This window comes from Aquabacterium sp., assembly GCF_050725395.1.
In the GTDB taxonomy this organism is placed as follows: Bacteria; Pseudomonadota; Gammaproteobacteria; order Burkholderiales; family Burkholderiaceae_C; genus Aquabacterium.
The window spans coordinates 1-55,706 of the sequence record NZ_JBOHHL010000021.1 but is presented as its reverse complement, the minus strand read 5'-3'; the positions used below and the strand labels follow the sequence as shown (position 1 = coordinate 55,706).

The following is a 55,706-nucleotide window of genomic DNA, read 5'->3' as shown; positions in this document are numbered from 1 at the left end:
TTGAACGTCACCCTGATCGGCGCCAGCATCCCAGTCTGGATGATGTTGGTGGGCGCGGTGTGCTTTGGCCAGGCCGTTGGGCGGCGGCAGTGGGGCGGCGCGGTCCTGTCGGTGTTGGGCGTGCTGCTGGTCATTTCGCAGGGGCAGTGGCGCACCTTGCAGCAAGTGCAATTGGTGCCGGGCGACCTGCTGATGCTGTTGGCCAGCCTGGCCTGGGCCTTCTACAGTTGGCTGCTGGCGCGGCCGCCCGCGTCGATGTCGGGTGGGCAGCGGCCCGGGTGGGACTGGGCCGAGTTCCTGTTCCTGCAAGTGCTGTTCGGCCTGGCGTGGGCCCTGCTGTGCAGCGGCGCGGAGTGGGCGGCCATGCCTGCGTCGGTGGATGCTTCGGCGTCGGTTCAGCCCGTCGTGTCCGCCATCGACCGCCTCAATGCCTGGTCACCCGGCGTGCGCCTGGTCGTGGGCCTGGTGTTCATCGCCGTGGGCCCGTCGATCCTGGCTTACCGAAGCTGGGGCCTGGGCGTGCAGGCGGTCGGGCCGACGGTGGCGGCTTTTTTCGGCAACCTGACCCCGATCTTCGCAGCCTTGTGGTCGGCGCTGCTGCTGGGGCAGAGCCCCCGGTGGTACCACCCCTGTGCCCTGCTGCTCATCGCGGCGGGCATCGCTTTGTCGTCTTACCGAAAAAATCAGTGAGGGCGGCCGCCCCGGCGCTTGGGCGGGAAGGGGGGTTGGCCGCGCCAGTAGCGGATCATGAGCCAGCCGCCCAGCATGCCGCCCAGGTGGGCGAAGTGGGCCACGCCGGCTTGCGTCCCGGTCACGCCCAGGATCAGTTCAAGCCCGCCGAAAATGGCCACGAAGACCTTGGCCTTCATCGGGATGGGGGGGATCAGCGGCACGATGATGCGGTTGGGGAACATCATCCCGAAGGCCAGCAGCAGGCCGAACAAGCCACCGGAGATGCCCACCGTGGGGTTCATCGAACCATTCAGCTGTGACATCAGCAACTGCGTGAGGGCCGCCGTGAAAATGCTGGCCAGCATGAACTGGCTGTAGCGCTTGGCACCCCAGACCCGCTCCAACTCGGCGCCGAACATCCAGATGCCCATCATGTTGAAGAACAGGTGGGTGAGCGAGCCGTGCATGAAGCCGTAGGTCACCACCTGCCAGGGGTAGAACTGGGTCGACTCCAGGGGCCACAACGCCAGCCAGAACGACAAAACGTGTCCCAGGGCTTCGTCAATGCAGAACAGCGCAACGTTGATGAGCAGGAGCGCCTGGGTGATCGGTGGCAGAGGTGGCATGCGGGCAAGGCTTGTGGTGTCTGAAGGAACACCCATCATAGAGCCCCTTGAACGTCCTCATTCGCCGTGATTGATCACGGCGCGAACTTCAATTTCAGGCTTGGGCCGGCAATCGGTCACAGCGGGCTGGCACGCAACTCGCTATGGTCTGGACAGGCACCGCACATCGACGGCGCCACACCACCGCTGGAGACCACGACCATGTCCGCCCACATCGTGCTCACGTCGCACCCCAACCGCCATGGTGGCGGGCCCGGCAGCCCTGCCGCTGTTCACTGGGGGGCGCCCACGGCGGCCGAGCGAGGGCCCCTGGTCGGCAGCGTGGGCAGCCCGGCTCAGCGCAATGTCATCGGGACACACTCGGGAGCGTATTCGGTTTACCGCGCACTGGCCGTGGCGTCCGGCGCCTTGCAGCGCGACCACAAGCCCGACCTCACCAACACCTCACCGGTTGAAAGCATCGGCCCGCACCCCCAGTGGGCGGACGCGCAAAAGATCGTCTCCCTCGATCCCTGGGGGCACATGGTCTCGGTGGCTTTCGCCGAACAGATCGCGGCGGGCCTGGATGTACGCCCCACGATCGCCATCACCAAGGCGCACATCAACATGCCCGAGTTGGTCGCGGCCATCGCGTCAGGCCGGCTCAAGCCCGATGGCGACATCCTGGCGGCCAATGGCGACGTCAAGGTCACCAAGGCCGCCATCGATCCGGTCTGGCACCTGCCCGGACTGGCCGAACGCTTCGGCATCAAGGAAAGCGCCTTGCGCCGCAACCTGTTCGAGCAGACGGCGGGCATGTTCCCCGAACTGGTCACCCGGCCTGACCTGAAAGTGTTCCTGCCCCCCATTGGTGGCATGACGCTGTATTTCTTTGGCGATGTCGCCAAACTGGGGCAGGTGTCCACCAAGGTGGCCTGCCGCGTTCACGACGAATGCAATGGCTCCGACGTGTTCGGCTCCGACATCTGCACCTGCCGGCCTTACCTGGCCCACGGCATCGAGGTCTGCATCGAGATGGCGCAACAAGGCGGCGTCGGCCTCGTCATCTACAACCGCAAGGAAGGCCGCGCCTTGGGCGAGGTCACCAAGTTCCTGGTCTACAACGCGCGCAAGCGCCAGGTGGGCGGTGACCGCGCCGAAACCTACTTCGCGCGCACCGAATGCGTGGCGGGCGTGCAGGACATGCGCTTCCAGCAGTTGATGCCCGACGTCTTCCACTGGCTGGGCATCAAGCGCATCGACCGCTGGGCCTCGATGAGCGACATGAAGCACGGCGCGCTGGTCGAACAGGGCATCGAGGTGGTCGAGCGCGTGCCGATCCCCGAAGAGCTGATCCCTGCGGATGCCCAGGTCGAGATGGACGCCAAGAAAGCGGCCGGTTATTTCTCCCATTACACCCCCGATGCGACCGAGCTGGCCCTGCCCAAGGGGCGAGGCCTGATGGAATGACCGCCATGAACATGCAAGCACCCGTTCGCGCGCCGGGGCAGGGCGGCGTCTCTTCGTCCAGCTCATCGGTCGCGCCCGCATCCTTGTTGAGTGCCCAGGCCGTTCGCCGCAGCGCATCGGCCCTGATGGCCGCGGCCCAGGCGGGGCAATCGGCCCATTTCACCTGGCACCCCGAGCGCATGGCCGTGGCCGCCGCCTACGTGGCCGGTGTCATCCGCGACCAGTACCCGGACTTGCAAGTGCCGTATCACAGCCGTTGGCGCCACTTCGAGGCCGGTGGCCTGGACCGCTGGGCCATGGTGTCCCACCAACATGGTTTGGACGGCCACGCCGCGCGCCTGGAGCGGGCCCGGGCGCGCATCGACCTGGTCGTCATCAGCGTCTTGCTGGACGCGGGTGCTGGCGCCGCCTGGAGCTATGCCGACGCGGAAACCGGCCAGACCCTGAGCCGCTCGGAAGGGCTGGGCGTGGCCAGCCTGCGCTGGTGGGCCAAGGGCGCCTTGTCCAGCAACCCGCAGCATCCCACGCAGGCCGATGCCCAGGCCTTGGCCCTGGTGGATGCCGCCGCGGTGGGGCAAGCCCTGCAGGTGCGCACCGACAATCCACTGGTCGGGCTGGAAGGCCGCGCCGACCTGCTCCGCCGGCTGTCACTGGCGCTGGAGCAGCATCCCACCGTCTATGGCCGTCCCGATGCGCCGGGCCTGCTGCGCCCCGGCCACCTGGTCGATACCTTGTTTCGCCACGCGCCCACTGGCAAGGTCAAGGCCACCGCCGTGCTGACACTGCTGCTCAACACCCTGGGCGACATCTGGTCCGGCCGCCACCAGTTGAACGGCGTCAACCTGGGCGATTGCTGGCGCCACCCCAATGCGCCCGATGGCTGGGTGCCTTTCCACAAGCTCAGCCAGTGGCTGACCTATTCGATGCTCGAGCCCCTGGAAGACGCCGGCCTCACCATCACCGACCTGGACGAGCTCACCGGCCTGCCCGAATACCGCAATGGCGGCCTGCTGCTCGACCTGGGCGTTTTGCAAGCCCGCGACCGGAGCTTCCACACCCAGCGCTGGACCGTCGATGCCGAACCCATCGTCGAATGGCGCGCCCTGACCGTGGCCATCCTGGACCACCTGGCCGAAGCCGTGCGCGGCGAGCTGGGCCTGAGCCTGGAGCAATTCCCCCTGGCCCGCGTGCTGGAAGGTGGCACCTGGGCGGCTGGGCGCAAAATCGCCCTGGCCAAGCGCCCGGGCGGTGTGCCGCCGGTGCTCATCGAGAGCGACGGCACCGTGTTCTGATTGAACGACCAACGATAGCGAGGACAAGACGATGGCCCATGATTTCCCGAACCTCTTCGTGATCGACCACCCCCTGGTGCAGCACAAGCTCACCTGGCTGCGCAACAAGGACACCAACACCGAGAGCTTCCGCAGCCTGCTGCGCGAGGTCAGCCAGATGCTGGCCTACGAGGCCACCCGCGACCTGCCCACCGAGCTGCTGTCCACGCCCACCCCCGTCACCACCTTCGATTCGCCGGTCATCAGCGGCAAGAAGTTGTGCCTGGTCTCCATCCTGCGTGCCGGCAACGGCATGGTCGATGGCCTCCTGTCGCTGCTGCCGCTGGCCCGCATCGGCCACATCGGCCTGTACCGCGACCCGGGCACGCTGGAGCCCGTCGAGTACTACTTCAAGGTCCCGAGCGACATCGCCGAGCGCCAGGTGATCGTGGTCGACCCCATGCTCGCCACGGGCAACTCGGCCGTCGCCGCCATCGACCGCATCAAGGAGTGCGGCTGCCAGAGCATCAAGCTGCTGTGCCTGCTGACCGCGCCCGAAGGCGTCGCCAACATGCAAAAGCACCACCCCGACGTGCCCATCATCACCGCCGCGCTCGACAGCCACCTCAACGACCACGGTTACATCGTGCCCGGCCTGGGCGACGCCGGTGACCGCATTTTCGGCACCCTCTGATTCCGGGAATTGGCCGCGATTCGGCCACGCATCGTTCCATCGGGCATCAGGTTTCTTGCGCACACTGCCGAAAACCTGATCTTTGAGGAATGTTGCGATGTCGTGGTTTGCCAATTTGCGTCTGCGCGCCAAGCTGACGTTGTCTTTCGCGGTGGTGTTGACCATGACCTTGCTGTTGGGCGTGTTCTCCGTGCTCAAGCTGGGTGCCGTCAACGAGCAGTCGACCGAAGTTGTTCACAACTGGATGCCCAGCATCCAGGCCGTCTCCGCCCACAGCACGGGCGTGGCCGATTTGCGCCTGAGTGATTTCCAGTTGGTGTCCGCTGGTGATGCGGCGGAAAGCCAGCAGGCCGAGAAAGACATGGCGTTGGCTTCGAGCGATCTGCAGAAAAGCGAAGCGCAATACGTCAAGCTGATCTCCAGCCCCGCTGAAAAGGCACTTTGGGACGCGTTCAAACAGGATTGGGCCGCCTACCTGGGCGAGCACCAGGAGATTGTCAAGTTGGTCAAGGCCGATCAGCATGACGCGGCCAGGTCCCGCCTTTTGGGGCGCAGCCAGCAGCTGTTCGTCCAGGCCAATGAAAAGCTGGATCAACTGGTGCTGATGAACGTGAAGGGCGGCAATGAGGCCGGCCTGCAGGTCGATGGCATCTACAACAGCGCCCGTTGGGCCATCCTGGTCGTGGTGGTGCTGGCCGTGGCGGTGGGCATGGTCCTGGCAATGTACATGGCGCAGATCATCTCGGTGCCGGTGCGCCGGACCGCCGAAGTGCTGCAAGCCGTGGCCGGAGGCGACCTCACCCAGACCATCCATTCCGATCGCCGGGACGAAATCGGCATCATGCAGCGCGCTCTGGCACAGATGATCGACAGCTTCGCGGGCACCGTGTCCAAGGTGCGCGCAGGCGCGGAATCCGTGGCCACGGCATCGGCCCAGATCGCCCATGGCAACCTGGACTTGAGCTCGCGCACCGAGAACCAAGCCTCCAGCCTGGAGCAGACGGCGGCCTCGGTCGAGCAGATGTCCGGCACCGTGCGCACCAACGCCGACAACGCGCGCCAGGCCAATCAACTGGCCAGCGCGGCGTCCGAAGTGGCCATGCGCGGGGGCGAGGTCGTCAGCCAGGTGGTCAACACCATGAGCGGCATCCAGGCGTCCAGCAAGAAGATCGCCGACATCATTGGCGTCATCGACGGCATTGCTTTCCAGACCAACATCCTGGCCTTGAACGCCGCTGTCGAAGCCGCGCGTGCCGGCGAGCAAGGCCGCGGCTTTGCCGTGGTGGCTGGCGAAGTCCGGTCGCTGGCCCAGCGCAGCGCGCAGGCCGCGCGCGAGATCAAGACCCTCATCAGCGACAGCGTTGAGCAGATCAACGCCGGCAGTGACCTGGTCAGTGCCGCGGGCACGACCATGAACGACGTGGTCTTGCAGGTGCGCAAGGTCACCGACTTGGTGGGCGAGATCGCCCATGCCAGCACCGAGCAAAGCCAGGGCATCGGTCAAATCAACCAGGCCATTGGCCAGTTGGACCAGACCACGCAGCAGAATGCCGCGCTGGTCGAGGAAAGCACGGCGGCGGCCGAGAGCCTGAGCGCGCAAGCGCAAGCGCTGGCCCAATCGGTGGCGGCCTTCAAGACCTTGCAATCGGTGCCTTCAACGCAGGCGGCTCCTGCCGCACCCTCCGTGCCGACTCCTGCGCTGCACCAAAATGGCGCGCCGACCAAGCCTGTTGCCAAGGTGCAAGCCAAGGCCCCGACGGCTCCCAAGCCCATGGCGCCCAAAGTCAAAACGCCGGCCATCGCCCCGTCCGAACCCGTCATGGCCAAAGCCACGGCGCCTGCTCACTCGGACGACTGGGAAACTTTCTGAACGGCATGAGCAAGCGGCTTCGAGCCGCTTGGCGTGAAGCCTGCTAGGCTCCTTGGCAACTCACCGCCAGGAGCCGTTCGTGCTGGACCTCATCCTTCGACATTGCAACTTGCCCGACGGCCGAACCGACCAGGACATCGGCATCCAGGGCGGCCAGATCGTGGTCGTGCAGTCCGCGCTGTCCACGCCTGCCGGGCAAGAGATCGATGTGGCCGGCCAACTCGTCAGCCCGCCTTTCGTCGATGCCCACTTCCACATGGACTCGACCCTCAGCTACGGCCAGCCCCGCGTCAACCAGTCGGGCACCTTGCTGGAAGGCATCGCCCTGTGGGGTGAACTCAAACCCAAGCTCACGCAAGACGCGTTGGTCGAACGCGCCATGGCCTACTGCGACTGGGCCGTCGCCAAAGGCCTGCTCGCCATCCGTTCCCACGTCGACGTCTGCGACCCCAAGCTGCTGGCCGTCGAAGCCCTGCTGCACGTGCGCGAACGCGTCAAGCCTTACCTCGATCTGCAACTTGTGGCCTTTCCGCAAGACGGCGTCCTGCGTGGCCACAACGCGATGGCGCAACTCAAGCGCGCCCTCGACCTGGGCGTGGACGTGGTCGGCGGCATTCCGCATTTCGAACGCACCATGCACGATGGTGCCGAGTCCGTGCGCATCCTCTGCGAACTTGCCGCCGAACGCGGCCTGCGCGTCGACATGCACTGCGACGAAACCGACGACCCGATGTCCCGCCACATCGAGACCCTGGCGTATCACTCGCAGCGCCTGGGCCTGCAGGGCAGGGTGGCCGGCTCGCACCTCACCTCCATGCACAGCATGGACAACTACTACGTCAGCAAGCTGCTGCCCCTGATCAAGGAAGCCGGCGTGGCGGCCATCGCCAACCCGCTCATCAACATCACCCTGCAAGGCCGGCACGACACCTATCCAAAGCGACGCGGCATGACCCGCGTGCCCGAGTTGATCGCGCAAGGCATCGACGTTGCCTTTGGCCACGACTGCGTGATGGACCCCTGGTACGGCATGGGCAGCGGCGACATGCTCGAAGTGGCCCACATGGGTTTGCACGTGGCGCAGATGACCAGCCAGGCGGCGATGCGCCAGTGCTTCGAGGCCGTCACCACCACGCCCGCGCGCATCCTCGGCCTGCAGGGCTATGGCCTGGACGTGGGCTGCCGCGCCGACCTCGTCGTGCTGCAAGCCCGCGATCCGGTCGAAGCCATCCGCCTGCGCGCCACCCGCTTGCACGTCATCCGCGCGGGCCGCATCCTGGCCCAGACCCCGCCCAACACCGCCACCCTGAGCCTGCCTGGCCGGCCCGGGAGCGTGGGTTTTCTATGCTAGACTTCGACCCCTTCACGTCAGAGCCCTGGTGGTGAAATTGGTAGACGCGCCGGATTCAAAATCCGGTTCCGCAAGGAGTGCCGGTTCGAGTCCGGCCCGGGGCACCACCTGATCAATCAAAACCCGCATGCCGTGCAGGCCTGGCGGGTTTTTTGTTGCCTGCGACAATGGCGGCCAACCCACACCGCTGAACCCGTTCGACACGATGAACTACCCCACGCTCGAAGACGTCATCGGCAAGACCCCGATGGTCCGCCTGCAACGCATTCCCGGCGCCGACAACGACGCGCGCGGCAACGTCATCCTGGCCAAGCTCGAAGGCAACAACCCCGCTGGCTCGGTCAAGGACCGCCCCGCCATCAGCATGATCCGCCGCGCCGAAGAACGCGGCCAGATCAAGCCCGGCGACACGCTCATCGAAGCCACCTCGGGCAACACCGGCATCGCCCTGGCCATGGCCGCCGCCATCCGTGGCTACCGCATGGTGTTGATCATGCCGGAGGACCTCAGTGTCGAGCGCGCCCAGACCATGAAGGCCTTCGGCGCCGAGCTCATCCTCACGCCCAAAAGCGGCGGCATGGAATACGCCCGCGACCTGGCCGACCAGATGGTGCGCGATGGCAAAGGCCTGGTGCTTGACCAGTTCGCCAACGAAGACAACCCGCGCATCCATTACGAGACCACTGGCCCGGAAATCTGGGCCGACACGCACGGCCAGGTCACCCACTTCGTCAGCGCCATGGGCACCACCGGCACCATCACCGGCGTCTCTCAATTCCTGAAGGAAAAGAACCCGGCCGTGCGCATCATCGGTGCCCAACCGAGCGATGGCTCGCGCATCCCCGGCATCCGCAAATGGCCCGAGGCCTACTTGCCCAAGATATTCGACCCTCGCCGCGTGGACGACACCGTCAACGTCAGCCAGGCCGATGCCGAAGACATGGCCCGCCGCCTGGCCCGTGAAGAAGGCCTGTTCGGTGGCATCTCGGCCGCGGGCGCTTGCTGGGTCGCCTTGCAACTGGCACAAACCGTGAGCAACGCCACCATCGTGTTCGTGGTGTGTGACCGCGGCGACCGTTATCTGTCCACCGGCGTCTTCCCCGCTTGAGGCTTCAAGTGTCTAGAATCCAGGCCATCACGAGGAACGACATCCATGGATTTCAACAAGGAACTTGACGCCCGGGGCCTGACTTGCCCGTTGCCCATCCTCAAGGCCAAGAAAGCCCTGTCGGACATGCACAGTGGCGAAGTCCTCAAGGTCCTCGCGACCGACCCCGGATCCGTCCGCGACTTCCAGGCCTTTGCCCGCCAGACGGGCAATGACCTGGTCGACCAGCAAACCAAGCGCGTGGGCGAACAGGACGAATTCAGCCACTTCCTGCGCCGGCGCTGAGCCCGGGCAAGCTGGGGCAGCGGATCTTCAGAGCAACAAAGGCTCCGGCCCTTGCGGCGGATTCAGCCCCAGGTGCCTGAAGGCCGAGGCCGTGGCCATGCGCCCACGCGGCGTCCGCTGAAGAAATCCCTGCTGGATCAGGTAGGGCTCGATCACATCCTCGATGGTCTCGCGCTCTTCGCCGATGGCCGCGGCCAGGTTGTCCAGGCCCACCGGTCCGCCGTCGAAGCGGTGGATGATCGCTTCCAACAACTTGCGGTCCATCACGTCCAGGCCCAGCGGGTCCACGTCCAGCATGGCCAGGGCCTTGTCCGCGATCTGCCGCGTGATGCGGCCATCGCCCTTGACCTCGGCATAGTCGCGCACTCGTCGCAACAGGCGGTTGGCAATGCGCGGCGTGCCACGTGAACGGCGGGCCAGTTCCAGCGCACCTTCCGCATCGATCGGGGCGTTCAGCAGTCTGGCCGACCGCGTCACGATGCGCGTCAACTCTTCGGCCGTGTAGAACTCGAGCCGGGCCACGATGCCGAAGCGGTCGCGCAGCGGGTTGGTCAGCATGCCTGCCCGGGTCGTCGCGCCGACCAGCGTGAAAGGCTGCAGGTCCAGCTTGATCGAACGCGCGGCAGGGCCATCGCCGATCATGATGTCGATCTGGTAGTCCTCCAGCGCGGGGTAGAGGATTTCCTCGACCACGGGGCTGAGGCGGTGGATCTCGTCGATGAACAGCACATCGTGCCGTTCCAGGTTGGTCAGGATCGCCGCCAGGTCCTTGGGCTTTTCCAGCACGGGGCCCGAGGTTTGCCGCAGGTTCACGCCCAGTTCAGTCGCGATGATGTGGCTCAGTGTGGTCTTGCCCAGGCCGGGTGGCCCGAACAGCAGCACGTGGTCCAGGGCCTCACCGCGCTTGCGCGCCGCACCGATGAAGATTTCCAACTGCTCGCGGGCCTTGGCCTGGCCCACGTACTCGTCCAGGTCCTTGGGGCGCAAGGCCCTCTCCAAGGCATCCTCGTGCGGTGAGGTGACGCCAGCGGCGACCACCCTCGGGCCATCAAAAGCTGGCACGCTCATGCTTTTTTGGGGGGCCGGACTTCCGAAGTCATCGGTTTGAATGCTCATGGCTGCCGATTATCCGGCTTCTTGAGGTTGTTGCCTTGGCGCAACGATAGGCCGTTCGGATTGGGGTTTATGACAACCCTGTCATCACGTCGATTGCAAAAGTCTGTTGCAATTCGCAGAGTTTCGGCGGGGCCGCTTGTTTGGCGCCGCTGCTGAGGCCTCTGGTACAACTTTGGAGAATTCAATGAAAAAGACTTTGCTGGCGATTGCTGCTCTGGCTGCCACTTCGGGCGCTTTTGCCCAATCTTCCGTGACGCTGTATGGCGTGGTTGACGCTTCGGTTGAAAACATCGCTGCCACCAGCCGCGTGTCGCGCGTTTCTTCCGATAACCTGGCCACATCGCGCCTGGGTTTCAAGGGTTCTGAAGACCTGGGCGGCGGTCTGCGCGCCAACTTCACCCTGGAAACTGCTCTGAAGACGGACACCGGCGCCAATGGCGGCGGCACTGCCCGCTTCTTCGACCGCGCTGCCTGGGTTGGCCTGCAAGGCGGCTTCGGTGAGCTGCGCCTGGGTCGCATCGATTCGTCGATCGGCGCTTTGGCTGGCGACACCAAGCTCCTGGGCGCTCAGCCCTACGATGACCTGAAGATCGCGCCGACCCGTGCCGGCACCAACTATCGCCGTGTGGATAACTCCATCACCTACCTGTTGCCTTCGTTCGTGTCCGGTCTGACTGCCCAATTGCAGTACTCGACGGCCGCCAACGGCTTCAACGCCGGTACCGGCGCGATCGACACCACCGTTGCTGGCACCGAAGCCACCAACAACAACGCTGGCAAGTCCTATGGCCTGAACGTCAAGTACGTGGCCGGTCCTTTCCTGGCCGGTGTTGGCTATCTGAGCGCACGTGACGAGCAATTCGCCACCGCTGGCAATCAAAAGGCCAATGCCACCCTGGTGTTTGCTGGCTACGACTTCGGCGTCGTCAAGCTGACCGGTTACTACGACACGGAAACCCGTGCGTTCGCGAACACGGACCGCCTGGTCGTCGCTGGCTTGAAGGTGGGCGTGCCCATCGGTTCCGACTTCCTGATCACGGCCAGCATTGCTGAAGCCAGCAACGTCGTTGCCAATGCCAACGCAGCCCTCGGCGGGGACCACGATGATGCGGTGATCTCTTCACTGAAGGCCACTTACAGCCTGTCCAAGCGCACCTCGGTGTATGGTCTGTTCACCAATGTGAACAACGAAGGCCGTGCCAACCTGGGCATCTCCGGTGGTGGCGTGACCGTCGCCGCAGGCCAGAGCGCACGTGGCCTGGCATTCGGCATTGCTCACGCTTTCTGATCCTGCGTCTGACGCATCTAAAAAGGGGCTTCGGCCCCTTTTTTCATGTCCGATGATCCAAATGTTGCCATTTTGCGACACCTAGAGCAAACCTGTAAGTCTCCAAGATTTGGTTGGGCAACAATCCAATCCGACCCCCGATTCGGGGGGTATCTAGGAGATCTTCCATGCAAAAGAACGTTCTGACCAAAGCCGTCGCGGTGGCTTTGGCTACTCTGGGTGCTGGTGGTGTCGCCGTGGCCCAATCCAGCGTGACCATTTACGGCAATGCCGACGTGAGCATCGACCACGTCAGCAAGTCCAAAGGCTCCGTTGCTTCGTCCACCAAATACAGCGCCACGCGCGTCTCCCCGAGCGCGACGTCGCAAACGTCGTTTGGCTTCAAGGGGGTTGAAGACCTGGGCGGTGGCTTGAAGGCATCCTTCGTTCTGGAAGGTCAACTGAACCATGACACCGGCGGCTTGAGCCAGGACGGTCGCATCTTCGGCCGTCAAAGCTATGTGGGCTTGACCACCAACTTCGGCGAGTTCCGCCTGGGCCGCCAGTACGCTCCGATTTTCTATTCCACGGCCTTGATCACGACCGAGCGTTTCGGTGCAACCGACTTGTTCATCGAAGGCGGGGCCACGAACAATCTCCACGTGCGCCAGGACAATCAGATCAGCTATTGGCTCAAGCTCGGCGGTTTCACGGGTGAGGTCTCTTATTCGCCGAATGCAGGTGTTGCTGCCACCACCAGTCCCGCTCGCTCGACCACTCCTCCGACTGCGGCCACTGGTCAAATCATCGGTGGCGCCAGTGCTGGCACTGAAGATGGCACGAAAACGGGTCGCTCCTTTGGTCTGTTGGCGGCCTACGCAGACGGTGGTTTGGCACTGACTGGTGGCTATCACCTCAACTATTTCAACGACAAGCTCAATGCCAGCGGCTACAACGTCGTTTATGGCACGACTCCCACCAACTTCGTTCTGGACAAGTACTCGGCCTTCAACCTGGGCGCCAAGTACACCCTGTCCGGGTCTGGCATCTCCTTCAATGGTGTTGGCGGGCAAGGCCAATACGAGTTGGTGGATGGCCGGGACTTGAAGTTGGACTTCCTGGCCATCGGTACCCGCATCCCTGTGGGCGAGTGGTCGTTGGTCGCGCAGCTTTCGCAAACCCGCTTTCGCAATTTCACCAAGGGCAAGGATGTGGGCGTGATGTTGGGCACAGATTACGCCTTGTCAAAGCGCACCTCCTTGTTCGCCCGCGTGGGCCAGATCAAGGACACGAAGGGTGATGTCTACACGGGTGGCGGCACGCCCATCGTTGGGGGCCCTGATGTCGTGGGTGTCAACTTTGGTTTCCGCGAAACTCCGGTCTTTGCCGGAGCGGGAATCAACCCCGATGGCAAGACCACTTATGTCGGCCTCGGCATTCGTCATTCTTTCTGATCAAATTTTCTCTGCTGAAGTTCAAAGCCGCCCCTTGGGGCGGCTTTTTTTATATTCCGATCAACGCTTGTGTATTGGGGTATTTACTGTGTTTTGTCATTGAAAGGAATGGATTCAATGAGACAGGTTGCCGAATTGGAGCAACCCGTCATCAATTTGCCTTCAACACTGACGGAGTGAAGTGTTAATATCATCGGGGAACATGGTATTCCTCATTGATTTGATGATATGCGTTGCCAGAATCATGGCGGGGAGGCTCATGGGGTTTCAATTGCTCACAGCAGTTAATCCATGAGATATTGAACGTTATTCAATCAATACTTGTCTTTTCACAGTAACTATTTTGTAGTCGTGTTATCCATGCAAAAAACATTCAAACTCTCTGGCGTTTGCGCTGCAACCGTTCTCGTGGCTTGTGCCAGCACGGGCGCCATGGCCGCCTCTGGCCTGACCATCTACGGGACGCTTGACGCTTCGCTGGAGCGCAACAACCTCAAAACTTCTCCCTTGACCGTGGCCGCCACTGGCGCCGTGGCTCCATTGGCTGGCAGTGCAGCCAGTGATGTCTCGACCACCCGTGTCTCAAACGGCATCATGACTCAAAGCTTCATTGGCTTTCAAGGTGTCGAAGACCTCGGCGGTGGCTTGGAGGTTTCGTTCAAGTTGGAGTCCTATCTGGATGTGGACACCGGTGCTACCTCCAGCAATGACCTGACCAATTCCCTCCTGTCCGGCTCCAACACTTACAACGCCCGTGACAAAGGCGGTTTCTGGGGGCGGAATGCTTATGTGGGCATCAAAACCAACTATGGCTTATTCCGTCTGGGACAAATGGACTCCCTGGGGTACCTGTCCGCAGAAAGGTTCAGCCCATTTGGTGCTTCCAAATTGACGCCATCGCGGATTTTTTACAAGACCGACTATTACTCGCAGGGTTGGAGCAATGCGGTCGCTTACTTTGCCAAGGTTGGCAAAGTGGGTGCGGCTGCCATGTACAGCGCCAAGGAAACCACGAATGAAACCAACCCTGGCTTGGGTGCCAAGTGGGCGACCACCGTGGGCTATTTCGACGACCAATTCTCGGCTTCGCTCGGCTATGAAAACAACAAGTCAAGTGTGGGCGTGACTCCCACGTTGGCGGTGCCCAATGGCGCCAATTTCCCGGCGACCAACGAGTCCTGGTTCCTGAACAGCTTCTATGACTTTGGTGTGGCCAAGTTGTTTGCCCAGTATGGTTACGGCAAGCTGGATCGCAAGGCTGTGACCTCGCCTGATGCGGTGTCCAAGGGCTATCAACTGGGCGTCAGCGTGCCCTTTGGCGATCGCTTCAAGGCCATCGCTTCCTTCTCCAATGGCAAGATCCACCTTGAGTCCGTGTCACCCACCGTGGACGGTTTGGAGGCTCGCGATGTCAAGATCTTCACCATTGGCAGCACGTACGACTTGTCGAAGCGCACGAACCTGTATGCCGTGTTCTCGAACGAGAAGAACGATTACCAATTGCCCACAGGACTGGGTATTTTGAATCGCGAAGTCAAAGAAACCACGGTCGCACTCGGAGTGCGCCACAGCTTCTAAGCCAAGCTGAGCATGAACAAAAAATGGAGCCTTCGGGCTCCATTTTTCATGCAACCGGAGAAATCCTTCGAGCCCTATTTGAGCAAGGACTCCAGGCCAAACAAGTCCTCAGCCCGCTCCCGCGCCCGAATGACCCAGACCTGATCGCCATCCACCATCAACTCGGCCGCCCGTCCGCGGGTGTTGTAGTTGCTGGCCATGGTCATGCCATAGGCGCCCGCCGACAGCACCGCCAGCACATCGCCAGCTTTGACCGCCAGGGCGCGGTCCCGGCCCAGCCAGTCGCCTGATTCGCAGACAGGTCCGACCACGTCCCAGACCTGTGCAGTTTCATCCGAACGTTGCTGGATGTTCACGATGCCCATGTAGGCCTCGTACAGGGCAGGGCGCATCAAGTCGTTCATGGCGGCATCGACCACGCAAAAATTCTTTTGCTCGCCCGGCTTGAGGAACAGCACTTCGGTCAGCAGCACACCCGCGTTGCCGACCAGTGAGCGCCCGGGTTCGAACAAAATCTCGCGGTGGCCATGGCCGCGGGCATCGATTTTTGCCAGCAACTGGCCGATCAGGACGTCCGCCGCTGGGGGGGCCTCATCGGTGTAGGTGATGCCCAGGCCGCCGCCCAGGTCCATGTGGTGGATGGTCACACCGGCCGCCTCGATGGCTTCGACCAGGTCCAGCACGCGGTCCAGCGCGTCCAGGTAGGGCGCCACTTCGGTGATCTGGGATCCGATGTGGCAATCGATGCCCACCACTTCCAGCCCTGGCAAAGCGGCGGCGCGCCGGTAAGTGGCCACAGCTTCCTCGTGGGCAATGCCGAACTTATTGCCTTTCAGGCCGGTCGAGATGTAGGGGTGCGTACCGGCATCCACGTCGGGGTTCACGCGAAGGCTGACGCGCGCCTTGCGGCCCAGGCCGTGGGCAAGCTCGGAGAGCACCTCCAACTCGGCGGTGCTCTCGACATTGAAGCAGCGAACGCCCGCCTCAATCGCCTGTCGCATCTCTGCCCGTGTCTTGCCCACGCCAGAGAAAACCACCTTGCCCGGATCACCACCAGCGGCCAGCACGCGGGCCAGTTCGCCACCGGAGACGATGTCGAAACCGCAGCCGGCCTGCGCGAAGGTCTGCAGCACGGCCAGGTTGGAGTTGGCCTTGATGGCGTAACACACCAGGTGCGCCCGACCCTTCAACGCTTTCTGGTACGGCGCCAGCGCGGCCAACATGGCCCGGCGTGAATACACATACAGGGGGCTGCCATGCTCGCGCACCAGATCGCTCAGGCGGATGTCGTCCAGGAACAAATCGGGGCCACGAAAGGCCAGAAAGGGGGAGCCGGGCAGGGTCATGGTGTGTGTTTGGCCTTGGTGCCAGAGGATGCGGAGGAGGCGCCTTGGTCGGGCGAGGGCAGGTAAAGCGGGCCTTTTTGACCGCAGGCGCTGAGCAACAAGGTGCCGATCAGCATGCAGGCGGTGAGGGGCTTTGCGATGCTGCCTAAAATCCGGAGCTGTTTCTTCATACCGACATTCTAAGGATTCCCCCGATGACCGCCCCCAACACGCCTTCCGGCCTGACCGACGCGCAGTACCACGACGCCATCCAGGCGGTGCTCACGCGCATCGAAGCCACGGTGGACCGCTGGCTGGAAAGCGATGTCGCGGACATCGACTCGGCCCGCTCCGGGGGCATGCTGACCCTGACTTTGTCCAACCGCAGCCAGCTCATCATCAATGCACAGCCCCCATTGCAAGAGCTTTGGTTGGCTGCCCGCCGAGGTGGCTTTCATTTCCGCCACACGGAGGGCGGCCAATGGTTGGACACCCGCTCCGGCGAAGAGTTCTTTGCGCTGCTGTCGGCCTGCGCCAGCGAACAGGCAGGTGCGGCCCTGAGTTTCTGATTGGCGGCTGTCAGTGCTTCACTGCTTGCCGTTGCCGAACATGTCCAGGATGTTCTTCTTTTCGTCGGATGAGGTGGGCTCGGGCGTTCCGGGCGCTTGATCTTCGGGTTCGGCGGCCAGTTCGCGCACGCCGGTCCCTGAGGTGTATTCCTCGTAGAACCATTCGCCGCCAATGTTGACCACGCCTTCGGGTTGGGCGGGTTCTTCCACAGGGACCCCACGCAAGGCGGTGCTCATGTAGTCGATCCACACGGGCAAGGCCAGTCCGCCACCGGTTTCCTTGTCGCCCAGCTTGCGCGGCTGGTCGTGGCCAATCCACACCACGGACACCGTGTGGGCCGTGTAGCCCGCGAACCAGGCGTCCATCGAGTCGTTGGTGGTGCCGGTCTTGCCGTACAGGTCGGGGCGCTTGAGCGTGGCTTGGGCCCTGGCCGCCGTGCCCGAGCGGGTCACTTCCTGAAGCAGGCTGCTCATCATGAAGGCGTTGCGCGCATCGATGGCGCGCATGGATTCATTCAAGACAGCTGGGCGGTACTGGGCCAGCGCGTGGCCGCGCGAGTCGGTCACCTTCAGCACCAGCATCGGGTTGACGCGGTAGCCCCCATTGGCGAACACCGCGTAGCCATCGGCCATCTGCATGGGCGTGACCGAACCGGCGCCCAGCGCCATGGTCAGGTAGGCGGGGTGCTTGTCGGCTTCGAAGCCGAAGCGGGTGATCCAGTCCTGCGCGTACTTGGCGCCAATGGAGCGCAGCACGCGGATGGAGATCATGTTTTTGGACTTGGCCAGGCCACGACGCAGGGTCATGGGGCCTTCGAATTTGCCGTCGTAATTCTTGGGCTCCCAGGGCTGGCCGCCGGTGACGCCGGCGCTGAAAAAGAGCGGTGCGTCATTGACCGTGGTGGCGGGCGTGAAGCCCTTTTCAAGCGCCGCCGAGTAGATGAAGGGCTTGAAGCTGGAGCCAGGTTGGCGCCAGGCCTGGGTCACGTGGTTGAATTTATTGCGCCCGAAATCGAAGCCGCCAACCATGGCCTTGATCAGTCCGGTGGTCGGGTCCATCGACACGAAAGCGCCTTCCACCTCGGGCAATTGGACGATGGTCCACTGCTCGGACGCGTTCAGCATCAAGCGCACCACGGCGCCACGGCGGATCTGCACCTTCGGGTTGGCCTTGTCGGTCAGGGCATTGCCCACGGCCTTCAGGCCCTCGGGGCCGATGGTGATCTGCTCGCCTGATTGCAGGGCCACCACCAGTTTCTTAGGCTCCGCCGACATCACGACGCCCGCATGGATGGCCTCGCTGTCCGGGTGCTCTTCCAGCGCTTCGGCCACCCGCACATCCACTTGTTTCGGGTCGGACGGCAGGTCGATGTAGGCTTCCGGACCGCGCCAGGCCTGGCGACGGTCGAAATCCAGCAGGCCTTTGCGCAGGGCCTTGTAGGCCGCTGTTTGCTCCGGCATGCGGACCGAGGTGTAGACATTCAGGCCGCGGGTGTAGGCATCCGGCCCGTACTGGTCGTGCATCAGCGAGCGGGCGGCTTCCGCCGCGTACTCGGCGTGCGCGGAAACAGGCGCCTTGGTCCGGTAGACCAGGTCCTCGTCCTTGGCTTCGTCTCGCTGGTCCGAGGTGATGAAGCCATTGTCGAACATGCGATCAATGATGTATTGCTGGCGGATCGTGGCGCGCTTGGGGTTGCGGACCGGGTTGTAGGCCGAAGGCGCCTTGGGCAGTCCGGCCAACATGGCGGCTTCCGCGATGGTGATGTCCTTGATGGGTTTGCCGAAGTAGGTGTCGCAGGCTGCGGAAAACCCGTACGCGCGTTGCCCCAGGTAGATCTGGTTCATGTAGAGCTCCAGGATCTGGTCCTTGCTCAACAGGCTTTCGATCTTCAAGGCCAGCAGCATCTCGTAGATTTTGCGGGTGAAGGTTTTTTCGGTGGGCAGGTAAAAATTGCGGGCCACCTGCATGGTGATGGTCGAGGCACCTTGGCTGCGGGCCTCGCCGAAATTGGCCAAACCGGCGCGCAGCACCCCGATGTAGTCCACGCCACCGTGCTTGTAGAAGCGGGCATCTTCAATCGCCAAAACCGCGTCCCGCATGACCCTCGGAATTTGCTTGATGGGCAGAAAATCACGCTTTTCTTCCCCGAATTCTCCAATAAGCACGTTATCTGCCGAATAAACGCGCATCGGCATTTTGGGCTGGTAATCGGATAACCCACCCACCGCGGGCAATTGAGGGTATGCCACTGCCAGGCCAATGCCAGCCAGTAAAGCGCCGCTCAAGGCCCCGGCCAGGCCCAGTCCAATCAGTGCCAGCAAAGGTTTGACGAGCCAGGTTGCCCACCAGGGGCTGGGGTGACGGGGGGCTTTGGAAGAAACGGAATCGCTCATGTAGGCAGGCCTGTGACACTGAGCGGATTATAGGAACTCAAGCGGGGTCGACCTTCTGTACACCATGGCACACTTTGACCTCATTCACATCTTGGTCGGATTTGCAACTGTCTGTAAGGCGTGTGCATATCGCAACGCGCTTGGGATTTGCCCTGCTTTAACTTCGTTCAAACACAAAACCTTTACTGATAGCATTGAAGTGGTTTATTAACTTTCCAGCGCCGTAGTTGGTGCGTGGGGGACGGTGTGAGCTTTCTTGACACGCTCTTGGGCCGCAAGCATCCGCCAATGATTGGACTGGACATCAGTTCATCAAGCGTGAAGCTGGTCGAGCTGAGCCAGACACAGTCTGGCGAATACATACTGGAACGATTTGCGTCCGAGCCCTTCGAAAAGGGTTGGATCGCCGACGGTCAAATCGAAAAATTCGACGAGGTCGCGGAAGCCGTGCGCAAGGTCGTCGTCAAAAGCGGCACCCGCACCAAGCACGTGGCCATGGCAATGCCGCAGTCGGCTGTCATCACGAAGAAGATCATGTTGCCGGCAGGCCTGCGTGAAGAAGAAATGGAAATGCAGGTCGAGGCCGAGGCCAACCAGTACATCCCATTCTCCTTGGACGAAGTCAGCCTCGATTTTTGCGTGGTCGGCCCCAGTCCAACCTCGGTGGGGGACGTCGAGGTCATGATCGCGGCATCCCGCAAAGACCGGGTTCAGGACCGCCAAGGCCTGGCCGAATCGGCCGGGTTGAAGCCAGCCATCCTGGACATTGAGTCCTACGCCTCACGCCTGGCCGTGCAGCGCTTGGTGGAGGGGCTGCCCGGCGAGGGCAAGGACGCCTTGGTGGCCTTGTTCGAGATCGGTGCCGAGAACACCAGCCTGAAAGTGCTGCGCGACAACGAACTGCTCTACGACCGTGATCAGGCCTTTGGCGGCGCGCAATTGACGCAGCTCATCTCGCGCCAATATGGCTTTTCCTTTGAAGAAGCCGAAACCAAAAAGCTGGCCGGTGATCTGCCCGAGGATTTCCAAAGCAGCCTGTTGGGGCCCTTCGTCGACAGCCTCTCCCAGGAAATTGGCCGTGCCTTGCAGTATTTTTTCACCAGTACCCCGCACCACAAGGTGCACTACGTGATGTTGGCTGGCGGCACAGCGGCCCTCCCGGGCTTGAAAGACCGCGTCACCGAGTTGACCGGCTTTGCCTCCCTGGTGGTCAACCCCTTCGATGGGATGAAGCTGGGCAGCGCTGTTCGCGAAAGCAAGCTTCGCCGTGAGGCGCCGTCCTACCTCACTGCGTGTGGACTGGCCATGCGGAGGTTCCTCGCATGATCCTGATCAACCTATTGCCGCACCGCGAAGAAAAGCGAAAGCTTCGCAAGCAGGCGTTCTTCGTGGGGCTGGGCTTGTCCCTTGTTGCCGGGGCTGTCCTCGTGGCCATGGGCTACGCCGTCCAGCAGCAGATGATTTCCGCGCAACAGGCTCGCAACGAATTCCTCACGGCCGAGATCCACAAACTGGAAGACGACATCAAGGATGTTTCTGGTTTGAAGGCCGAGATCGAATCACTCAAGGCGCGTCAAAAGGCCGTGGAAGATCTGCAGATCGACCGCAACATCCCGGTGCATTTGCTCAACGAGCTGGTCAGCCAGACGCCGGAAGGCATTTACCTCAAGAGCATCAAGCAGGATGGTCAGACGGTGCTGGTGTCCGGCATCGCCCAGACCAACGAGCGTGTCTCCGAGTTCCTGCGCAACACGGCCTACAAATCCGAATGGCTCGAGAAACCCGAGCTTCAGGAAATCAAGGCCTCCGCTCAGCAGACCAAGGATGTTCGCGAACCCAAGCGCCTGTTCGACTTCTCCATCCGTTTGAGCTTGAAGCGTCCTCAGGATGTCTCGCCGGCCGCTTCGGCGGCATCAGGTGCGTCAGCACCGAGTCCGGCTGCCCTCGCAGCTTCGAAGTCTTGAGGCTCTGACACATCATGGCGAATCCCAATATCAACTTCGACCTCAATGCCTGGTTCCAGGATGCACAGGACCAGTTCAAGGGGCTGAACCCCAATGAGCCGGGGCAGTGGCCCCTCCTTCCCAAGCTCGCCGTTTTTCTTTTTGCCGCCGTGGTGGTGGTGGCGTTGGGCTGGTTCGGTCTGTTGCAAAGCCAGGACGAGCAATTGACCTCCGAGCGTGACAAGGAGCCCACGCTCAAAGAAGAGTTCCGCAGCAAGCTGGCGCAGGCCATCAACCTCAATGAGTTGCGCAAGCAGCGCACGCAGGTTCAAGAGTACGTGACCCAGCTCGAGAAGCAATTGCCGGGCAAGGCTGAAATGGATGCCTTGTTGTCCGACATCAACCAGGCTGGCTTGGGTCGTGGACTCGATTTCGAACTGTTTCGCCCTGGCCAGGTGTCGGTCAAGGACTATTACGCCGAATTGCCGATTTCGATCCGCGTGACCGGGCGTTACCACGACATCGGCGCGTTCACCGCCGACATCGCCAACCTGTCTCGGATCGTGACCTTGCACAATTTGACGATTGGCATGCCCACAGGCGCTACGGGTTCCAACAGTGCCTTGTTCATGGAAGCGACGGCCCGGACCTACCGCTACCTGGATCCGGCTGAAGTCGAAGCCCAGCGCGCTGGCCAAAACAAAGCCAACAAAGGGGGCAAGAAATGACATGTCGCCCTCATCTGGCCTGGGTGGCCGTGATCACCATGGCTTTGCTGGCGGGATGCTCTTCCGAACAGGATGAGCTGAAAGCCTGGATGGACCAGCAGCGCCGCGAGGTTCAACCCAGCGTGCCCCCGCTCAAGCCCCCGCAAAAATTCAATCCCCGCGCCTATGTCGGGGCGGAAGGTGTCGAGCCGTTCAGCACTCAAAAACTGACCGTGGCGCTCAAACAAGAAGCTCGTCAACCGAATTCGGCCATTTCTGCCGAATTGAACCGCCGCAAGGAGCCGCTGGAGGCCTACCCGCTCGATTCCATGAGCATGGTGGGCAGCGTGAATCGTAAAGGTGCTCCTTATGCGCTGCTCAGGGTCGATAACCTGCTTTATCAAGTCAAGACTGGTGACTATCTTGGCCAGAACTACGGAAAGATCATGAAGATCACCGAGACCGAAATCGAGTTGCGCGAAATTGTTCAGGACGCCGCGGGCGAATGGACGGAACGCCCGACCACGCTGCAACTCCAGGAGACCGCGCGATGAAACACATGCAGGAAATTTTGACTATGAAACCGTGGCGCATCGTGCTGGCTGGCGTGTCTCTGGCACTGGCCTCTCCCTTGACTTGGGCGGCGGCGGCCATCCAATCGATCACCAGCAGCCAGCAGGCCGGGGCCGATGTGGTTCGCATCGAGTTGTCCGAGCCACTGTCTTTGGTGCCTGCGGGCTTCGTTGTCCAGGCGCCACCGCGCATCGCGATCGACCTGCCCAGCGTGACCAGTGCCCTCGGCCGCAATGTGGTCGACATCAACCAAGGCAACTTGCGCACGGTGAACGTGGCGCAGGCTGGGGAGCGAACCCGCCTGGTTTTGAACCTGCGCCAGCCCACGACTTACAAGGCCCAGTTGCAAGGCAAGACCCTGATCCTGGTGCTGGACCCGTCACCTGCTTCGACGCCGGCTCCCGCCACCGAGGCCAAGACCAGCACGGCCGCTGCGCCTGACACGGTCCATTTTGCCGAGGCCAAGAACGCGGTCCCCCTGGCACTCAAGGACATCGATTTCCGCCGCGGCCAGGATGGCGCCGGTCGGGTGGTGGTGGATCTGCCCAACAACCAGGTGGGTGTGGACATCAAGCAGCAGGGGCAAAACCTGGTGGTCGAGTTCGTCCGTGCCAGCTTGCCCGATCGTTTGAAACGTCGTTTCGACGTGGCGGACTTCGGCACGCCGGTGCAAACCGTCAGCGCCACCCAGACTGGTGAGCGTGTCAAGTTGCTGGTGGATGCCCGTGGCGATTGGGAGCATTCCGCTTACCAGAGCGACAACCAGTTCGTCCTGGAAGTCCGCCGCCGGAAGGTGGATCCGAACAAGCTGACCCAGGGTCCTGGTTATTCCGGCGAAAAGTTGTCGCTGAACTTCCAGAACATCGAAGTGCGGGCCTTGTTGCAGGTCATCGCCGACTTCACCAACTTCAACGTGGTGACCAGTGACACCGTCACGGGCAACGTCACCTTGCGGCTGAAAGACGTGCCTTGGGACCAGGCCCTGGACATCATCCTGCAAGCCAAGGGCCTGGGCGTCCGCAAGAGCGGCAATGTGCTGTGGATTGCCCCCAAGGATGAAATCAACGCCAAGGAAAAGCTCGACCTGGAAGCCAAGGCTCAAGTGGCGGCCCTGGAACCTTTGCGCACCCAGGCTTTCCAGCTCAACTACACCAAGGCCGAAGAAATCGCCAAGGGCCTGACGGGCACGCAAACTGGCAGTGGTTCCGGTGGCGGTGGTGGCAGCACGACCACCAAGATCCTGTCGCCACGGGGCAGCGTGATCTATGAAACCCGCACCAACCAGATCTTCGTCAACGACATCCCTTCCAAGCTCGAAGAAATCCAGCAACTGATCAGCAAGATCGACATCCCGGTTCGTCAGGTCTTGATCGAAGCCCGGATCGTCGAGGCGGACGACAGCTTCGGTCGCTCACTGGGCGTGAAGTTGGGGGGGTACAGTTCCGCAGGCCGTGGTGAGTATGGCGTGGGCGTGTCGGGAACCTACTCGGGTGCCCAATTGGGTGTTCAATCCCAGTTCCTGAATCTGCCGGCCACACCGCTCAATGGCTACAGTCCGGCCAGCGTGGGCATCTCCTTGTTCCAGGCGGGTGGCACGCGCGTTTTGAACCTCGAACTGGCGGCACTCGAAGCCGACGGCCGGGGCAAGATCGTGTCCAGTCCTCGGGTGATCACGGCCGACCAGGTGAAGGCCTTGATCGAACAAGGCACGGAATTGCCCTACCAGACGGCCACCTCCAGCGGTGCCACGGCCATCTCCTTCCGCAAGGCCAATCTGAAGCTGGAAGTGACGCCGCAGATCACGCCTGAAGGCAGCATCATCCTGGACGTGGACGTCAACAAGGACAGCGTGGGGCAAGTGACCACGGCGGGTTATGCCATCGATACCAAGCACGTGCAGACCCAAGTGCTGGTGGAAAACGGCGGCACGGTGGTCATTGGCGGCATCTTCCTGCAGTCGGAAACCAATTCGGAACAGAAGGTCCCCTTCCTGGGTGACGTGCCTGTGCTGGGCGCCTTGTTCCGCAACAGCTCCCGTGAAGCCAAGCGGTCCGAACTGCTCATCTTCCTGACTCCCAAGGTGGTCTCGGAGAAAGGCGCTTTGCGCTGAGCCCAGGTCCCTTGAATGCCGTGATTGCCCTCGTGGGGCTGCCTGGCGGCGGTAAATCGACCGTCGGGCGGCAACTGGCCAAGCGAATCAAGGCGCGCTTCATCGATTCAGACGTGGTGCTGGAAGAGCGGATCGGCATGCCCATCCGTTCTTTTTTTGAGCAGCATGGCGAGGATCTGTTCCGCGACCATGAAGAGGCCGTCATCGAAGAATTGACCCAGCAGCGACAGCCTGGCAGCGAGCCATTGGTGATCGCCACGGGTGGCGGCGCCGTGCTGCGTGCCGCCAACCGCCGTCACTTGAAAGAGCGGGCCACGGTGGTCTACCTGCGGTCGACGCCCGAGGAGTTGTTTCGTCGTCTGAGGCACGACACGCAGCGACCTCTGCTGCAGGTCAAGGATCCAATGGCCAAATTGCGCGAGCTTTACGAGCAGCGGCATCCGCTGTACGAAGAAACCGCGCACCATTGCGTCGACACCGGGCGGCCCTCGGTGAGCACGCTGGTCAACATGATCGTGACCCAGCTGGACATGACGAAGGTCGCCGGCCCTCCGGAGTCTTGATCGGCGGCCGTCAGTTCAAGTCGAGCTGCTGGAGGTATTGCTTGAGCCAGGGGCCAACCTGGCTGTGCTGCAAACCCAGTTCGATGTTGGCTTCCAGGAAGCCTTCCTTGCTGCCGCAGTCGTAGCGCTTGCCCTGGTACTGGAAAGCGAAAACCTTCTCCCGGCGCAGCAGTCCGGCAATCCCATCCGTGAGTTGAATCTCGTTGCCCACGCCGCGTGGCTGAGAACGGATTTCTTCGAAAATGCCGGGCGTCAGGATGTAGCGACCTGCCACGCCGAGGCGGGAAGGGGCCTGCTCGGGGCTGGGTTTTTCGACGATGCGTGAAACGTCCATCAGCTGTTCATTGACGGGCGTGCCGGCCACGATGCCGTACCGTTTGGTCTGTTCTTGCGGCACCTCCTGCACGGCCAGGATGGAGGCGCGCCATTGATCGAACTGCCGGACCATCTGGCTCAACACCGGCGTTTCTCCCACCATCAGATCGTCGGCCAGCAGCACGGCGAAGGGTTCACCACGGACCAGTCGTTCGCCGCACAGCACGGCATGCCCCAGCCCCAGGCTTTTGGGCTGGCGCACGAACACGCATTCCATGTCGGCCGGCTTGATGGATTGCACCAAGTTGAGCAACTCGTGCTTGTTGGCCTGCTCAAGTTCGTATTCGAGTTCGAAAGCGGTGTCGAAATGGTCTTCGATGGGGCGCTTGTGCCGCCCGGTGACGAAGATCATTTCGCGGATGCCGGCATCGTAGGCTTCTTCGACCGCGTACTGGATGAGGGGCTTGTCCACCACCGGCAGCATCTCCTTGGGCTGCGCCTTGGTGGCAGGCAGGAAACGCGTTCCCAGTCCCGCGACCGGGAAGATGGCCTTGGTGATTTGCATGTGGTGTTCCTCAGTACAGCGCTCGATCTTGTCAGCCATAGACGCGCTTGTCCGGGGATAGTTCCCTCACCAAGGGCATTACCTTAGGCCAGGCGCTGGAACTGCTCGCGAACACGCTCCAGGGCGGCGGTGAAGTCGGCCAGGCGCTGCTTTTCCTGGTCGACCACGGCCGCCGGTGCCCGCGCCACGAAGCTCTCATTGCCGAGTTTGCCGTGCACCTTGGCGATCTCGCCTTCCAGGCGCTGGATTTCCTTGTCCAAGCGTTTGCGCTCGGCTTGCACGTCGATTTCGACGTGCAGGGCCAGGCGGGTTTCGCCTTGCACCACGACCGGGGCCATGCTGGTGGCCTCGGTGAACGCGGCTTCTTCCAGTACCTTGACCTCGCTGAGCTTGGCCAGGGCCTTGATCAGGGGCGCGGCCTGGGTGACGAAAGCGGTGTCGCCCACGGTCAGCAAGGGCACGCGCTCGGCAGGTGACAGGTTCATTTCGCTGCGCAGGTTGCGGCAGGCACCCACCAGTGCTTTGAGCTTGGCGACCCAGGCGTCGGAGTCGAGATCGATGCGGCCCAGGTCAGGGCGAGGGTAGGCGGCGAGCACGATGGACTCGTCGGACCCGGCGGTTTTGCGGCCGGCCACGGGGGCCACGGTTTGCCACAGTTCTTCGGTGATGAAGGGCGTGATCGGGTGCATCAGGCGCAAGATGGTTTCCAGCACGCGGATCAGGGTGCGGCGCGTGGCGCGTTGTTGTGCTTCATTGCCACTGTCCTTGGCGGCGTTGAGTTGTGCCTTGGCGATCTCGATGTACCAGTCGCAGTACTCGTCCCAGACGAATTGGTAGAGGGCGGTGGCGACGTTGTCCAGGCGGAAATCGGCGAAGGCTTGCTCGACCGTGGCCTCCAAACGCTGCAACTCGCTGACGATCCAGCGGTCGGCGGGGCTGAATTCGAGGAAACCTCCAACAGCGCAGGCGCCTGGTGTGGGCGATTTCAAGCCGCAGTCCTGGCCTTCGCAGTTCATCAGGACGAACTTGGTGGCGTTCCAGAGCTTGTTGCAGAAATTGCGGTAACCCTCGCAGCGCTTGCTGTCGAAGTTGATGCTGCGGCCCAGGCTGGCCAAGGCGGCGAAGGTGAAGCGCAGTGCATCGGCGCCGTAGCCGGGGATGCCGTCCGGGAATTCCTTTTCGGTGTTCTTGCGAACCTTGGGCGCGGTTTCGGGCTTGCGCAGGCCGGTGGTGCGCTTGTCCAGCAAGGGCGCCAGCTTGATGCCGTCAATCAGGTCGACCGGGTCCAGCACATTGCCTTCGGACTTGGACATTTTCTGGCCCTGCGCATCGCGCACCAGGCCATGGATGTAGACGTGCTTGAAGGGCACCTTGCCGGTGAAGTGCTTGGTCATCATGATCATCCGGGCGACCCAGAAGAAGATGATGTCGTAGCCGGTGACCAGCACGCTGGACGGCAGGAAGAGGTCCTGCTCAATGGTTTTTTCAGGCCAGCCCAGGGTCGAGAAGGGCACCAGGGCGGACGAATACCAGGTGTCGAGCACGTCTTCGTCGCGCGTGAGGCTGCCGGTGTAGCCCGCAGCGGCGGCCTTGGCCTTGGCTTCTGCATCGTTGTGGGCCACGAAGATCTCGCCGTTGTTGCCGTACCAGGCCGGGATCTGGTGGCCCCACCACAGCTGGCGGCTGATGCACCAGTCCTGGATGTTGTTCATCCACTGGTTGTAGGTGTTGATCCATTGCTCGGGCACGAACTTGACTTCGCCGCTCTGGACCACGTCGATGGCCTTCTGGGCGATGCTCTGGCCGGGCTGGCCATCGACTGATGGGCCAGCCTTGTTCATGGCGACGAACCACTGGTTGGTCAGCATGGGCTCGATCACCTGGCCGGTGCGCGTGCAGCGCGGCACCATCAGCTTGTGCTTCTTGACCTCGACCAGCAGGCCTTGGGCTTCCAGGTCGGCGACGATTTCCTTGCGGGCCACGAAACGGTCCATGCCGCGGTAGGCGGCGGGCGCCTCGTCGTTCACCTTCGCGTCCAGCGTGAAGATCGTGATCATGGGCAGGCCATGGCGCTGGCCGACCGCGTAGTCGTTGTTGTCGTGCGCGGGCGTGACCTTGACCACGCCGGTGCCGAACGCTTTATCGACATAGTCATCCGCGATGATGGGCACCAGGCGGCCGGTCAAGGGCAGCTTGACGTTCTTGCCGATCAGGGCGGCGTAGCGCTCGTCCTCGGGGTGGACCATGACGGCGGTGTCGCCCAGCATGGTCTCGGGGCGGGTGGTGGCCACCACCAGGGTTTCGTCGCTGCCATCCACGGGATAGCGGATGTGCCACATCGAGCCGTCTTCTTCCTCGCTCTCGACTTCAAGGTCGGACACGGCGGACTTGAGCACCGGGTCCCAGTTGACCAGGCGCTTGCCGCGGTAGATCAGGCCTTGCTCGAACAGCGTGACGAAGGTCTGGGTGACCACCTTGGACAGCTTCTCGTCCATGGTGAAGTATTCGTGCTCCCAGCTCACGCTGGCGCCCATGCGGCGCATCTGGCGCGTGATGGTGGTGCCGCTTTCTTCCTTCCATTCCCAGATGCGGGCGACGAAGTTCTTGCGGCCCAGCAGGTGGCGCGTCAGCTTTTGCTCTTGCAGCTGGCGTTCCACCACGATCTGCGTGGCGATGCCGGCGTGGTCGGTGCCGGGCACCCACAGGGTGTTGTGGCCCAGCATGCGGTGGTAGCGCGTCAACGAGTCCATGATGGTCTGGTTGAAGGCGTGGCCCATGTGCAGGGTGCCGGTGACATTGGGCGGCGGCAGCTGGACCGAGAACGATGGCTTGCTCGGGTCCAAGGTGGGCGTGTACAGGCCGCGTTGCTCCCACAGCGGGCCCCATTGGGCTTCAATGGGAGCGGGGTCGAAGGATTTGGCAAGTTCGGTCATGGTGGGAATGTGCTGTGGGGCGGAAATGCCCGGCGGTCTCGGCAGTTCCTCCGATTTTAGGCGGGCGGGCGGCTTTTTCACCGGGCAAGCCAATTGCTGGTGAATCTTGCGTGGGATCAAGGTTGTTGATCGTTTGGGCAGGCCATTGGCTTGTAAGGCGTGCCCAATCATCCTAGGATGAAACAACGGTCACTTTGATGCGCTGAAGGAGTCCCAATGTACGAGCACTTACTGGTGCCTGTGGATGACAGCGAGTTGTCCGACAAGGCGATAGAAACGAGCGTGGGCCTGGCCAAGTTGCTGGGGGCCTCGATCACGGGGTTCACCGTGGAGCCAACCCTGCCGCCCATGGTGATGGAGCAGGTGGCCATCGCCTACACCGCCGCCACCATCCAGGATCACCAGGCCAGTTGCGAGGCACACGCCCGGAAGGTGCTCAAGCGCTTTGCCGACCGCGCGGTGGAGGCGGGTGTCCAGTTCGATGGCCAGTTCATGGTGACCGATGGCATCCAGCAGGCCATCGTGGACATGGCCGAACGCCAGCGATGCGACCTGATCGTGATGGCCTCGCACGGGCGCCACGGCTTCGACGCCCTGATCCATGGCTCGCTGACCAAGAGCGTGTTGTCCCACAGCAAGCTGCCTTTGCTGATCATCCATTGACGAACGACGAATTCAACCAGGAGAAAACAATGTCTGAACTGACCACTGCCCAAAAAGACAAGCTGATGGCCGACCTGAAGGAGGTGATGATCGACGCGGAGGCCCTGCTGAGTGCCACGGCCCACGATGCCAGCGCCAGCGTCGCCGAGTTGCGCACCAAGGCACAGGCCTCGCTGTCGCGCGCCAAGGACGGGCTGCTGCAAGCGCAGGGAGTAGCAATCGACAAAGCCAAGGCGGCGGCCAAAGCCACCGATGTGTACGTGCACGACAACCCCTGGAAGTCGGTGGGCGTGGCGGCCGGTGTGGGGCTGCTGTTGGGCATGTTGATTGGCCGGCGTTGAGCCACTTTTCGGTGCGGATCGATGATTGATTCGACCAATCCCACGGCTCCGCCATCCGGCGGATTGCTGGCGTCCACCCGGGGCCTGCTGGCCACCTTGCTGGAGATCTTCCACACGCGGCTTGAGTTGTTGTCGACGGAGCTTGAGGAAGAAAAGCTGCGTTTGCTCAAGGTGCTGGCCTGGGGCGCCGTGGCCTTGATGTTCGGGGGGATGGGCTTTCTTTTTCTTTCCACTTTTGTCGTCGTCCTGTTCTGGGACGAGCACCGCTTGCTGGCGGTGGGCGCCATGGCGGCCTTGTTCATGCTGGCCTGTGCCGTGGCCGTGGCCCGCGTGGGCGTTCACTGGCAGGCCTCGACCGCCTTGCTGGCTGCCACGCTGGCAGAGCTGAAACACGACCAGCAGGCCCTGATGTCATCCTCGTCAGATGCTGGCGAGGCTTGAGCCGCCATGAGTGCCACCCGTTTGCAAATGCTTGAGAGCAAGAAGCAAATCTTGCAGCAGAGAAGCGCGGGCCTGCGTCAAACGCTGGCGCAGCAGTCGGACCGGACCCTCCGTCCGGCCTTCGCGGTGGCGGACCGCGTGAATGCCGCCAGGCGCTGGTTGTCGGCCCATCCAGAGGTGATCGCCGGCCTGGCCTTGCTGCTGTTTCGGCGCCGCACCAAGGGCTGGCTGGCCTGGGGGCGCCGGGCCATCTGGCTGTGGAGTGCCTGGCGCAGGGTTCAGCCCCTGCTGGGCGGCAAGGCGAAGACGTAGCTGGCGGCACAGAGGGCCAGCAACAGCATGACCGCCACCAGGCTCCAGCGCCAGCTTTGGCGAGACGCTAGCAGTGACCTGGCCGGCGCCAGGTCTTGCTGCTGCTGCCAGGCATCCCAGGCTGCGGGGTCATGACCGCGCAGCGAGCCGCCACCTGGCAAGAGGATGATTCGGACGTCTTCCTGCCTGGCCGAATCGGGCCAATGCACCTGGTGAATGGGGATTTGTCGCAGAACACCGTGTCCCGCCAGTTCCAGCATGCCTTGCGACACCCAGATGACGACGGACTGCGCCTGCTCGTTGCGGCCATCGTGGTAGTCCACGGCAAGGCGTGGAGGCTCTGTGTGGAGAGGGCTCATGGGCTGACAAAGGCCATGAGCGCGGACGAGCCCGCGGGCATGGGTGCCCCGGACGAAAAGATGGCCGACATGTTATTTCCCTGAGCTGTGGCGGTTGGCGCCTACAATTTTTAGATGATTTCAAATTCGCCTGACGCTGGATTCTTTCCCCAAACCGCTTCCCAGGGCAATTCCCCCTTGTTGGTGGGTCTCAATGCCGAGCAATTGGCGGCGGTGACCGCTCCGGCCGGGCCGCTGCTGATCCTGGCGGGGGCAGGCTCGGGCAAAACCCGGGTGCTGACCACCCGCATCGCCTGGTTGATGCAGACCGGGCAAGTTTCACCTGCCGGGATCATGGCCGTGACCTTCACCAACAAGGCGGCCAAGGAAATGCTGACGCGCCTGTCGGCCATGCTGCCCATCAACGCGCGCAGCCTGTGGATCGGCACCTTCCACGGCCTGTGCAACCGTTTTTTGCGGGCCCACCACAAGCTGGCGGGCTTGCCGCAGTCTTTCCAGATCCTGGACACGCAAGACCAGTTGTCCGCCGTCAAACGCATCATCAAGGGCCTGAAGTTCGACGAAGAGAAGTGCATTCCCAAGCAGACCAGTTACTTCATCGCCAATGCCAAGGACGATGGCAAGCGCCCGAAAGACATCACGCCGCGCGACGAAGTGGGGCGCATGCAACTGGAGGTCTACCAGGCTTACGAAGACCAATGCCAGCGTGAAGGCGTGGTCGATTTTGCCGAGCTGATGCTGCGCACCTACGAACTGATGCGCGACCATGCCGAGCTGCGCCAGCATTACCAGCGCCGCTTCAAGCACATCCTGGTCGACGAGTTCCAGGACACCAACCGCCTGCAATACGCCTGGCTGAAAATGTTCGCAGGCCGGCCGGAAGAAACCGGCAACAGCGTGTTCGCCGTGGGCGACGACGACCAGAGCATTTACGCCTTCCGCGGCGCACAGGTCGGCAACATGGCCGATTTCGAGCGGGAGTTCAAGGTGCCGCAGGTCATCAAGCTGGAGCAGAACTACCGCAGCTTCGGGCACATCCTGGATTCGGCCAACAAGCTGATCTCGAGCAACACGCGCCGCCTGGGCAAGAACCTGCGCACCGATGCCGGCCTGGGTGAGCCCATCCGCATTTACGAGGCCAGCAGCGACTATGCCGAGGCCCAGTGGCTGGTCGACGAAGCCCGCCTGATGGTGCGCGAAGGGCATGCGCTGAAAGAGCTGGCGGTGCTGTACCGCAGCAATGCCCAGTCGCGTGTGATCGAGTCGGCGCTGTTCAATGCCAGCGTGCCCTACAAGGTGTATGGCGGACTGCGCTTCTTCGAGCGGGCCGAGGTGAAGCACGCACTGGCCTACCTGCGCTTGCTTGAGAACCCGAACGACGACACCAGCTACCTGCGCGTGGTGAATTTTCCGGCGCGGGGCATCGGCGCGCGCACGATCGAGCAATTGCAGGATGCCGCGCGTGGCAGTGCGCGCAGCCTTTGGCAGAGCGTGACGGCCGTCACCGGCAAGGCGGGCAACAACCTGCTCGCCTTCAACGCCCTGATCGATGGCATGCGTGCCGCCACGCAGGGACTGACCTTGCGCGAGATCATCGAGCACGTGGTCGAGGCCAGCGGCCTGGCCGATTTCTACCGTTTGGAAAAAGAAGGCCAGGAGCGCCTGGAGAACTTGGCCGAACTGGTCAACGCCGCCGAGGCCTTCGTGACCCTGGAAGGTTTTGGCAAGGATGCCGTGGGCCTGCCCGTCGACGAGGTGCCAGGCACCATCGCCGAAGGTCTGCCGCGCGCCGTGGCGCTGGCCGAGACATTGCCCGATGCCGAGACCGGCGAGATCATCTCGCCCCTGGTGGCCTTCCTGACGCACGCCGCGCTTGAGGCAGGCGACAACCAGGCCCAGGCCGGCCAGGACGCCGTGCAGTTGATGAGCATCCACGCGGCCAAAGGCCTGGAGTTCGACAGCGTGTTCATCACCGGCCTGGAAGAAGGCCTGTTCCCGCACGAGAACTCGATGACCGACACCGACGGCCTGGAAGAAGAGCGCCGCCTGATGTACGTGGCCATCACGCGTGCGCGCCGGCGCCTGCACATCAGCTTCAGCCAGACCCGCATGCTGCACGGCCAGACGCGCTACAACATCAAGAGCCGCTTCCTGGACGAACTGCCGGAAGAGGCCCTGAAGTGGCTGACCCCGCGCAACCAGGGCTTCGGCTCGGGCTACGCCAAGCAGTACCAGGAGGCCTGGAGCAGCGGCAAGGGCATGGGTTCGATGGTGGGCGCGGGTGCGCAGCCTTACCGCCAGAGCGGTGGTGGGTATTACGGTGCCAAGAAGGAAGACGACTTCAAGGACTTGACCGCGCCGCTGCCCAGCAAGATGGCCCAGGCCAAGACCGAAAGCGGGTTCCGCTCAGGCCAGAGCGTGTTCCACAACAAGTTTGGCGAAGGCGTGGTGCTGACGCTGGAGGGCAATGGCGCCGACGCGCGGGTGCAGGTGAACTTCGGCCGCCATGGCACCAAGTGGCTGATGCTGAGCGTGGCCAAGCTGACGCCCATCGAGTAAGGCCCGGCGAATCAGACCAGGCCGTTGCGGATGGCGTAGACCGTGAGCTCGGAATTGTTGGCCAAGCCCAGTTTTTCGAGCACGCGGGCGCGGTAGACGCTGACGGTCTTGGGACTGAGCAGCAACTGCTCGGCGATGTCCGACAGCTTCTTGCCCGAGGCGATCATCACGAGGGTTTGCAACTCGCGGTCGGACAATTTTTGGTGGGCGTCTTCGGGCGCGGGCGTGGTCAGGTTGTCGACCAGCATCTGCGCCATCTCGGGCGTCACGTACTTCTTGCCTTGCGACACGGTGCGCACGGCGGCCACGATCTGGGCGGCGTCGCTGCCCTTGTTGAGGTAGCCCGCCGCGCCGGCCTTCAGGGCGCGCATGGCGTACTGGTCTTCGGGGTACATCGAGACCACCAGCACCTTCAGGGTGGTGCCTTCTTCTTTCAGCACGTGCAGCACGTCCAGGCCGCTGCGGCCGGGCAGGTTGATGTCCAGCACGAGCACGTCGCACGACTTCGCGCGCAGCAGGCCGCGCAGTTCGCCGTAGTCGCCAGCCTCGCCAACCACGTCGATGTCGTCCGCATCGGCCAAGGTGTCGCGGATGCCGCGACGGATCAAGGCGTGGTCGTCACACAGAATCACTTTGATCATTGGGTGCCCCATGCGGTGGGGTCGTCAGGGTCGCCTTCGGTACCGACGGTATCGATGCTCAATTCTGGCGCAATTGCATCCAGGAAACCATTTTCCGGGCTGGACAGGGGCACGGACAGGATCAGGGTTGTGCCATTGGCACCACTGCTGATGTCGACCCAGCCGCCCACGGTCTCGGCGCGCTCATGCAGGCCGCGGATGCCGAAGGACTTGGCCTTGGCCAGGTCCTCGTCGCTCAGGCCCCGGCCGTTGTCGCTCACTTCAAGAGACAGCACGCCGCCGGCCTGTGCCAGGTCGACGCTGACGCGCGTGGCCTGTGCATGCTTGGACACGTTGGTGAGCGACTCTTGCGCGAAACGGTAGGCGACCAGCGGCACGCCGGCCGACAGCTCCATCTTCTCGTGGCTGGTGCGGAATTCGGTGGCGATGCCGGTGCGCTTGCCAAAACGCTCGCTCATCCACTGCAGCGCGGCGACCAGGCCTTGCTCGAGGATGGCAGGGCGCAGGTTGTGCATGATGCGCTGGCTGGCCTCGTGGGCCATGGTGACGGCCTCCATGGCTTGCTGCGCGTGCTCGGCGATGTCGGGCGTCTTGGCGTGGCGAGCGATCCAGGCCAGGTCGAACTTGACGGCGGTGAGCGCCCCGCCCACGTCGTCGTGGATTTCACGCGCGATGGCAGCGCGTTCCTGCTCGATGGTGGTCTGCAAATGCTGGGCGAGTTCGCGGATCTGCTGGCGCGAGCGGGTCAGGGCCAGGTCGGCGTACTGCTTGGCGATGCGGGTGCGGTTGGCCTCGATGGCCAGCAGGGCGGCGGGCGCCAGGCGGGCGAGGTTGCTTTTCAGCAGGTAGTCGTTGGCACCATTGCGCATGGCCTGCACAGCGATGTCCTCGCCGATTTCCCCCGATACCAGGATGAAGGGCACCAGCTTGCCGGTGGAGCGCACCTTGTCCAGGGCGGCCAGGCCGGAGTAACCCGGCAGGTTGTAGTCGGACAGGATCAGGTCCCATTCCTGTTCCAGGGCTTCCGTCAGGGTGGCTTCGCTTTCAACGCGCAGCACCTCGGCATGGATGCCACCACGGCGCAGGTGGATCATCACCAGGTCGTGGTCGGGTTCGCTGTCCTCCAGGTGCAGTACCCGCAGCCGCACCGGCGGGGTGATGGCCGGGTTGCTGGCGGTGGCCGCGGGCGGCAATGGGAAAGAGGGGGGCGTGAGGTGATCGGACACAGGTGGCCTTCAATCCATCGATTTGCGCCAAGTTTTCCCGGGTCATTGTGACTACTCGGCGGCTGGATAAGTGAAAAATTCTAACAATCGCGCAAGTCCCGCGCATTTCCTGCCGATATAGGGAATGACCTCGGTGTGCCTTGTGCACCGATGTGCGTTGTCCCGCAGTTTGGGGCCCCGAAACCAGGTTCAGTGGAGTCACGGATGCTGACCAACGAAGAGAGCGAAGCGAGCGCCCCGCCCGCGGAGATGTCCCTGCTGGCGGCAGCCGCCCTGCAGGACCATCTGATGACGGCCGCCAATGACCTGGAAAGGCTCCAGCGCCTGTTGGACGATGCCTGCGGTGCCCTGATCGACGGTTTTCACGGCGCCGCCAGCCAGCTGGGCGCGGTGATCGACGAGGGCGGCAAGGAGCTGCCCCCCGCCTTGCAGGAAACCTTGCAGACCCTGTACCGCACGGTCACGGCCCTGCAGTTCCAGGACATGGCCACGCAATTGATCGTCCACACCAACCGGCGCCTGAGAAGTTGCGCCGACCAGATTGCCAGGGACGCCATGGGCGACGACCCCGACGGCGAGGCGGTGGTGGACGAAGGCCCCCTCAAGCCCAACCCGGTGACCCAGGACGAAATGGACGCCGGGTCCGTCGAGTTGTTTTAAAGATTTTGTCCCACCTGCCGAAATACCGATGGTCGTTGATTGGCTGTTGTTTGTTTTCGGCCCCCTGACCTGTTTTGTTTTATTCAAGCCCCTCGGAGAGCGACATGCATTCAATCCTTGCCGTCGACGATTCAGCCTCAATGCGCCAGATGGTCTCTTTCACGCTGAAAAGCGCCGGCTACAACGTCATCGAAGCCGTTGACGGCCAGGATGCCTGGGAAAAAGCGGGGGGCCGCAGTTTTGACCTCGTGCTGACCGACCAGAACATGCCCCGCATGGACGGCATCAGCCTGACCAAGAAGCTGCGCGAGAACCCGCAGTTCAAGGCCACGCCGATCCTGATCCTGACGACCGAATCCAGCGACCAGATGAAGATGGCCGGCCGCTCGGCGGGCGCCACGGGTTGGCTGGTCAAGCCCTTTGACCCCAACAAGTTGCTGGAAGTCATCAAGAAGGTGATCCGCTGACAAGCGGCTCAATCAGGCATCGACGTGATCACGCACAAGACGATATTCAGGAGCCGGACATGGCAGAAATGAACACCGACAACAGCCAGTCCGCTGGCATCGACCTGAGCCAGTTCTACCAGGTCTTCTTTGAAGAAGCCGGTGAAAACCTGGACAACATGGAACAGCTCCTGCTCGGACTGGACATCACCCAGGCCGATGACGAGGAGCTGAACGCGATTTTCCGTTGTGCGCACTCGATCAAGGGCGGCGCGGCCACTTTTGGCTTCAGTGATGTGGCCGAGCTGACGCACCAGATGGAGACGCTGCTGGACAAGCTGCGCCGCCATGAACTGGCGCCCAACGCGAGCATGGTCGATGTGCTGCTGGCCTCGGGCGATGCCTTGAAGGCCCAACTGGCGCGTCACCAAGGCAATGGTGGCGACACCATCGACACCACCGAACTGCTGTTCAACATCCGCGCGCTGGTGGCCGGCGAAGCCCCCGTGGCCGTCGTGGCTGCCCCCGTGGCGCAGGCCGCACCTGCCGCGGTCGCACCCTCTGCTGCCGCCGTGGCCGCCAAAGGCAAGCGCCTGGTTGAGCTGCGCGTCGGACCGCTGGAAAATCTGACCCAGGCCGACGAACTGCGCGACCTGTTCAAGGAAATCGAAGGTTTGGGCACGATCGAGGATCTGCCTGGCTTGCCCGAATTGGCGAGTGTGCGCCGCTTCAAGCTGGAAACCGCTTCGGCCGAATCCGATCTGCTGGACCTGTTCACCTTCCATGTGTCGCGCGAACAGGTGGCCTTCCTGCCCTGGGCAGAGGCGGGCGATCCCGACAAAGGCCTCTTCAGCGATGCCGCCCCTGCCGCCTCGCCCGATGAAGCCGGTTATGGCTTCTTCGACAACGCCCCTGGCGCACCTGTGGAGCGCCCAGCCGCCAGCTCGGCGTCGCCTGGAGACGGCGCGGCCAGCGCTTCCGCCGTGGCGCTCAAGCCCGCTGCTGCTGCCAAAGCCGACAAGCCTGCCGCTGGTGGCCTGGAGTCGTCCACCATCCGCGTGTCGGTCGAGAAGGTCGACCAGCTCATCAACCTGGTGGGCGAACTGGTGATCACGCAGGCGATGCTGGCTCAGAACAGCCGCGGCCTGGACCCGGTGCTGTACCAGCAACTGGTCAGCGGCCTGACCGACCTGGACCGCAACACCCGCGACCTGCAAGAAGCCGTGATGTCGATCCGGATGATTCCGATGTCGACGGTGTTCAGCCGCTTTCCGCGCATGCTGCGCGACCTGGCCAACAAGCTGGGCAAGAAGGTCGAGCTGGTCATGCAAGGTGAATCCACCGAGCTGGACAAGGGCCTGGTCGAGAAGATCACCGACCCGCTGACCCACCTGGTGCGCAACTCGTGTGACCACGGTGTCGAAATGCCGGCCGACCGCATTGCCAGAGGCAAGCCCGAGGTGGGCACGATCACCCTGGCGGCCTCGCACCAAGGCGGTTCAATCGTCATCGAAGTGCGCGACGACGGCCGTGGCCTGAACCGCGAGAAGCTGATCAGCAAGGCCCGTGAGAAAGGCATCGACGCGCCGGACACCATGTCCGACAGCGACTGCTGGAACCTCATATTCGCGCCTGGTTTCTCGACCGCCGACGAGGTCACCGACGTGTCGGGACGCGGCGTGGGCATGGACGTGGTCAAGCGCAACATCACCTCGCTGGGTGGCACGGTGGAGATCGATTCCGCCGAAGGCTACGGCATGCGGGTGTCGGTGCGGCTGCCGCTGACCCTGGCCATCATGGATGGCATGAGCGTGGGCGTGGGCGAAGAGGTCTACATCCTGCCGCTGTCCTCGGTGGTGGAAAGCTTCCAGGTCAACGAAGAGATGGTCAAGACCATTGGTGGCTCGGGGCGCGTCGTCGAGGTGCGCGAAGAGTACATGCCGGTGATCGAGCTGGAGAAGGTCTTCGGCGTGCCGCGCTTCGACTGGGAGCACACCAGCGGGATCATGGTCGTGGTGGAAGCCGAAGGCGGCCGCGTGGCTTTGCTGGTGGACGAACTGCTGGGCCAACAGCAGGTGGTCGTCAAGAACCTGGAAAGCAATTACCGCAAAGTCAATGACGTCTCGGGCGCCACCATCATGGGTGATGGCCGCGTGGCCTTGATCCTGGACGTTGGCAGCCTGGTGCGTCGTTCGCGCCATTGATCAGAAATACCTTGGAGCACAAGCCATGGGCATGATGGAAAAACTGGACCTGCAAACCAACGCGAACACGCTGGCACGCGAATACCTGACCTTTCGATTGGGCGATGAAGAGTACGGCATCGACATCCTGAAGGTGCAGGAAATCCGCGGCTACGAAAACCCCACCCGCATTGCCAACGCGTCGCACTTCCTGAAGGGCGTTGTCAACCTGCGTGGCACGATTGTCCCTATCGTTGACCTGCGTTTGCGCTTTGGCTGCAGCTCGGCGGAGTACAACGCCTTCACGGTGTCCATCGTGCTGCACATCGGCCACCGCACCATCGGCACGGTGGTGGATTCGGTGAGCGACGTGATGGAGATCCCGGCCGAGTCCGTCAGGCCCGCGCCCGAAATGCATTCGGCCATCGACGCCGGCTTCATCCGTGGGTTGGCCCAGGTGGGCGAGCGCATGGTGATCTTGCTGGACATCGAAGGTCTCTTGATGAGCCCGGACATGGGCCTGGCCGACTGACACCTTCCTTGCATTCCTTGCTTCAAACCAACCGCTGATTGGAAACCGACATGAACACCAAACTCGCTGTGATGTTGTCTCTGGCTCTTTCGGCGGGGGCGTTCAGCGTCCACGCGGCCGAAGGTGGCGCCACCAAGGACGAAGCCGTGGCCATGGTCAAGAAGGGCGTGGCCCACGTCAAGGCGGCTGGCAAGGACAAGGCCTATGCCGACATCAGCGACAAGGCCAACGCCGAGTTTCACCACCAAGACCTGTACCTCACGGTCTACCAACTGGATGGCACGGTGAAGGCCCACGGTTCCAATGCCAAGATGATTGGCAAGAACCTGATCGAGTTGAAAGACATCGACGGCAAGGCCTTCGTGAAAGAGCGCGTGGACATGGCCAAGACCAACGCCACGTTCTGGCAGGACTACAAATTCACCAACCCAGAAACCAAGAAGATCGAGCCCAAGAGCATGTACTGCGAGAAGCTCGATGACACCGTGGTTTGTGGCGGCATCTACAAATAACAGTCTTTCCTCACTCGGCGTCTGAGTTGGGCGCAGGAATTCCCACATGAAACTGCGTACCAAACTCATGGCGTCGCCGGTCCTGGCCAGCGTCGTCCTCTTCCTCGCCTTGCTGGGCTTTGTCTGGGTGCTGGCCAACGACCGTGAAAAGAGCCAGCGCACCCACGACAGCAGCCTTCGAGAGCAGCTGGCCATCGTGGGGGTGGCGGGCAAGCTGTCCGACGTCCACGTTTCGCTCTACCGCACCATCGCCTTGATCGCCTCGCTCAGCGAGGACGAGGTCAAGCAGCGCCGGCAAGCCTTGCCCGCGGCGGTGGCCGGCATTCAGAAAGCCGTGGCCGGCAGCTTCAAGTCCGGTGACCTGAGCGCCGAGGTGACCAAGTCCTTCGAGCAGTCGCTGAACGACTACGTCCGGGCCGCCGACAACGCCATCGACCTGTCGACCATGGACCCCAACACCGGCGTGGCCGCCTTGCAGACGGCCGATGGCTATTTCAAGAAGTCGGCCGAGCAGATGTCGGCCTTGGTGGCGCAGGTTCAGAAGCACGCCGAGGGCGAAGTCGAGGCCCTGGAGGCCCAGTCCCGCACCACGCAAATCGCCATCGCGGCCATCGCCGGTCTGGCGGGCCTGTGTTCCTTGCTGGTCGCCTGGACGAGCCAGGGGCGTGTGGTCCGTGACCTGCAGATGGCCGTGAAGGCCGCCGACGAAGTGGCCGAAGGGCGTTTTGACCTGGTGCTCGAAAGCCGCAACGACGACGAGATCGGCCAGTTGCTCAAGGCCCTGGGCCGCATGGTCAAGCAGTTGTCCCACTCGATCAACACGGTGCGCCAAGCTGCCAATTCCATCGGCACAGCCTCCAGCGAAATCGCCGCGGGCAACCAGGATCTGAGCCAACGCACCGAGAACACCGCGTCCAGCCTGCAAGAGACCGCGTCGTCGATGGCGCAATTGACGGGCACGGTGCGCCAAACGGCCGAATCGGCGCGTTCGGCCGATTCGCTGGCCAACGCGGCGGCGGATTCGGCGCGGCGTGGTGGCGAAGTGATGTCGCAGGTCGTGTCCAACATGGCCGAGATCGACACGGCTTCGCGCAAGATCAACGAGATCATCAGCGTGATCGACGGCATCGCGTTCCAGACCAACATCCTGGCCCTGAATGCGGCCGTGGAAGCCGCGCGTGCCGGCGAGCAAGGCCGTGGCTTCGCGGTGGTGGCCAGCGAAGTGCGCTCACTGGCGCAGCGCAGCGCCGGGGCTGCGCGCGAAATCAAGACCCTGATCGGCGCTTCTTCGGCGCGCGTCGAAGTGGGTGCTCGCCTGGTGAATGAAGCCGGCAAGTCCATGCAGGACATCGTCGATGGCGTGCAGCGCGTCACGCAGATCATTGGCGAGATCACGCTGGCCGCCGAGCAGGAGTCGCAAGGCATCACCCAGGTCAGCTCGGCGGTGACGCAGCTTGACCAGATGACGCAGCAGAACGCGGCCCTGGTCGAGCAGTCGGCCGCGGCAGCTGAAAGCCTCAAGTCGCAGTCGCACACCTTGACCGAAGTGGTCAGCCAGTTCCGCCTGGCGCAAAGCTGATCGATCTGGCCTGATCTACTGGCCGAATGCGGCAATAGTGCCGCCCGCATCACCCCTGCTTACAGGGGGGCCTGCAACACTGTGCACCATGCGACGGTGATGTGTGAGGTGCGGCATGGTCAAGATGATTTCGGTGAGTTTGGTGGGGCTGATGCTCTGGTGCAGCCAGGCCCTGGCCGCGACGACCCCTCCGGCCGGTGACTCCGAGCCTGCCCTGAGCCAGGCTTTGGCCGAGGCCACCTGGCCCGCCGACATCACCCAACTGGCCACCCATTACCTTGAGCGCTACCCGCTGGCTGCAGGCGCTGCCACGGCGCAACGCCTGAAAGAGCAGGCGGCCAAGCCGGAAGCCGTGCTGGCCCGCACCGACGTGCGCCTGTACCGCCGGGCTTTTGCCCTGGCCAACTCGGCGCCTCAACTGGCCGAGGACATCCACCGGGCCGCCTTGGGTGACCATGCCGCCGCCATGCGCCTGTCGCAAGCGCACCAGCGGGGTGAGCGCGGTGCCGCCAAGGACGCTCGGCTTTCATTGGGCTGGATGCAATATGCCGCAGTGCTCGGCAATGACCAGGCGGCTTACGATCTGGCGGTCTATTTCCGCCAGCAGGACCAGCCGGCCGTGGCGTCGCAATACGAGGCCCTGGCCGTGGCCCTGAACCACGCCTTTCCCACCACGCTGGATCACGTGCGCAAGTGAGCCACGGCTTCGGCGATGGCCCGGTCGAGGTCGGGCAAGGCGACCAACACCTCCGGCGCTGGTTTTGAATCCGCGCGTTGAACCGCGCCCCAGATGGGCTGCGGAAAGTGCTGGTCATCCGCGTAGCGCGCGATGACGTGCCAATGCAAGTGCGGCACCACATTGCCCAGGCTGGCCAGGTTGATTTTGGTCGGCTGCAGGTGCTCGCGCACCAGTGATTCCACCTTCGCGACCACGTCCATCAAGTGCACGCGATCAGCCGTGGGCAAATCGGTGAATTCGGCCGCATGGTCGTTCCAGATCACGCGGTAAAAGCCCGGGTGGTCGGCGTCCAGCACCCGGATCACACGCAGCTTGGGCGTGCGGACGACGAGTTGTCCCCCCTCGGTCACGCACAGTTCGCAACCCTGCTGGCGGCTGGTGTCCAACTGCCCCATGCTTACACCAGCACCCGCTCGATGCCGCCGTCGTTGGCGCGCTTGACGTAATCGGGCATCCAGTTCTCGCCGAGGATCTGGCGGGCCATTTCGACCACGATGTAGTCGGCTTCCAGCAAGCCGTTTTGCAGGTCGTCCTGGTAGCGGCTGAGGCCCTGCAGGCAGCTGGGGCACGAGGTCAGCACCTTGACATTCTCTTTGGCGCCAACCTTGCCTTCGTCGCGCAACTGCGCCTCGCCCTTGCGGATTTCTTCTTCCTTGCGGAAGCGGATCTGCGTGGAGATATCAGGGCGCGTCACGCCCAGCGTGCCCGATTCGCCACAGCAGCGTTTGGACTCAATCACGTTGTCGCCGACCAGGGCCTTCACCGTCTTCATCGGCTCCTGCAGCTTCATGGGGCTGTGGCAGGGGTCGTGGTAGAGGTAGGCGTCCTTGCCGGCCAGGGTGATGCCTTTCTCCAGCAGGTACTCGTGGATGTCGATGATGCGGCAGCCCGGGAAGATCTTGTCGAACTGGTAGCCCTGCAACTGGTCGTAGCAGGTGCCGCAGCTCACGACCACGGTCTTGATGTCCAGGTAGTTCAGCGTGTTGGCCACGCGGTGGAACAGCACCCGGTTGTCGGTGATCATCTTCTCGGCCTTGTCGAACTGGCCGGAGCCGCGTTGCGGGTAGCCGCAGCACAGGTAGCCCGGCGGCAGCACGGTCTGCACGCCAGCATGCCAAAGCATCGCTTGCGTGGCCAATCCCACTTGCGAGAACAGGCGTTCCGAGCCGCAGCCCGGGAAGTAGAAGACCGCCTCGGTGTCCGCCGCCTGCTTGGGGTTGCGGATGATGGGCACGTAGTCCTTGTCCTCGATGTCGAGCAGGGCGCGCGCGGTTTTCTTGGGCAGGCCGCCCGGCAACTTCTTGTTGATGAAGTGGATGATCTGCGCTTTGATCGGCGCGGTGCCGACCGAGGCCGGCGGTGCGCTGGTCTGCTTGCGGGCCACGACCTTCATCACGTCGTTGGCGATGCGCTGCGCCTTCATGCCCACGCCCACCATGGCCGAACGGGCCAGCTTGATGGTCTCGGGGTTGGTGGCATTGAGCATGAGCATGGCGGCGGCGTTGCCGGGCCGGAAGCTCTTCTTGCCCATCTTGCGCAGCAGGTTGCGCATGTTCATCGACACGTCGCCGAAGTCGATGTTGACCGGGCAGGGCGTGACGCACTTGTGGCAGACCGTGCAGTGGTCGGCCACGTCTTCGAACTCTTCCCAGTGCTTGATGGACACGCCGCGGCGCGTCTGTTCTTCGTACAGGAAAGCCTCGACCAGCAAAGACGTGGCCAGGATCTTGTTGCGCGGGCTGTAGAGCAGGTTGGCGCGCGGCACGTGGGTGGCGCACACGGGCTTGCACTTGCCGCAGCGCAGGCAGTCCTTGACCGACGTGGCGATGTCGCCGATGTCCGACTGCTGCATGATCAGGGACTCGTGCCCCATCAGGCCGAAGCTGGGCGTGTAGGCCTCGCTCAGGTCGGCGTGGTGCACGTCGTCGCCCAGGCCCTTCAGGGCCGCGCCGCGCAGCAGCTTGCCCTTGTTGAAGCGGCCTTCGGGGTCGACACGGGCCTTGTAGGCGGTGAAGTCGGCCATCTCGGCATCGCTCAAAAACTCGAGCTTGGTGATGCCGATGCCGTGCTCGCCCGAGATCACGCCGTCCAGGCTGCGCGCCAGCTTCATGATGCGGGCCACGGCCTCGTGCGCCGTCTGCAGCATCTCGTAGTTGTCGCTGTTGACCGGCAAGTTGGTGTGCACATTGCCGTCACCGGCGTGCATGTGCAGGGCCGCCCACACGCGGCCGCGCAGCACTTCCTTGTGGATGCGCTTGGCCTCGGCGAGGATGGGCTCCATCGCCGAACCGCTGAAGATCTTGGCGAACTCGTCGCGCAGCTCGCGCTTCCAGCTCACGCGGATGGCCCAGGTCTGCAGCAGGTTGAAGACCGTGTCGCCTTCTTGCGCCGGGTAAGTGCCATCGCGGTGCTGTTCGTAGCCCAGGGCGACGAGGTGGTCGCCGACTTGCGACAGGGGAGCGTCGATGCGCTCGTGCAGGAACTGCCACTTGGCCTGGGTCTGGTCCAGCAGGGCCAGGGCGCGCTGCACGCGTTCTTCCAGTTGCTCGGGGCTGGGCAGCTCGCTGGTGTCCTCGACCTTGCCCAGGGGCAGGTTGCCATTGGCCATGAAGGCCTTGAGCTTGTCGACCAAGGCCAGCTTGTTGCGCAGGCTCAGTTCGATGTTGATGCGCTCGATGCCCAGGGTGTACTCGCCCATGCGCGGCAGCGGGATCACCACGTCTTCGTTGACCTTGAAGGCGTTGGTGTGCTTGGCGATGGCGGCGGTGCGCTTGCGGTCGGCCCAGAACTTTTTGCGGGCATCGGCGCTCACGGCCACGAAGCCTTCGCCGCTGCGGCCATTGGCCAGGCGGATGACCTCGCTGGTGGCGCGCGCCACGCGGTTCTCGTCGTCGCCGACGATGTCGCCGATCAGGACCATCTTGGGCAGCACGCCGCGCTTGCTCTTGGTGCAATAGCCCACGGCGCGCAGGTAGCGGTCGTCCAGGTGCTCCAGGCCGGCCAGGATGGCGCCGCCGGGCTGGGCCATCTCGGTGAACATGAAGTCCTTGATCTCGACGATCGAGGGCACGGCGTCCTTGGGGTTGCCGAAGAATTCAAGGCACACCGTGCGCACGTGGCTGGGCATGCGGTGCACGACCCAGCGGGCGCTGGTGATCAGGCCGTCGCAGCCTTCCTTCTGGATGCCGGGCAGGCCGGCCAGGAACTTGTCGGTGACGTCTTTCCCTAAGCCTTCCTTGCGGAAGGTGCGGCCGGGGATGTCGAGCCTTTCGGTGCGGATCGGCGTCTTGCCGTCGGCCTGGAAATACTTCAGCTCGAAGCTGGCCAGGGGCGCGTCGTGGATCTTGCCCAGGTTGTGGTTGAGGCGGGTCACTTCCAGCCATTCGGCATCGGGCGTGACCATGCGCCAGCTGGCCAGGTTGTCGAGCGCGGTGCCCCACAGCACGGCTTTCTTGCCGCCCGCGTTCATGGCGATGTTGCCGCCCACGCACGAGGCCTCGGCCGAGGTCGGGTCGACCGCGAAGACGAAGCCGGCGCGCTCGGCGGCATCGGCCACGCGTTGCGTGACCACGCCCGCGCCGGTCCAGATGGTGCCGACGGGGTGGTCCACGCCGGGCAGGCTGACCATCTCGACCTCGGTCATCTGCTCCAGCTTTTCGGTGTTGATGACCGCGCTTTTCCAGGTCAAAGGCACGGCGCCGCCGGTGTAGCCGGTGCCGCCGCCACGGGGGATGATGGTCAGGCCCAGTTCGACGCAGCCCTTGACCAGGGCGGCCATCTCGGCCTCGGTGTCGGGGGTCAGGACCACGAAGGGGTACTCGACGCGCCAGTCGGTGGCGTCGGTCACGTGCGAGACGCGGCTCAGGCCATCGAACTTGATGTTGTCGCCGGCCGTGACCTTGCCCAGCGTCTTGCGGGCGCGTTGTCGCAGGTCATAGACGTGCTTGAAGTTCAGCGCGAAACGGTCGATGCAGGCGCGGGCGGCCACCAGCAGTTCACCAACCAGGGTGTCGCGGTTGGCATCGGCCGGGACGCTGGACGGCGTGCGGCGCTTGTCGATCTCGCTCAGGCGGTGGTGCAGGGCGTCGATCAGCTGGGCGCGGCGCTTGGGATTGTCCAGCAAGTCGTCTTGCAGGTAGGGGTTGCGCTGCACCACCCAGATGTCGCCCAGCACCTCGTAGAGCATGCGGGCAGAACGGCCGGTCTGGCGCTCGGCGCGCAACTGGCTCAGCAGTTCCCAGGCGCGCAGGCCCAGCAGGCGTTGCACGATCTCGCGGTCGGAGAACGAGGTGTAGTTGTAGGGGATTTCGCGCAAGCGCGGCGCGCCGTCGGCGTGGGCCTCGGCAGCGTGTTGTGTCAGCGGGAGGGGTGCGTTCATGTAGAGGCGCCAGGCGCGGCCGGGGTGAAAAAACGGCGGCAATGGGTGCGAAAAGCAGGGTGCGGACGGTTTTCGCGCCTGAGGGGGGATGTTACCGCAGCAGGTGATCCCCGAGCGTTTGACCGCCACGGGAACGCTATGCTGTGGCGTCATGAATTCACCCAACGATGCACCTTCCGCCACCTGGCCCTATCCCCGCTGGATCGCCCACCGGGGCGCAGGCAAGCTGGCCCCCGAGAACACGCTGGCGGCTTTTCGCCTGGGGGCATCGCACGGATTCCGCATGTTCGAGTGCGACGTCAAGCTCAGCGCCGATGGCGAGCCTTTCCTCTTGCACGATGCCGATCTGGACCGCACCACCTCCGGCCATGGCCCGGCAGGTGACCAACCCTGGGACGAATTGTCCAGGCTGGATGCAGGCAGCTGGCACAGCGCCGCCTATGCCGGCGAGCCCTTGCTGAGGCTGCAAGCCCTGGCCCGGTGGCTGCAAGCCAATGGCTTGCTCGTGAACCTGGAAATCAAGCCTTCGCCCGGCCTGGACGAGGTGACGGGCAGGGTGGTGGCCCAGGCGGTGCGGCGACTCTGGACAGGGCAAACGCCCATGCCCCTGCTGAGTTCGTTCAACCCCAGTGCTTTGCGCTCGGCCCGTGAGGCCGCGCCGGAAGTGCCCCGTGCGCTCCTGCTGGAAACCCTGCGCACCGGCTGGGTGGACGAAGCCCTTAGCCTGGGCAGCGTGGCGGTGGTGGCACACCATGCCCAATGGACTGCTGAAGGCATCGCGCTGGCCCACCAGGCCGGCCTGAAAGCCCTGACTTACACGGTCAACGAGGTGGCCTGCGCGGATGAATTGTGGGCGGCCGGCCTGGACGGGCTGATCACGGACCGGGTGGACTTGATGGGGCCCCGGTCGCCAGCTTGATGGACTTGGCATGGGCCATGCGGAGCAGCAGCTTCTGGCCGACGCTGTCCTTCCAGTTGAAGCTGTTTTGCAGCACCACGACGGCGGTGCGCTGTTCGACGTTCAATCCGATGTAGCTCGTGAAGCCCGCCACAAAGCCCACCTGATAGGTGATGTGCTGCCCGCCGATGTCATCGATCAGCCAGGCGATGGCGGGGGCTTCCTTGGGCCGGTCCTGGCGGGCTTTCAGGGTGTCGACCAGGGCTTGCTTGAAGGGCCCCTCGCGACCATTCAGGTGGGCGGACGCGAAGGTCAGCATGTCGCGGGCGCTGGAATACAAGCCGGCCGAACCCCGCATGAAGTCGGTGAACTCCCAGTCGGGCACCAATGCGCCACGCGGCACGAACTTGGGTTGATCGCCCGCATGCCCATGGGCCCGGAGCGCATAGCCGGGCAGGGTGCTCGGCATGTAGCCGGTGTTCTTCAGGCCCAGGCCGTGGACGATCTTCTGGTCCAGCAGTGTTTCCAGCGACTGGCCGGTGCGCCGTTCGATGACATGGCCCAGCAGCCCATACCCGATGTTGGAATAGTTGGGTTCGTGGTGGTTGGGCGCCTTGAAGTCGGACAGGTAGTCGAAGACGTAGTCGCGCTCGAAGTGCCGGTAAAAATTGGCCCCGGTGAACAGGTACTGCAGAAAATAGCGGCAGGTCTGGAAAGTGATGGGCTGGCGGGGCAGGCCGGAGGTGTGCGTCGCCAATTGCAGCAAGGTGATGCGCTTGGCGTCCGAGCTCAAGGGCGTTTCTGGCGGGAGCAGGTCACCCAGCGTGTCATCCCAGGCCAATTGGCCGTCGTTCACCAATTCAGCGGCCATGGCCCCCAGGAATCCCTTGCTCAGGGAGCCCATCGCGAAAATGGTGTCCGGCCCTGGCGTGGCGCCACCTTGTTCATTCGTGGTGCCGTAGCCAAAAAAACGCATTTGGCCATCCGGCAGGAGCACGCCGACCACGATGCCAGGCGTCTGGCCCTGGTCCACCAAGGGCTTGGCCAAGGCCGCCATGTCGGCTTCGATGTTCTCGCCGTCCGTGCTCAGGTGCTGGACCAAGTCGGCTGGGTCGAATTCTCGCTCCGAGAGGGACGATGCGCAGCCCGCCAAGGTGAAACTCATCGCGGCCAGACATGCCAGCAGCATTGATCGGCGCCATCTCCCTGAGTCGCGCCCGGTATTTTTGAATCGTGGAAACATGGTGAAACGTGAAGCGTCAGGCCATGCAAAAATATGTCCTGGCGTGCGCTGGCTCTGATTTTTCGGCGAGTTTTGAACTCGTTTTCTGGAAAACCCATTGTAGGTTCCCGCCAGGCCCGGCCCGGACCGCGTCGAATCCCTCTAACGAGTGGTTTTGTGGCGCAGGGGTAATGCCGTAAAATACTGTAAAGATTCCTCGTTGACGAGGGCATTTGGGGGCCTGCTGCATCGATTGACATCGCTCTGTGACTGGCCTGATGGGTTGCCTCCGTGGTGGCCGTCAGCTGGCGATTTGGTGATTTGTGCAGTTTGAATTCGTCATTGTTGATTGGGCAGCCTATGGCGCAGGCCTCTTGCAGCAGCAGGATTGGCTCGACTGGGCGCGCGAAGCGCCGCGTTTGCCGGCGCCACTGATCGACGTCGTCCCCCCGCTCACCGAAATGGCGCCCATGATGCGGCGCCGCGTTGACCGTTTGGGCCGCCTGGCCTGCCAGGTGGCCTACTGGTGCAAGCCAGAAGGGGCGCCCGCCATGCCCATGGTGTTCGCATCTCGGTACGGTGATGCCGGACGGTCGCTTCACCTGCTGGGCGATCTGGCCCAGGAACAAGCCTTGTCGCCCACTGGTTTCGGCCTGTCGGTGCACAACGCCATTTCGGCCCTGTATTCCATCGCCTGCGGCGACACCCAGAACACCGTGGTCGTGACGGCGGGCCGAGCCACCGTGCTGGCGGCCCTGACCGAAGCGGCGGCGCTGCTGGCCGATGGCGCCGAAGAAGTGCTGATCGTGTACTACGAAGCACCTTTGCCCCCGCCTTACGACCAGTTCGAAGACCAGCCCGCCCTGGAATACGCCTGGGCCTGGCGGGTTGCCGCCCCGTCCAAGGTATCCCGTCCCGAAGGGCATGTGGTCCAGGTCCGTGTGGGGCCGGCGGATGGCGCGCCCCATCCTGACCTCGGCGATACCCGCCACTGGCCCGCCGGACTGGCCGTGCTGCGCCACATGCTGCGCCAAACCCTGTCGATCGATGGGGCCCATTCCCCAGCATGGGTCCGGTCCGACCGGGCGGGCAGCCAATGGTTCTGGGGGGCGGCCCATGCTTGATCGCCTCAATTGGGCTTGGCGCCTGGTCGCCACGGCGCTGAGCTTCACCTGCTTCGGCCTGGGCGGCGTGATCCTGTGGGTCGTGGTGTTCCCGGTCCTGTCCTTGCTGGTGCGTGACCGGGTGCGGTTGTCGGCCCTGGCGCGCGGCATCATCCACCAGGCCTTCCGGGCCTTCATCGGCCTGATGCACATGCTGGGCATCTTCACCTACGAGGTGCACGGCCTGGACAAGCTGCGGCGCCAGGGCTTGCTGATCCTCGCCAACCACCCCTCGCTGATCGACGTGGTTTTCCTGATGTCGTTCACGCGCCATGCCGATTGCGTGGTGAAAGCGGCATTGGTGCGCAATCCTTTCACGCGCGGGCCGGTTCTGGCGGCAGGTTTCATCTGCAACGACACCGGTCCTGGCATGATCGAGGACAGCATCGCCTCACTGCGGTCTGGCAACAACCTGATCATCTTTCCCGAAGGCACGCGCACGCCCACCAATGGCGACGCGGCCAAGCTGCAGCGGGGGGCGGCCAATGTCGCGGTTCGCGGCGGTGTCGATGTGACCCCGGTGCTGATCCAGTGCCAACCCGTGTTGCTGCCCAAGGGTGAGCCCTGGTGGCGGGTGCCTGAAAGCCGGCCCCACTTCCGCATCGAGGTGTGTGATGACATGCCGGTGGCCATGCCCATTGACGGCGGCCCCAGTGAAGCGCAGGCTGCACGCCGCCTGACCCAGCAATTGACCGATTATTTCGCCGTGGAGACCCGACGTGAACCCCGACCTGCAAGCGCTTGAGCTCGACATCAAGGAGCTCATCATCAGCGCACTGGCCCTTGAAGACATCACGCCCGACGACATCGACGCCGAGCAGCCCTTGTTCGTGAAGGGTCTGGGCCTGGATTCGATCGATGCCCTTGAACTGGGCCTGGCCTTGCAACGTCGCTACGGTGTGACGGTGACGGCCGATTCCGAAGAGACACGCCGGCATTTCGGCAGTGTCCAGGCGCTGGCGGCTTTCGTGGCCGCGCAACGCACCCGTTGATTTTTTGCCAGCAATTGCCATGACCAAAGACGAGATCCTCCAACGCATCGTGGACATCCTTGTCCAGACCTTCGACATCGAAGCCGAGCGCATCGTGCCGCAGGCCAGGCTCCGCGAGGACCTCGACCTGGACAGCATCGATGCTGTCGACCTGATGGTGCAGCTCAAGCCCCTGGTCGGCCAGCGCCTGCAGCCGGAAGCCTTCAAGCAGGTCCGCACCGTGAGCGATGTGGTCGATGCCTTGCACCTGCTGGTCACCGACGGAATGGTCGATGCCTAAGATTCGCTTCGGTGGGGTGATGCTGGCGTTGCTGACGCTGGCGTACCCGCTGGTCGTCTACCTGTGCCTGGGGCGGCTCGAGCCGCGCTGGCTGGCCGTCATGCTGGTGGCCATGGCGCTGGTGCGGCTGGGCGTGGCCCGCTCGACGGCTGCCTGGGGCATGGCGGCGGCGGCGGGGCTGCTGGCCCTCCTCACCTGGCTGGGACATGGCTGGATGCCGTTGAAACTCTATCCCGTGGGCGTCAGCGGCCTGATGCTGGCCTTGTTCGGCGTGAGCCTGATCCATGGCCCGACCGCCGTCGAACGCATTGCGCGCCTGAGCGAGCCCAACCTGCCGCACCAGGCCGTGGCCTACACCCGGCGGGTGACGCAGGTGTGGTGCGTGTTTTTCCTGTTCAATGGCTCGGTGGCCCTGGGCACCGCCCTGTGGGCCAGCGACGAGGTCTGGACGCTTTACAACGGGCTGGTGGCCTACGTGCTGATGGGCCTGCTGGGCGCCGGGGAGTGGCTGGTTCGCCGTCGTTTCCGAGGCCGGATCGATGCCTTGGCCCATGCCGCTGCGCGGGGGGCCCATGGCTGACTGGTGGCCGTTGACCGAACTGGCCTGCCGCCCGCCCGATGACCGAAGAGCCCTGGCTTGGCAAGGCGGCCGCCTGGTCAGCCATGCGCATTTCCTGAGCTTGGTGGAAGGGTGGCAATCGGCCTTCGAAACCCGTCCCGACACCCTGCAGTGGGCCATCTACCTGGACGATCCGCTGAGCTTCGCCGCGGCCGTGCTGGCCGCCTGGCACGCGGGCAAGGTGGTGGTCCTGCCGGGCGATGACCGGCCCGCCACCTTGGATGCGCTGACGGCGGACGGTTGCATGCTGGCCGGCGATGTGCCCGGTGGGACGCGGCCTGCCGAATGCCACGAGGCCACCTCAAGGCGCCGTTTTCCCATCGACGCGGCCACCGCGCGCTTGAAGGTGTTCACCTCGGGGTCGCAGGGACAGCCCGAGGCCATCGACAAGCGCCTGGCCCAATTGGTCTCCGAGGTCGAGGCGCTGGAATCGGCCTTCGGCCGGTCCGCCCTGGGTGCGGGTGGTGGCGATGTGCCCACCATCTGGGCCACCGTGTCGCACCAGCACATCTATGGTTTGCTGTTCCTGGTGTTGTGGCCCCTGGCGGCGGGCCGCCCCTTGGCCGCGCGGCGCCTGCTCTACCCGGAGGACATGGCCAGCTGCCTGGGCCCCGAGCCTTCGGTGCTGGTGACGACGCCCGCTCACCTCAAGCGCTTGGGCGATCAGTTGGATTGGACCGCGGCGCGGCGCGGGTTGCGGGCGGTGTTTTCTTCGGGTGGGCCTTTGCCCTTCGAGGTGTCCCGCGTGGCCGCCCAGACCCTGGGGCAGGTGCCCACCGAGGTGTTCGGCAGTTCCGAAACCGGTGGTGTTGCCTGGCGCCAATGCAGGGTCGAAGACACGCCTTGGGTGCCGTTCATGGACGTGCGGTGGCAAATCCAGGAGGGTTGCCTGGCGGTGCGCTCGCCGCGCCTGCCTGATGGACAATGGTGGGTCAGCAGCGACCTGGCCGAAGCGGCCGGGGCCGACAGCTTCCGCCTGCTGGGCCGCGTCGACCGCATCGTGAAGATCGAGGAAAAGCGCGTCTCGCTGAGCACCGTCGAACGGCAGGTCTTGAACACGCCTTGGTTGAAAGAGGCGCGTGCGCTGGTCGTGGACACCCCCATCGGTGCCCGCGTGGCCGTGGTGGCCGTCGTGACCGAGGCGGGACGGCAGCACCTGGAGCAAGGCCGGCGGGCCTTGGCCGAGGCGCTGCGCCAAGCGCTGGCCGACAGCCTGGAGCCCATGGCCCTGCCCAGGCGCTGGCGTTTCGTCGAAGCCATGCCGGTCAATGCCCAGGGCAAGACGCCCGAGTCGATGCTGAAGGATTTGTTCACCATGAACCCCACCCCTGCCACGCCGCCCAGCCAGCCGGACATGCCCGCCGTGCAATGGCTGGAGCGTGGTCCGACCAAGGCCCTGGCCGTGCTGGACATCCAAGCGGGCCTGTCGGTGTTCGATGGGCATTTCCCGGGCGCCCCCATCCTGCCGGGTGTGGCGCAAGTGGACTGGGCCCTGGCCCTTGGCCGCGAATGCTTCCACCTGCCCACGCATTTCTTGCGCCTGGAGGCCTTGAAGTTCGTGCGGCCGGTGTTGCCCGGCACGCGGCTGTTGGTGGCCTTGCAATGCCAACCCAAGGCGAACGAACCTGCGCTGTGCACCTTGTCGTTCAAGCTGTATTCACAGGCCAGCGATCCGGCCGAAACCACCGACCACGCCAGTGGCCGAGCCATCTGGTCGAACGAGGCCCCCCGTGCTTGACCAGACCGTGGCCGTCATCCCTTGCTACAACCACCCGGCCACCGTCGGTGGCATGGTGGACGCCGTGCGCGCCAAGGGGCTCAAGGTCATCCTGGTCGACGATGGCAGCGACGCCGTTTGCGCCAGGGTGCTGGACGCCTTGGCACACCAGCATGGCGCCATGGTCGACCTGCTCCGATTGCCCGCCAATCAGGGCAAGGGTGGCGCGATGATGGCCGGTCTGCGCCGCGCACAGGCGCTGGGTTACACGCACGCATTGCAGGTCGATGCCGACGCCCAGCACGATGTGACCGACCTGTCCAAGTTCCTGGCGGCTTCCGAGCGCGAACCGCTGGCTGTCATCTGCGGCCAGCCTGTGTACGACGACTCGGTGCCCAAGGGGCGGCTGTATGGCCGCTACCTGACCCACGTCTGGGTGTGGATCAACACCTTGTCGCTGGATATCCGTGACTCCATGTGCGGTTACCGTGTCTACCCGCTGGGCTCGGTGGTGGCATTGATCGACCAAGTCAGGCTCGGGCGGCGCATGGACTTCGAGACCGAGTTGCTGGTGCGCCTGCATTGGCGCCAGGTGCCCATCGTCAACCTGCCGACGCGGGTGATCTACCCGCCCGATGGCATTTCGCATTTCAAGGTGCTGCGCGACAACGTGTTGATCTCGGGCATGCATGCGCGTTTGTTCGCAGGGATGTTGCTGCGCCTGCCCCTGCTGTTGTGGCGCAAGGTGAGCTGATGGCGGCGTCCAAAGTCGCATCGGCCCCGCACTGGGCGAACCTGGGCGAGAACACCTTCGTGGCCGGCATCCAGGTGATGTTCTGGGTGCACCGGGTGCTGGGTCGCCTGCCTTTCCTGGTGTGCCTTTACCCCATCGTGTTCTTCTACTGGGCCACGCAAAGCCTGGCGCGGCGCTCGTCGCTGGAATACCTGCAACGGCTGGAGGCAGCGTCCGGTGCCTTGGGCCATGCACCCGGTTGGCGCGACACGCTGGCGCATTTCCTGGCCTTTGCCGACACGATCCTGGACAAGCTGCTGGCGGTCAGTGGCGCGCTCGATGGCCGGGCGCTGCGCATCGAAGGCGAGGCGGGCTTGCAGGCGCTGGCCAAGGAGGGCCGCGGGGCGATCATCGTGATGGGGCACGTCGGTTGCATGGAACTGTGCCGCGTCAACGCCGAACGGCAACGTGGCTTGCGCCTCAACGTGCTGGTGCACACCATCCACGCCGAACGCTTCAACCGTTTGCTGCAACGGCTCAATCCGGACAGCCAGGTGCACCTGATCCAGGTGAGCGAAGTCAATCCGGCCACGGCCATGCTGCTGGCCGACAAGGTGGCGCAGGGCGAGTTCGTGGCCATCGCGGGTGACCGCGTGCCAGTGCGCCAGAGCATGACGGTGCCCGCGGATTTTCTGGGCGAGTCGGCCCCCTGGCCGGTGGGCCCCTATGTGCTGGCGGCCCTGCTCAAATGCCCTTTGTACGCGATGGCCTGCGTGCGCAACGCGGGCGGCGAGTACGTGCTGCAGGCCAGTTGCCTGGCCGAGCAGGTGACCTTGCCCCGCCGTGAACGGCAGGAGGCCATGGCCGCCTATGCCCAGCAGTTTTCGCATTGGCTGGAGGCCCTGTTGGCACAGGCGCCACTGGCCTGGTTCAATTTTTTCCCTTTCTGGCAGCAGGGGGCGCCGAGCCCCGGCCTTGAGCAACATGATGGAACACACCACTGATCGCCCGACCCCGGTGGTCTTCAATGGCCAGCGCCTGAGCGTGGACGAGGTGGTCGCCTTGTCGACCCGCCAGCGCACGGCGACGCTGGGGCGCGAGCCCGCGTTCCGCGAGCGCATCGAGCGTGGCGCGGCTTTCCTCGACCGGCTGTTGCGCGAGGACGGCGTGGTCTATGGCGTGACGACGGGCTATGGCGATTCCTGCACCGTCAGCATCCCGCCCGAGTTGATCGCGGAGTTGCCACACCACCTCTACACCTACCACGGCATCGGCGCGGGTCGGCACTTGACGCCCCAGGAGACGCGCGCGGTGCTCGCGGCCAGGTTGTCGTCCTTGTGCCAGGGCGTGTCCGGCGTGAGCTGGGAGCTGCTGGTGCAGCTCGAACAGCTTTTGGTGCACGACGTGCTGCCCCTGATCCCGGCCGAGGGTTCGGTGGGCGCCAGCGGTGATCTAACACCCTTGTCCTACGTGGCCGCCGTGTTGTGCGGCGAGCGCGAGGTCTGGTTCCAGGACCGCCGTCAGCCGGCCGCGCAGGCCCTGGCGGCCATCGGGCTCCAGCCCCTGAAACTGCGCCCGAAAGAGGCGCTGGCCTTGATGAATGGCACCTCGGTGATGACCGGCCTGGCTTGCCTGGCCTGGCAGCGGGCCGACGGCGTGGCGCGCCTGGCCACGCGCCTGACGGCGTGCAATGTGTGGGCCAGCGATGGCAATGCCCACCACTTCGACGAAACGCTGTTCTCGTTCAAGCCTCATCCTGGCCCGCAACTCACC

At 63.6% G+C, this 55,706-nt stretch carries 53 protein-coding genes and 1 tRNA gene (1 of these 54 running past the window's edge); 41 read left to right on the top strand and 13 right to left on the bottom strand.

Annotated elements, in window-relative coordinates; translation table 11 throughout:
* On the top strand, nt 1–690 hold the 3' portion of the coding sequence (locus tag ACREB4_RS13785) for a DMT family transporter (RefSeq protein WP_431588798.1). Its footprint begins 282 nt before the window's first position; the window shows 690 of its 972 coding nt (coding positions 283–972); the start codon falls outside the window, past its left edge; its stop codon occupies nt 688–690.
* Here the strand turns inward: ACREB4_RS13785 and ACREB4_RS13780 are convergent.
* Complete coding sequence (locus tag ACREB4_RS13780; RefSeq protein WP_431588797.1) at nt 684–1,298, bottom strand: rhomboid family intramembrane serine protease; 615 nt, start codon at nt 1,296–1,298, stop codon at nt 684–686. The genes ACREB4_RS13785 and ACREB4_RS13780 overlap by 7 nt on opposite strands.
* 201 nt (nt 1,299–1,499) lie before the next feature.
* Here ACREB4_RS13780 and ACREB4_RS13775 point away from each other — a divergent pair, with 201 nt between their 5' ends.
* From ACREB4_RS13775 to ACREB4_RS13740, 8 genes are all read left to right on the top strand, one after another.
* Nucleotides 1,500–2,747, top strand: a complete 1,248-nt coding sequence (locus tag ACREB4_RS13775; RefSeq protein WP_431588796.1) for a GTP cyclohydrolase II — start codon at nt 1,500–1,502, stop codon at nt 2,745–2,747.
* Nucleotides 2,748–2,752: 5 nt separating this feature from the next.
* Nucleotides 2,753–4,039, top strand: coding sequence for a DUF1688 family protein (locus ACREB4_RS13770; RefSeq protein WP_431588795.1), 1,287 nt, complete (start codon nt 2,753–2,755; stop codon nt 4,037–4,039).
* Nucleotides 4,040–4,070: 31 nt separating this feature from the next.
* A complete protein-coding gene (upp, locus tag ACREB4_RS13765; protein WP_431588794.1) occupies nt 4,071–4,712 on the top strand; it encodes a uracil phosphoribosyltransferase in 642 nt (213 codons plus the stop codon).
* Nucleotides 4,713–4,809: 97 nt separating this feature from the next.
* The gene (locus tag ACREB4_RS13760) at nt 4,810–6,582 is read left to right on the top strand and encodes a methyl-accepting chemotaxis protein (RefSeq protein WP_431588793.1); all 1,773 of its coding nucleotides are present in this window, start codon (nt 4,810–4,812) and stop codon (nt 6,580–6,582) included.
* A 79-nt stretch (nt 6,583–6,661) separates the two neighbouring features.
* Nucleotides 6,662–7,933, top strand: coding sequence for an amidohydrolase family protein (locus ACREB4_RS13755; protein ID WP_431588792.1), 1,272 nt, complete (start codon nt 6,662–6,664; stop codon nt 7,931–7,933).
* 22 nt (nt 7,934–7,955) lie between these two features.
* Nucleotides 7,956–8,040: transfer RNA gene (locus ACREB4_RS13750), tRNA-Leu, on the top strand.
* 98 nt (nt 8,041–8,138) lie between these two features.
* Nucleotides 8,139–9,041 (top strand): cysteine synthase CysM, encoded by a 903-nt coding sequence (cysM, locus tag ACREB4_RS13745; RefSeq protein ID WP_431588791.1) that lies wholly within the window; start codon nt 8,139–8,141, stop codon nt 9,039–9,041.
* Between the two features lie 45 nt (nt 9,042–9,086).
* The gene (locus ACREB4_RS13740) at nt 9,087–9,326 is read left to right on the top strand and encodes a sulfurtransferase TusA family protein (RefSeq protein ID WP_431588790.1); all 240 of its coding nucleotides are present in this window, start codon (nt 9,087–9,089) and stop codon (nt 9,324–9,326) included.
* Nucleotides 9,327–9,353: 27 nt separating this feature from the next.
* On the opposite strand, the gene ruvB is transcribed toward ACREB4_RS13740, so the two are convergent.
* Nucleotides 9,354–10,442, bottom strand: coding sequence for a Holliday junction branch migration DNA helicase RuvB (gene ruvB, locus ACREB4_RS13735; protein WP_431588789.1), 1,089 nt, complete (start codon nt 10,440–10,442; stop codon nt 9,354–9,356).
* A 184-nt stretch (nt 10,443–10,626) separates the two neighbouring features.
* Between ruvB and ACREB4_RS13730 the strand changes: the two genes are divergently transcribed.
* The 3 genes from ACREB4_RS13730 to ACREB4_RS13720 all read left to right on the top strand — a co-directional run bounded on the left by ACREB4_RS13730 (nt 10,627) and on the right by ACREB4_RS13720 (nt 14,741).
* Nucleotides 10,627–11,730, top strand: a complete 1,104-nt coding sequence (locus ACREB4_RS13730) for a porin (RefSeq protein ID WP_431588788.1) — start codon at nt 10,627–10,629, stop codon at nt 11,728–11,730.
* A gap of 167 nt (nt 11,731–11,897) precedes the next feature.
* A complete protein-coding gene (locus ACREB4_RS13725; protein WP_431588787.1) occupies nt 11,898–13,163 on the top strand; it encodes a porin in 1,266 nt (421 codons plus the stop codon).
* A 360-nt stretch (nt 13,164–13,523) separates the two neighbouring features.
* Entirely contained in the window at nt 13,524–14,741 is a 1,218-nt protein-coding gene (locus ACREB4_RS13720; protein ID WP_431588786.1) for a porin, read from the top strand.
* A 74-nt stretch (nt 14,742–14,815) separates the two neighbouring features.
* On the opposite strand, the gene lysA is transcribed toward ACREB4_RS13720, so the two are convergent.
* A complete protein-coding gene (gene lysA / locus ACREB4_RS13715) occupies nt 14,816–16,087 on the bottom strand; it encodes a diaminopimelate decarboxylase (protein WP_431588785.1) in 1,272 nt (423 codons plus the stop codon).
* The gene (gene lptM, locus ACREB4_RS13710; protein WP_431588784.1) at nt 16,084–16,257 is read right to left on the bottom strand and encodes an LPS translocon maturation chaperone LptM; all 174 of its coding nucleotides are present in this window, start codon (nt 16,255–16,257) and stop codon (nt 16,084–16,086) included. The genes lysA and lptM overlap by 4 nt, the downstream gene beginning before the upstream one ends.
* A gap of 24 nt (nt 16,258–16,281) precedes the next feature.
* Here lptM and cyaY point away from each other — a divergent pair, with 24 nt between their 5' ends.
* Nucleotides 16,282–16,635 (top strand): iron donor protein CyaY, encoded by a 354-nt coding sequence (gene cyaY / locus ACREB4_RS13705; protein ID WP_431588783.1) that lies wholly within the window; start codon nt 16,282–16,284, stop codon nt 16,633–16,635.
* A gap of 18 nt (nt 16,636–16,653) precedes the next feature.
* Here cyaY and ACREB4_RS13700 read toward each other — a convergent pair whose 3' ends face one another.
* The gene (locus ACREB4_RS13700) at nt 16,654–19,029 is read right to left on the bottom strand and encodes a penicillin-binding protein 1A (protein WP_431588782.1); all 2,376 of its coding nucleotides are present in this window, start codon (nt 19,027–19,029) and stop codon (nt 16,654–16,656) included.
* A 288-nt stretch (nt 19,030–19,317) separates the two neighbouring features.
* On the opposite strand from ACREB4_RS13700, the gene ACREB4_RS13695 reads away from it, so the two are divergent.
* From ACREB4_RS13695 to ACREB4_RS13670, 6 genes are read left to right on the top strand one after another with little or no spacing between them, the layout of a single operon-like run.
* Nucleotides 19,318–20,355, top strand: coding sequence for a pilus assembly protein PilM (locus tag ACREB4_RS13695; RefSeq protein ID WP_431588781.1), 1,038 nt, complete (start codon nt 19,318–19,320; stop codon nt 20,353–20,355).
* Nucleotides 20,352–20,993, top strand: a complete 642-nt coding sequence (locus tag ACREB4_RS13690; protein WP_431588780.1) for a PilN domain-containing protein — start codon at nt 20,352–20,354, stop codon at nt 20,991–20,993. Before ACREB4_RS13695 ends, ACREB4_RS13690 begins: the two co-directional genes overlap by 4 nt.
* Nucleotides 20,994–21,007: 14 nt before the next feature.
* Complete coding sequence (locus ACREB4_RS13685; RefSeq protein WP_431588779.1) at nt 21,008–21,700, top strand: type 4a pilus biogenesis protein PilO; 693 nt, start codon at nt 21,008–21,010, stop codon at nt 21,698–21,700.
* Nucleotides 21,697–22,233, top strand: coding sequence for a pilus assembly protein PilP (locus ACREB4_RS13680; RefSeq protein WP_431588778.1), 537 nt, complete (start codon nt 21,697–21,699; stop codon nt 22,231–22,233). The genes ACREB4_RS13685 and ACREB4_RS13680 overlap by 4 nt, the downstream gene beginning before the upstream one ends.
* 23 nt (nt 22,234–22,256) lie before the next feature.
* Nucleotides 22,257–24,362, top strand: coding sequence for a type IV pilus secretin PilQ (pilQ, locus tag ACREB4_RS13675; RefSeq protein ID WP_431588777.1), 2,106 nt, complete (start codon nt 22,257–22,259; stop codon nt 24,360–24,362).
* 23 nt (nt 24,363–24,385) lie between these two features.
* On the top strand, nt 24,386–24,925 hold the full coding sequence (locus ACREB4_RS13670) for a shikimate kinase (protein ID WP_431588819.1): 540 nt from the start codon (nt 24,386–24,388) through the stop codon (nt 24,923–24,925).
* Between the two features lie 10 nt (nt 24,926–24,935).
* Here ACREB4_RS13670 and galU read toward each other — a convergent pair whose 3' ends face one another.
* Both galU and ACREB4_RS13660 read right to left on the bottom strand, forming a co-directional pair.
* On the bottom strand, nt 24,936–25,805 hold the full coding sequence (gene galU / locus ACREB4_RS13665; RefSeq protein WP_431588776.1) for a UTP--glucose-1-phosphate uridylyltransferase GalU: 870 nt from the start codon (nt 25,803–25,805) through the stop codon (nt 24,936–24,938).
* Between the two features lie 83 nt (nt 25,806–25,888).
* Nucleotides 25,889–28,738, bottom strand: coding sequence for a valine--tRNA ligase (locus ACREB4_RS13660; protein WP_431588775.1), 2,850 nt, complete (start codon nt 28,736–28,738; stop codon nt 25,889–25,891).
* Between the two features lie 216 nt (nt 28,739–28,954).
* On the opposite strand from ACREB4_RS13660, the gene ACREB4_RS13655 reads away from it, so the two are divergent.
* Genes ACREB4_RS13655 through ACREB4_RS13640 form a run of 4 tightly spaced genes read left to right on the top strand, consistent with a single transcriptional unit; the run spans nt 28,955 to nt 30,495 of the window.
* A complete protein-coding gene (locus tag ACREB4_RS13655; protein ID WP_431588774.1) occupies nt 28,955–29,401 on the top strand; it encodes a universal stress protein in 447 nt (148 codons plus the stop codon).
* 29 nt (nt 29,402–29,430) lie between these two features.
* Entirely contained in the window at nt 29,431–29,742 is a 312-nt protein-coding gene (locus ACREB4_RS13650) for a DUF883 family protein (protein WP_431588773.1), read from the top strand.
* Between the two features lie 21 nt (nt 29,743–29,763).
* Nucleotides 29,764–30,183: a phage holin family protein gene (locus ACREB4_RS13645; RefSeq protein ID WP_431588772.1), complete on the top strand. Its 420-nt coding sequence runs from the start codon at nt 29,764–29,766 to the stop codon at nt 30,181–30,183.
* A gap of 6 nt (nt 30,184–30,189) precedes the next feature.
* Complete coding sequence (locus tag ACREB4_RS13640) at nt 30,190–30,495, top strand: YqjK family protein (RefSeq protein WP_431588771.1); 306 nt, start codon at nt 30,190–30,192, stop codon at nt 30,493–30,495.
* On the opposite strand, the gene ACREB4_RS13635 is transcribed toward ACREB4_RS13640, so the two are convergent.
* On the bottom strand, nt 30,462–30,854 hold the full coding sequence (locus tag ACREB4_RS13635; RefSeq protein WP_431588770.1) for a DUF7092 domain-containing protein: 393 nt from the start codon (nt 30,852–30,854) through the stop codon (nt 30,462–30,464). The genes ACREB4_RS13640 and ACREB4_RS13635 overlap by 34 nt on opposite strands.
* A 114-nt stretch (nt 30,855–30,968) precedes the next feature.
* Here ACREB4_RS13635 and ACREB4_RS13630 point away from each other — a divergent pair, with 114 nt between their 5' ends.
* Nucleotides 30,969–33,413: a UvrD-helicase domain-containing protein gene (locus ACREB4_RS13630; protein WP_431588769.1), complete on the top strand. Its 2,445-nt coding sequence runs from the start codon at nt 30,969–30,971 to the stop codon at nt 33,411–33,413.
* An 11-nt stretch (nt 33,414–33,424) separates the two neighbouring features.
* Here ACREB4_RS13630 and ACREB4_RS13625 read toward each other — a convergent pair whose 3' ends face one another.
* Together ACREB4_RS13625 and ACREB4_RS13620 are read right to left on the bottom strand one after the other, a co-directional pair.
* Entirely contained in the window at nt 33,425–34,054 is a 630-nt protein-coding gene (locus ACREB4_RS13625; RefSeq protein ID WP_431588768.1) for a response regulator, read from the bottom strand.
* On the bottom strand, nt 34,051–35,280 hold the full coding sequence (locus ACREB4_RS13620; RefSeq protein WP_431588767.1) for a response regulator: 1,230 nt from the start codon (nt 35,278–35,280) through the stop codon (nt 34,051–34,053). Before ACREB4_RS13620 ends, ACREB4_RS13625 begins: the two co-directional genes overlap by 4 nt.
* 204 nt (nt 35,281–35,484) lie before the next feature.
* Between ACREB4_RS13620 and ACREB4_RS13615 the strand changes: the two genes are divergently transcribed.
* From ACREB4_RS13615 to ACREB4_RS13585, 7 genes are all read left to right on the top strand, one after another.
* A complete protein-coding gene (locus ACREB4_RS13615; protein ID WP_431588766.1) occupies nt 35,485–35,940 on the top strand; it encodes a hypothetical protein in 456 nt (151 codons plus the stop codon).
* A gap of 104 nt (nt 35,941–36,044) precedes the next feature.
* Nucleotides 36,045–36,407: a response regulator gene (locus ACREB4_RS13610; protein ID WP_230181929.1), complete on the top strand. Its 363-nt coding sequence runs from the start codon at nt 36,045–36,047 to the stop codon at nt 36,405–36,407.
* 59 nt (nt 36,408–36,466) lie between these two features.
* Entirely contained in the window at nt 36,467–38,590 is a 2,124-nt protein-coding gene (locus tag ACREB4_RS13605) for a chemotaxis protein CheW (RefSeq protein ID WP_431588765.1), read from the top strand.
* 25 nt (nt 38,591–38,615) lie between these two features.
* Complete coding sequence (locus ACREB4_RS13600) at nt 38,616–39,101, top strand: chemotaxis protein CheW (protein WP_431588764.1); 486 nt, start codon at nt 38,616–38,618, stop codon at nt 39,099–39,101.
* Between the two features lie 50 nt (nt 39,102–39,151).
* The gene (locus tag ACREB4_RS13595; protein ID WP_431588763.1) at nt 39,152–39,613 is read left to right on the top strand and encodes a cache domain-containing protein; all 462 of its coding nucleotides are present in this window, start codon (nt 39,152–39,154) and stop codon (nt 39,611–39,613) included.
* Nucleotides 39,614–39,659: 46 nt separating this feature from the next.
* Entirely contained in the window at nt 39,660–41,192 is a 1,533-nt protein-coding gene (locus tag ACREB4_RS13590; RefSeq protein WP_431588762.1) for a methyl-accepting chemotaxis protein, read from the top strand.
* Nucleotides 41,193–41,307: 115 nt separating this feature from the next.
* The gene (locus ACREB4_RS13585; RefSeq protein WP_431588761.1) at nt 41,308–41,889 is read left to right on the top strand and encodes a hypothetical protein; all 582 of its coding nucleotides are present in this window, start codon (nt 41,308–41,310) and stop codon (nt 41,887–41,889) included.
* Here ACREB4_RS13585 and ACREB4_RS13580 read toward each other — a convergent pair.
* Nucleotides 41,874–42,326, bottom strand: coding sequence for an HIT family protein (locus ACREB4_RS13580; RefSeq protein WP_431588760.1), 453 nt, complete (start codon nt 42,324–42,326; stop codon nt 41,874–41,876). The two genes, ACREB4_RS13585 and ACREB4_RS13580, sit on opposite strands and share 16 nt — an antisense overlap.
* Nucleotides 42,327–42,328: 2 nt before the next feature.
* Nucleotides 42,329–46,309: a DUF3683 domain-containing protein gene (locus ACREB4_RS13575; RefSeq protein WP_431588759.1), complete on the bottom strand. Its 3,981-nt coding sequence runs from the start codon at nt 46,307–46,309 to the stop codon at nt 42,329–42,331.
* A 151-nt stretch (nt 46,310–46,460) separates the two neighbouring features.
* Here ACREB4_RS13575 and ugpQ point away from each other — a divergent pair, with 151 nt between their 5' ends.
* Complete coding sequence (gene ugpQ, locus ACREB4_RS13570; protein WP_431588758.1) at nt 46,461–47,228, top strand: glycerophosphodiester phosphodiesterase; 768 nt, start codon at nt 46,461–46,463, stop codon at nt 47,226–47,228.
* On the opposite strand, the gene ACREB4_RS13565 is transcribed toward ugpQ, so the two are convergent.
* A complete protein-coding gene (locus tag ACREB4_RS13565; RefSeq protein ID WP_431588757.1) occupies nt 47,185–48,396 on the bottom strand; it encodes a serine hydrolase domain-containing protein in 1,212 nt (403 codons plus the stop codon). The two genes, ugpQ and ACREB4_RS13565, sit on opposite strands and share 44 nt — an antisense overlap.
* 356 nt (nt 48,397–48,752) lie before the next feature.
* Here ACREB4_RS13565 and ACREB4_RS13560 point away from each other — a divergent pair, with 356 nt between their 5' ends.
* The 9 genes from ACREB4_RS13560 to ACREB4_RS13520 all read left to right on the top strand — a co-directional run.
* Nucleotides 48,753–49,553, top strand: a complete 801-nt coding sequence (locus tag ACREB4_RS13560; protein ID WP_431588756.1) for a beta-ketoacyl synthase chain length factor — start codon at nt 48,753–48,755, stop codon at nt 49,551–49,553.
* Nucleotides 49,546–50,337 (top strand): lysophospholipid acyltransferase family protein, encoded by a 792-nt coding sequence (locus ACREB4_RS13555; RefSeq protein ID WP_431588755.1) that lies wholly within the window; start codon nt 49,546–49,548, stop codon nt 50,335–50,337. Before ACREB4_RS13560 ends, ACREB4_RS13555 begins: the two co-directional genes overlap by 8 nt.
* A complete protein-coding gene (locus ACREB4_RS13550) occupies nt 50,324–50,584 on the top strand; it encodes a phosphopantetheine-binding protein (RefSeq protein ID WP_431588818.1) in 261 nt (86 codons plus the stop codon). The genes ACREB4_RS13555 and ACREB4_RS13550 overlap by 14 nt, the downstream gene beginning before the upstream one ends.
* 19 nt (nt 50,585–50,603) lie before the next feature.
* Entirely contained in the window at nt 50,604–50,864 is a 261-nt protein-coding gene (locus tag ACREB4_RS13545; protein WP_431588754.1) for an acyl carrier protein, read from the top strand.
* A complete protein-coding gene (locus tag ACREB4_RS13540) occupies nt 50,857–51,444 on the top strand; it encodes a hypothetical protein (RefSeq protein ID WP_431588753.1) in 588 nt (195 codons plus the stop codon). The genes ACREB4_RS13545 and ACREB4_RS13540 overlap by 8 nt, the downstream gene beginning before the upstream one ends.
* Nucleotides 51,437–53,221 carry an AMP-binding protein gene (locus ACREB4_RS13535; RefSeq protein WP_431588752.1) on the top strand — a complete coding sequence of 595 codons (1,785 nt, stop codon included), beginning with the start codon at nt 51,437–51,439 and terminating at the stop codon, nt 53,219–53,221. Before ACREB4_RS13540 ends, ACREB4_RS13535 begins: the two co-directional genes overlap by 8 nt.
* A complete protein-coding gene (locus ACREB4_RS13530; RefSeq protein WP_431588751.1) occupies nt 53,214–53,954 on the top strand; it encodes a glycosyltransferase family 2 protein in 741 nt (246 codons plus the stop codon). Before ACREB4_RS13535 ends, ACREB4_RS13530 begins: the two co-directional genes overlap by 8 nt.
* Entirely contained in the window at nt 53,954–54,937 is a 984-nt protein-coding gene (locus ACREB4_RS13525) for an acyltransferase (RefSeq protein WP_431588750.1), read from the top strand. Before ACREB4_RS13530 ends, ACREB4_RS13525 begins: the two co-directional genes overlap by 1 nt.
* The coding region (locus ACREB4_RS13520) for an aromatic amino acid lyase (protein ID WP_431588749.1) at nt 54,921–55,706 on the top strand (786 nt) is incomplete at its 3' end. The genes ACREB4_RS13525 and ACREB4_RS13520, both read left to right, overlap by 17 nt.

What these genes read in the sequence shown, in the direction of transcription:
- ACREB4_RS13555 (WP_431588755.1), top strand. Translation starts at nt 49,546, where the DNA reads ATGCTTGATCGCCTCAATTGGGCTTGGCGCCTGGTCGCCACGGCGCTG.
- ACREB4_RS13780 (WP_431588797.1), bottom strand. Translation starts at nt 1,298, where the DNA reads ATGCCACCTCTGCCACCGATCACCCAGGCGCTCCTGCTCATCAACGTT.
- lptM (WP_431588784.1), bottom strand. Translation starts at nt 16,257, where the DNA reads ATGAAGAAACAGCTCCGGATTTTAGGCAGCATCGCAAAGCCCCTCACC.
- ACREB4_RS13625 (WP_431588768.1), bottom strand. Translation starts at nt 34,054, where the DNA reads ATGATCAAAGTGATTCTGTGTGACGACCACGCCTTGATCCGTCGCGGC.
- ACREB4_RS13590 (WP_431588762.1), top strand. Translation starts at nt 39,660, where the DNA reads ATGAAACTGCGTACCAAACTCATGGCGTCGCCGGTCCTGGCCAGCGTC.
- ACREB4_RS13725 (WP_431588787.1), top strand. Translation starts at nt 11,898, where the DNA reads ATGCAAAAGAACGTTCTGACCAAAGCCGTCGCGGTGGCTTTGGCTACT.
- ACREB4_RS13730 (WP_431588788.1), top strand. Translation starts at nt 10,627, where the DNA reads ATGAAAAAGACTTTGCTGGCGATTGCTGCTCTGGCTGCCACTTCGGGC.
- ACREB4_RS13635 (WP_431588770.1), bottom strand. Translation starts at nt 30,854, where the DNA reads ATGAGCCCTCTCCACACAGAGCCTCCACGCCTTGCCGTGGACTACCAC.
- ACREB4_RS13685 (WP_431588779.1), top strand. Translation starts at nt 21,008, where the DNA reads ATGGCGAATCCCAATATCAACTTCGACCTCAATGCCTGGTTCCAGGAT.
- ACREB4_RS13655 (WP_431588774.1), top strand. Translation starts at nt 28,955, where the DNA reads ATGTACGAGCACTTACTGGTGCCTGTGGATGACAGCGAGTTGTCCGAC.
- ACREB4_RS13775 (WP_431588796.1), top strand. Translation starts at nt 1,500, where the DNA reads ATGTCCGCCCACATCGTGCTCACGTCGCACCCCAACCGCCATGGTGGC.
- ACREB4_RS13595 (WP_431588763.1), top strand. Translation starts at nt 39,152, where the DNA reads ATGAACACCAAACTCGCTGTGATGTTGTCTCTGGCTCTTTCGGCGGGG.
- ACREB4_RS13760 (WP_431588793.1), top strand. Translation starts at nt 4,810, where the DNA reads ATGTCGTGGTTTGCCAATTTGCGTCTGCGCGCCAAGCTGACGTTGTCT.
- ACREB4_RS13575 (WP_431588759.1), bottom strand. Translation starts at nt 46,309, where the DNA reads ATGAACGCACCCCTCCCGCTGACACAACACGCTGCCGAGGCCCACGCC.
- ACREB4_RS13650 (WP_431588773.1), top strand. Translation starts at nt 29,431, where the DNA reads ATGTCTGAACTGACCACTGCCCAAAAAGACAAGCTGATGGCCGACCTG.
- ACREB4_RS13630 (WP_431588769.1), top strand. Translation starts at nt 30,969, where the DNA reads ATGATTTCAAATTCGCCTGACGCTGGATTCTTTCCCCAAACCGCTTCC.
- ACREB4_RS13610 (WP_230181929.1), top strand. Translation starts at nt 36,045, where the DNA reads ATGCATTCAATCCTTGCCGTCGACGATTCAGCCTCAATGCGCCAGATG.
- upp (WP_431588794.1), top strand. Translation starts at nt 4,071, where the DNA reads ATGGCCCATGATTTCCCGAACCTCTTCGTGATCGACCACCCCCTGGTG.
- ACREB4_RS13580 (WP_431588760.1), bottom strand. Translation starts at nt 42,326, where the DNA reads ATGGGGCAGTTGGACACCAGCCGCCAGCAGGGTTGCGAACTGTGCGTG.
- ACREB4_RS13695 (WP_431588781.1), top strand. Translation starts at nt 19,318, where the DNA reads ATGATTGGACTGGACATCAGTTCATCAAGCGTGAAGCTGGTCGAGCTG.
- cyaY (WP_431588783.1), top strand. Translation starts at nt 16,282, where the DNA reads ATGACCGCCCCCAACACGCCTTCCGGCCTGACCGACGCGCAGTACCAC.
- ACREB4_RS13690 (WP_431588780.1), top strand. Translation starts at nt 20,352, where the DNA reads ATGATCCTGATCAACCTATTGCCGCACCGCGAAGAAAAGCGAAAGCTT.
- ACREB4_RS13600 (WP_431588764.1), top strand. Translation starts at nt 38,616, where the DNA reads ATGGGCATGATGGAAAAACTGGACCTGCAAACCAACGCGAACACGCTG.
- ACREB4_RS13645 (WP_431588772.1), top strand. Translation starts at nt 29,764, where the DNA reads ATGATTGATTCGACCAATCCCACGGCTCCGCCATCCGGCGGATTGCTG.
- ACREB4_RS13605 (WP_431588765.1), top strand. Translation starts at nt 36,467, where the DNA reads ATGGCAGAAATGAACACCGACAACAGCCAGTCCGCTGGCATCGACCTG.
- galU (WP_431588776.1), bottom strand. Translation starts at nt 25,805, where the DNA reads ATGCAAATCACCAAGGCCATCTTCCCGGTCGCGGGACTGGGAACGCGT.
- ACREB4_RS13585 (WP_431588761.1), top strand. Translation starts at nt 41,308, where the DNA reads ATGGTCAAGATGATTTCGGTGAGTTTGGTGGGGCTGATGCTCTGGTGC.
- ACREB4_RS13565 (WP_431588757.1), bottom strand. Translation starts at nt 48,396, where the DNA reads ATGCTGCTGGCATGTCTGGCCGCGATGAGTTTCACCTTGGCGGGCTGC.
- ACREB4_RS13545 (WP_431588754.1), top strand. Translation starts at nt 50,604, where the DNA reads ATGACCAAAGACGAGATCCTCCAACGCATCGTGGACATCCTTGTCCAG.
- ACREB4_RS13640 (WP_431588771.1), top strand. Translation starts at nt 30,190, where the DNA reads ATGAGTGCCACCCGTTTGCAAATGCTTGAGAGCAAGAAGCAAATCTTG.
- ACREB4_RS13700 (WP_431588782.1), bottom strand. Translation starts at nt 19,029, where the DNA reads ATGAGCGATTCCGTTTCTTCCAAAGCCCCCCGTCACCCCAGCCCCTGG.
- ACREB4_RS13720 (WP_431588786.1), top strand. Translation starts at nt 13,524, where the DNA reads ATGCAAAAAACATTCAAACTCTCTGGCGTTTGCGCTGCAACCGTTCTC.
- ACREB4_RS13540 (WP_431588753.1), top strand. Translation starts at nt 50,857, where the DNA reads ATGCCTAAGATTCGCTTCGGTGGGGTGATGCTGGCGTTGCTGACGCTG.
- ACREB4_RS13660 (WP_431588775.1), bottom strand. Translation starts at nt 28,738, where the DNA reads ATGACCGAACTTGCCAAATCCTTCGACCCCGCTCCCATTGAAGCCCAA.
- ACREB4_RS13740 (WP_431588790.1), top strand. Translation starts at nt 9,087, where the DNA reads ATGGATTTCAACAAGGAACTTGACGCCCGGGGCCTGACTTGCCCGTTG.
- pilQ (WP_431588777.1), top strand. Translation starts at nt 22,257, where the DNA reads ATGAAACCGTGGCGCATCGTGCTGGCTGGCGTGTCTCTGGCACTGGCC.
- cysM (WP_431588791.1), top strand. Translation starts at nt 8,139, where the DNA reads ATGAACTACCCCACGCTCGAAGACGTCATCGGCAAGACCCCGATGGTC.
- ACREB4_RS13535 (WP_431588752.1), top strand. Translation starts at nt 51,437, where the DNA reads ATGGCTGACTGGTGGCCGTTGACCGAACTGGCCTGCCGCCCGCCCGAT.
- ACREB4_RS13615 (WP_431588766.1), top strand. Translation starts at nt 35,485, where the DNA reads ATGCTGACCAACGAAGAGAGCGAAGCGAGCGCCCCGCCCGCGGAGATG.
- ACREB4_RS13770 (WP_431588795.1), top strand. Translation starts at nt 2,753, where the DNA reads ATGAACATGCAAGCACCCGTTCGCGCGCCGGGGCAGGGCGGCGTCTCT.
- ugpQ (WP_431588758.1), top strand. Translation starts at nt 46,461, where the DNA reads ATGAATTCACCCAACGATGCACCTTCCGCCACCTGGCCCTATCCCCGC.
- ACREB4_RS13525 (WP_431588750.1), top strand. Translation starts at nt 53,954, where the DNA reads ATGGCGGCGTCCAAAGTCGCATCGGCCCCGCACTGGGCGAACCTGGGC.
- ruvB (WP_431588789.1), bottom strand. Translation starts at nt 10,442, where the DNA reads ATGAGCATTCAAACCGATGACTTCGGAAGTCCGGCCCCCCAAAAAAGC.
- ACREB4_RS13680 (WP_431588778.1), top strand. Translation starts at nt 21,697, where the DNA reads ATGACATGTCGCCCTCATCTGGCCTGGGTGGCCGTGATCACCATGGCT.
- lysA (WP_431588785.1), bottom strand. Translation starts at nt 16,087, where the DNA reads ATGACCCTGCCCGGCTCCCCCTTTCTGGCCTTTCGTGGCCCCGATTTG.